Annotated in this window: 74 protein-coding genes and 2 other annotated features (1 of these 76 running past the window's edge); of the genes, 70 read left to right on the top strand and 4 right to left on the bottom strand. The window is 41.9% G+C overall.

The annotated features are described in order from the left end of the window. From radA to A374_RS17190, 65 genes are all read left to right on the top strand, one after another. Positions 1-1372, top strand: the 3' portion of a protein-coding gene (gene radA, locus A374_RS17505) for a DNA repair protein RadA (RefSeq protein ID WP_007203579.1). It extends 5 nt beyond the left edge of the window; the window shows 1372 of its 1377 coding nt (coding positions 6-1377); its start codon lies beyond the left edge, outside the window; it ends in the stop codon at positions 1370-1372. A 3-nt stretch (positions 1373-1375) separates the two neighbouring features. Next, positions 1376-2449 (top strand): DNA integrity scanning diadenylate cyclase DisA, encoded by a 1074-nt coding sequence (gene disA / locus A374_RS17500; protein ID WP_007203578.1) that lies wholly within the window; start codon positions 1376-1378, stop codon positions 2447-2449. Positions 2450-2530: 81 nt separating this feature from the next. Further along, positions 2531-3622 carry a PIN/TRAM domain-containing protein gene (locus A374_RS17495; RefSeq protein ID WP_007203577.1) on the top strand — a complete coding sequence of 364 codons (1092 nt, stop codon included), beginning with the start codon at positions 2531-2533 and terminating at the stop codon, positions 3620-3622. 34 nt (positions 3623-3656) lie between these two features. After that, on the top strand, positions 3657-4343 hold the full coding sequence (gene ispD, locus A374_RS17490; protein ID WP_007203576.1) for a 2-C-methyl-D-erythritol 4-phosphate cytidylyltransferase: 687 nt from the start codon (positions 3657-3659) through the stop codon (positions 4341-4343). Beyond that, positions 4343-4828 (top strand): 2-C-methyl-D-erythritol 2,4-cyclodiphosphate synthase, encoded by a 486-nt coding sequence (ispF, locus tag A374_RS17485; RefSeq protein ID WP_007203575.1) that lies wholly within the window; start codon positions 4343-4345, stop codon positions 4826-4828. The genes ispD and ispF overlap by 1 nt, the downstream gene beginning before the upstream one ends. A 42-nt stretch (positions 4829-4870) precedes the next feature. After that, positions 4871-6334, top strand: a complete 1464-nt coding sequence (gene gltX / locus A374_RS17480; RefSeq protein ID WP_007203574.1) for a glutamate--tRNA ligase — start codon at positions 4871-4873, stop codon at positions 6332-6334. Between the two features lie 58 nt (positions 6335-6392). After that, positions 6393-6618: a binding site (T-box leader), on the top strand. Between the two features lie 226 nt (positions 6619-6844). Next, positions 6845-7495 (top strand): serine O-acetyltransferase EpsC, encoded by a 651-nt coding sequence (epsC, locus tag A374_RS17475; RefSeq protein ID WP_040340714.1) that lies wholly within the window; start codon positions 6845-6847, stop codon positions 7493-7495. After that, positions 7492-8892 carry a cysteine--tRNA ligase gene (gene cysS, locus A374_RS17470; RefSeq protein ID WP_007203572.1) on the top strand — a complete coding sequence of 467 codons (1401 nt, stop codon included), beginning with the start codon at positions 7492-7494 and terminating at the stop codon, positions 8890-8892. The genes epsC and cysS overlap by 4 nt, the downstream gene beginning before the upstream one ends. Positions 8893-8895: 3 nt before the next feature. Next, positions 8896-9300, top strand: coding sequence for a Mini-ribonuclease 3 (locus A374_RS17465; RefSeq protein ID WP_007203571.1), 405 nt, complete (start codon positions 8896-8898; stop codon positions 9298-9300). An 18-nt stretch (positions 9301-9318) separates the two neighbouring features. Next, a complete protein-coding gene (rlmB, locus tag A374_RS17460) occupies positions 9319-10065 on the top strand; it encodes a 23S rRNA (guanosine(2251)-2'-O)-methyltransferase RlmB (RefSeq protein WP_007203570.1) in 747 nt (248 codons plus the stop codon). Continuing rightward, positions 10065-10574 (top strand): NYN domain-containing protein, encoded by a 510-nt coding sequence (locus A374_RS17455; RefSeq protein ID WP_007203569.1) that lies wholly within the window; start codon positions 10065-10067, stop codon positions 10572-10574. Before rlmB ends, A374_RS17455 begins: the two co-directional genes overlap by 1 nt. A gap of 104 nt (positions 10575-10678) precedes the next feature. After that, entirely contained in the window at positions 10679-11308 is a 630-nt protein-coding gene (sigH, locus tag A374_RS17450; protein ID WP_238535191.1) for an RNA polymerase sporulation sigma factor SigH, read from the top strand. A gap of 233 nt (positions 11309-11541) precedes the next feature. Continuing rightward, positions 11542-11691, top strand: a complete 150-nt coding sequence (gene rpmG / locus A374_RS20215) for a 50S ribosomal protein L33 (RefSeq protein ID WP_007203567.1) — start codon at positions 11542-11544, stop codon at positions 11689-11691. A gap of 129 nt (positions 11692-11820) precedes the next feature. Beyond that, complete coding sequence (gene secE / locus A374_RS17445) at positions 11821-12027, top strand: preprotein translocase subunit SecE (protein WP_007203566.1); 207 nt, start codon at positions 11821-11823, stop codon at positions 12025-12027. 84 nt (positions 12028-12111) lie between these two features. Next, entirely contained in the window at positions 12112-12645 is a 534-nt protein-coding gene (gene nusG / locus A374_RS17440) for a transcription termination/antitermination protein NusG (RefSeq protein WP_007203565.1), read from the top strand. Between the two features lie 169 nt (positions 12646-12814). Then, positions 12815-13240 (top strand): 50S ribosomal protein L11, encoded by a 426-nt coding sequence (rplK, locus tag A374_RS17435; protein WP_007203564.1) that lies wholly within the window; start codon positions 12815-12817, stop codon positions 13238-13240. 209 nt (positions 13241-13449) lie between these two features. Then, positions 13450-14151 (top strand): 50S ribosomal protein L1, encoded by a 702-nt coding sequence (gene rplA / locus A374_RS17430; RefSeq protein WP_007203563.1) that lies wholly within the window; start codon positions 13450-13452, stop codon positions 14149-14151. Positions 14152-14193: 42 nt separating this feature from the next. Then, positions 14194-14347 (top strand) — a sequence feature (ribosomal protein L10 leader region). A 39-nt stretch (positions 14348-14386) separates the two neighbouring features. Next, entirely contained in the window at positions 14387-14887 is a 501-nt protein-coding gene (gene rplJ, locus A374_RS17425) for a 50S ribosomal protein L10 (protein ID WP_007203562.1), read from the top strand. Between the two features lie 54 nt (positions 14888-14941). Continuing rightward, entirely contained in the window at positions 14942-15307 is a 366-nt protein-coding gene (gene rplL / locus A374_RS17420) for a 50S ribosomal protein L7/L12 (RefSeq protein WP_007203561.1), read from the top strand. 109 nt (positions 15308-15416) lie between these two features. Then, positions 15417-16019, top strand: a complete 603-nt coding sequence (locus tag A374_RS17415; RefSeq protein WP_007203560.1) for a class I SAM-dependent methyltransferase — start codon at positions 15417-15419, stop codon at positions 16017-16019. A gap of 266 nt (positions 16020-16285) precedes the next feature. After that, positions 16286-19828 (top strand): DNA-directed RNA polymerase subunit beta, encoded by a 3543-nt coding sequence (gene rpoB, locus A374_RS17410; protein ID WP_007203559.1) that lies wholly within the window; start codon positions 16286-16288, stop codon positions 19826-19828. Positions 19829-19858: 30 nt separating this feature from the next. Beyond that, positions 19859-23476 (top strand): DNA-directed RNA polymerase subunit beta', encoded by a 3618-nt coding sequence (rpoC, locus tag A374_RS17405; protein ID WP_007203558.1) that lies wholly within the window; start codon positions 19859-19861, stop codon positions 23474-23476. An 81-nt stretch (positions 23477-23557) separates the two neighbouring features. After that, positions 23558-23806, top strand: a complete 249-nt coding sequence (locus tag A374_RS17400) for a 50S ribosomal protein L7ae-like protein (protein ID WP_007203557.1) — start codon at positions 23558-23560, stop codon at positions 23804-23806. Positions 23807-23919: 113 nt separating this feature from the next. Beyond that, positions 23920-24342: a 30S ribosomal protein S12 gene (rpsL, locus tag A374_RS17395; protein WP_007203556.1), complete on the top strand. Its 423-nt coding sequence runs from the start codon at positions 23920-23922 to the stop codon at positions 24340-24342. Positions 24343-24388: 46 nt separating this feature from the next. Then, complete coding sequence (rpsG, locus tag A374_RS17390) at positions 24389-24859, top strand: 30S ribosomal protein S7 (RefSeq protein WP_007203555.1); 471 nt, start codon at positions 24389-24391, stop codon at positions 24857-24859. 81 nt (positions 24860-24940) lie between these two features. Continuing rightward, on the top strand, positions 24941-27019 hold the full coding sequence (fusA, locus tag A374_RS17385) for an elongation factor G (protein ID WP_007203554.1): 2079 nt from the start codon (positions 24941-24943) through the stop codon (positions 27017-27019). A 113-nt stretch (positions 27020-27132) separates the two neighbouring features. Continuing rightward, positions 27133-28323 carry an elongation factor Tu gene (tuf, locus tag A374_RS17380; protein WP_007203553.1) on the top strand — a complete coding sequence of 397 codons (1191 nt, stop codon included), beginning with the start codon at positions 27133-27135 and terminating at the stop codon, positions 28321-28323. 427 nt (positions 28324-28750) lie between these two features. Continuing rightward, complete coding sequence (rpsJ, locus tag A374_RS17375) at positions 28751-29059, top strand: 30S ribosomal protein S10 (RefSeq protein WP_007203552.1); 309 nt, start codon at positions 28751-28753, stop codon at positions 29057-29059. A gap of 54 nt (positions 29060-29113) precedes the next feature. Further along, positions 29114-29752 carry a 50S ribosomal protein L3 gene (gene rplC, locus A374_RS17370; RefSeq protein WP_007203551.1) on the top strand — a complete coding sequence of 213 codons (639 nt, stop codon included), beginning with the start codon at positions 29114-29116 and terminating at the stop codon, positions 29750-29752. A gap of 17 nt (positions 29753-29769) precedes the next feature. Then, positions 29770-30393 (top strand): 50S ribosomal protein L4, encoded by a 624-nt coding sequence (gene rplD, locus A374_RS17365; RefSeq protein WP_007203550.1) that lies wholly within the window; start codon positions 29770-29772, stop codon positions 30391-30393. Beyond that, the gene (gene rplW, locus A374_RS17360; protein ID WP_007203549.1) at positions 30393-30677 is read left to right on the top strand and encodes a 50S ribosomal protein L23; all 285 of its coding nucleotides are present in this window, start codon (positions 30393-30395) and stop codon (positions 30675-30677) included. The genes rplD and rplW overlap by 1 nt, the downstream gene beginning before the upstream one ends. Before the next feature lie 15 nt (positions 30678-30692). Then, positions 30693-31523 (top strand): 50S ribosomal protein L2, encoded by an 831-nt coding sequence (rplB, locus tag A374_RS17355; protein WP_007203548.1) that lies wholly within the window; start codon positions 30693-30695, stop codon positions 31521-31523. A 57-nt stretch (positions 31524-31580) separates the two neighbouring features. Further along, complete coding sequence (gene rpsS, locus A374_RS17350) at positions 31581-31859, top strand: 30S ribosomal protein S19 (protein WP_007203547.1); 279 nt, start codon at positions 31581-31583, stop codon at positions 31857-31859. A 19-nt stretch (positions 31860-31878) separates the two neighbouring features. Beyond that, positions 31879-32220, top strand: a complete 342-nt coding sequence (gene rplV / locus A374_RS17345) for a 50S ribosomal protein L22 (RefSeq protein ID WP_007203546.1) — start codon at positions 31879-31881, stop codon at positions 32218-32220. Positions 32221-32222: 2 nt separating this feature from the next. After that, complete coding sequence (gene rpsC / locus A374_RS17340; RefSeq protein WP_007203545.1) at positions 32223-32882, top strand: 30S ribosomal protein S3; 660 nt, start codon at positions 32223-32225, stop codon at positions 32880-32882. A gap of 1 nt (position 32883) precedes the next feature. After that, positions 32884-33318 (top strand): 50S ribosomal protein L16, encoded by a 435-nt coding sequence (gene rplP, locus A374_RS17335; protein WP_007203544.1) that lies wholly within the window; start codon positions 32884-32886, stop codon positions 33316-33318. Continuing rightward, positions 33308-33511, top strand: coding sequence for a 50S ribosomal protein L29 (gene rpmC, locus A374_RS17330; RefSeq protein WP_007203543.1), 204 nt, complete (start codon positions 33308-33310; stop codon positions 33509-33511). The genes rplP and rpmC overlap by 11 nt, the downstream gene beginning before the upstream one ends. A 20-nt stretch (positions 33512-33531) precedes the next feature. Next, positions 33532-33795: a 30S ribosomal protein S17 gene (gene rpsQ / locus A374_RS17325; RefSeq protein WP_007203542.1), complete on the top strand. Its 264-nt coding sequence runs from the start codon at positions 33532-33534 to the stop codon at positions 33793-33795. Positions 33796-33839: 44 nt separating this feature from the next. Continuing rightward, positions 33840-34208, top strand: coding sequence for a 50S ribosomal protein L14 (rplN, locus tag A374_RS17320; protein ID WP_007203541.1), 369 nt, complete (start codon positions 33840-33842; stop codon positions 34206-34208). A 62-nt stretch (positions 34209-34270) separates the two neighbouring features. Continuing rightward, positions 34271-34579 carry a 50S ribosomal protein L24 gene (gene rplX / locus A374_RS17315; protein WP_007203540.1) on the top strand — a complete coding sequence of 103 codons (309 nt, stop codon included), beginning with the start codon at positions 34271-34273 and terminating at the stop codon, positions 34577-34579. A gap of 24 nt (positions 34580-34603) precedes the next feature. Further along, entirely contained in the window at positions 34604-35143 is a 540-nt protein-coding gene (rplE, locus tag A374_RS17310) for a 50S ribosomal protein L5 (RefSeq protein ID WP_007203539.1), read from the top strand. Between the two features lie 27 nt (positions 35144-35170). Then, a complete protein-coding gene (gene rpsN, locus A374_RS17305) occupies positions 35171-35356 on the top strand; it encodes a 30S ribosomal protein S14 (protein WP_007203538.1) in 186 nt (61 codons plus the stop codon). Between the two features lie 32 nt (positions 35357-35388). Beyond that, entirely contained in the window at positions 35389-35787 is a 399-nt protein-coding gene (rpsH, locus tag A374_RS17300; RefSeq protein ID WP_007203537.1) for a 30S ribosomal protein S8, read from the top strand. Positions 35788-35815: 28 nt separating this feature from the next. Then, a complete protein-coding gene (gene rplF / locus A374_RS17295) occupies positions 35816-36352 on the top strand; it encodes a 50S ribosomal protein L6 (protein ID WP_007203536.1) in 537 nt (178 codons plus the stop codon). Positions 36353-36388: 36 nt separating this feature from the next. Continuing rightward, positions 36389-36751 (top strand): 50S ribosomal protein L18, encoded by a 363-nt coding sequence (gene rplR / locus A374_RS17290; RefSeq protein ID WP_007203535.1) that lies wholly within the window; start codon positions 36389-36391, stop codon positions 36749-36751. 17 nt (positions 36752-36768) lie between these two features. Further along, on the top strand, positions 36769-37269 hold the full coding sequence (gene rpsE / locus A374_RS17285) for a 30S ribosomal protein S5 (protein WP_156793268.1): 501 nt from the start codon (positions 36769-36771) through the stop codon (positions 37267-37269). Between the two features lie 14 nt (positions 37270-37283). Next, positions 37284-37472, top strand: a complete 189-nt coding sequence (rpmD, locus tag A374_RS17280; protein ID WP_007203533.1) for a 50S ribosomal protein L30 — start codon at positions 37284-37286, stop codon at positions 37470-37472. A 31-nt stretch (positions 37473-37503) separates the two neighbouring features. Further along, positions 37504-37944 carry a 50S ribosomal protein L15 gene (gene rplO / locus A374_RS17275; RefSeq protein ID WP_007203532.1) on the top strand — a complete coding sequence of 147 codons (441 nt, stop codon included), beginning with the start codon at positions 37504-37506 and terminating at the stop codon, positions 37942-37944. Beyond that, entirely contained in the window at positions 37944-39245 is a 1302-nt protein-coding gene (gene secY, locus A374_RS17270; RefSeq protein ID WP_007203531.1) for a preprotein translocase subunit SecY, read from the top strand. Before rplO ends, secY begins: the two co-directional genes overlap by 1 nt. Before the next feature lie 73 nt (positions 39246-39318). After that, the gene (locus tag A374_RS17265; protein WP_007203530.1) at positions 39319-39972 is read left to right on the top strand and encodes an adenylate kinase; all 654 of its coding nucleotides are present in this window, start codon (positions 39319-39321) and stop codon (positions 39970-39972) included. Further along, positions 39969-40715 (top strand): type I methionyl aminopeptidase, encoded by a 747-nt coding sequence (map, locus tag A374_RS17260; protein ID WP_007203529.1) that lies wholly within the window; start codon positions 39969-39971, stop codon positions 40713-40715. Before A374_RS17265 ends, map begins: the two co-directional genes overlap by 4 nt. Positions 40716-40729: 14 nt before the next feature. Beyond that, entirely contained in the window at positions 40730-41053 is a 324-nt protein-coding gene (locus A374_RS17255; protein WP_007203528.1) for a KOW domain-containing RNA-binding protein, read from the top strand. Beyond that, entirely contained in the window at positions 41046-41264 is a 219-nt protein-coding gene (gene infA / locus A374_RS17250; RefSeq protein WP_007203527.1) for a translation initiation factor IF-1, read from the top strand. Before A374_RS17255 ends, infA begins: the two co-directional genes overlap by 8 nt. A gap of 34 nt (positions 41265-41298) precedes the next feature. After that, entirely contained in the window at positions 41299-41412 is a 114-nt protein-coding gene (rpmJ, locus tag A374_RS17245; RefSeq protein WP_007203526.1) for a 50S ribosomal protein L36, read from the top strand. 19 nt (positions 41413-41431) lie between these two features. Then, a complete protein-coding gene (rpsM, locus tag A374_RS17240) occupies positions 41432-41797 on the top strand; it encodes a 30S ribosomal protein S13 (protein ID WP_007203525.1) in 366 nt (121 codons plus the stop codon). A 19-nt stretch (positions 41798-41816) separates the two neighbouring features. After that, complete coding sequence (gene rpsK, locus A374_RS17235) at positions 41817-42215, top strand: 30S ribosomal protein S11 (protein ID WP_007203524.1); 399 nt, start codon at positions 41817-41819, stop codon at positions 42213-42215. 168 nt (positions 42216-42383) lie between these two features. Next, positions 42384-43328 (top strand): DNA-directed RNA polymerase subunit alpha, encoded by a 945-nt coding sequence (locus tag A374_RS17230; RefSeq protein WP_007203523.1) that lies wholly within the window; start codon positions 42384-42386, stop codon positions 43326-43328. 74 nt (positions 43329-43402) lie between these two features. Next, positions 43403-43765 carry a 50S ribosomal protein L17 gene (gene rplQ, locus A374_RS17225; protein WP_007203522.1) on the top strand — a complete coding sequence of 121 codons (363 nt, stop codon included), beginning with the start codon at positions 43403-43405 and terminating at the stop codon, positions 43763-43765. Positions 43766-43861: 96 nt separating this feature from the next. Then, positions 43862-44701: an energy-coupling factor ABC transporter ATP-binding protein gene (locus tag A374_RS17220; protein ID WP_007203521.1), complete on the top strand. Its 840-nt coding sequence runs from the start codon at positions 43862-43864 to the stop codon at positions 44699-44701. Continuing rightward, on the top strand, positions 44677-45555 hold the full coding sequence (locus A374_RS17215) for an energy-coupling factor ABC transporter ATP-binding protein (protein WP_007203520.1): 879 nt from the start codon (positions 44677-44679) through the stop codon (positions 45553-45555). Before A374_RS17220 ends, A374_RS17215 begins: the two co-directional genes overlap by 25 nt. Then, the gene (locus A374_RS17210; RefSeq protein WP_007203519.1) at positions 45545-46345 is read left to right on the top strand and encodes an energy-coupling factor transporter transmembrane component T family protein; all 801 of its coding nucleotides are present in this window, start codon (positions 45545-45547) and stop codon (positions 46343-46345) included. Before A374_RS17215 ends, A374_RS17210 begins: the two co-directional genes overlap by 11 nt. A 15-nt stretch (positions 46346-46360) precedes the next feature. Continuing rightward, positions 46361-47098 carry a tRNA pseudouridine(38-40) synthase TruA gene (gene truA / locus A374_RS17205; protein WP_007203518.1) on the top strand — a complete coding sequence of 246 codons (738 nt, stop codon included), beginning with the start codon at positions 46361-46363 and terminating at the stop codon, positions 47096-47098. 228 nt (positions 47099-47326) lie between these two features. Then, on the top strand, positions 47327-47764 hold the full coding sequence (gene rplM, locus A374_RS17200; RefSeq protein WP_007203517.1) for a 50S ribosomal protein L13: 438 nt from the start codon (positions 47327-47329) through the stop codon (positions 47762-47764). 18 nt (positions 47765-47782) lie between these two features. Beyond that, on the top strand, positions 47783-48175 hold the full coding sequence (gene rpsI / locus A374_RS17195) for a 30S ribosomal protein S9 (RefSeq protein ID WP_007203516.1): 393 nt from the start codon (positions 47783-47785) through the stop codon (positions 48173-48175). 119 nt (positions 48176-48294) lie between these two features. Then, positions 48295-49005 (top strand): DUF421 domain-containing protein, encoded by a 711-nt coding sequence (locus A374_RS17190; RefSeq protein ID WP_007203515.1) that lies wholly within the window; start codon positions 48295-48297, stop codon positions 49003-49005. Positions 49006-49043: 38 nt separating this feature from the next. On the opposite strand, the gene A374_RS20945 is transcribed toward A374_RS17190, so the two are convergent. Further along, positions 49044-49214 (bottom strand): type II toxin-antitoxin system antitoxin, encoded by a 171-nt coding sequence (locus tag A374_RS20945; protein WP_007203514.1) that lies wholly within the window; start codon positions 49212-49214, stop codon positions 49044-49046. A 12-nt stretch (positions 49215-49226) separates the two neighbouring features. Next, on the bottom strand, positions 49227-50093 hold the full coding sequence (locus tag A374_RS17185; protein ID WP_007203513.1) for an SPFH domain-containing protein: 867 nt from the start codon (positions 50091-50093) through the stop codon (positions 49227-49229). A 193-nt stretch (positions 50094-50286) separates the two neighbouring features. Between A374_RS17185 and A374_RS17180 the strand changes: the two genes are divergently transcribed. From A374_RS17180 to A374_RS17170, 3 genes are all read left to right on the top strand, one after another. Continuing rightward, positions 50287-50727: a DUF2521 family protein gene (locus A374_RS17180; protein ID WP_007203512.1), complete on the top strand. Its 441-nt coding sequence runs from the start codon at positions 50287-50289 to the stop codon at positions 50725-50727. Positions 50728-50789: 62 nt separating this feature from the next. Continuing rightward, positions 50790-51518: an N-acetylmuramoyl-L-alanine amidase CwlD gene (cwlD, locus tag A374_RS17175; protein WP_007203511.1), complete on the top strand. Its 729-nt coding sequence runs from the start codon at positions 50790-50792 to the stop codon at positions 51516-51518. Between the two features lie 77 nt (positions 51519-51595). Beyond that, a complete protein-coding gene (locus A374_RS17170; protein WP_040340716.1) occupies positions 51596-52621 on the top strand; it encodes an Mrp/NBP35 family ATP-binding protein in 1026 nt (341 codons plus the stop codon). A 48-nt stretch (positions 52622-52669) separates the two neighbouring features. Here the strand turns inward: A374_RS17170 and gerD are convergent, their stop codons facing one another. Then, positions 52670-53293 (bottom strand): spore germination lipoprotein GerD, encoded by a 624-nt coding sequence (gene gerD, locus A374_RS17165; RefSeq protein WP_007203509.1) that lies wholly within the window; start codon positions 53291-53293, stop codon positions 52670-52672. Positions 53294-53443: 150 nt separating this feature from the next. Between gerD and A374_RS17160 the strand changes: the two genes are divergently transcribed. Then, complete coding sequence (locus A374_RS17160; protein WP_007203508.1) at positions 53444-54067, top strand: KinB-signaling pathway activation protein; 624 nt, start codon at positions 53444-53446, stop codon at positions 54065-54067. Positions 54068-54147: 80 nt separating this feature from the next. On the opposite strand, the gene pdaB is transcribed toward A374_RS17160, so the two are convergent. Further along, on the bottom strand, positions 54148-54906 hold the full coding sequence (pdaB, locus tag A374_RS17155; RefSeq protein WP_007203507.1) for a polysaccharide deacetylase family sporulation protein PdaB: 759 nt from the start codon (positions 54904-54906) through the stop codon (positions 54148-54150). Between the two features lie 145 nt (positions 54907-55051). On the opposite strand from pdaB, the gene A374_RS17150 reads away from it, so the two are divergent. Then, on the top strand, positions 55052-55270 hold the full coding sequence (locus A374_RS17150) for a hypothetical protein (protein ID WP_007203506.1): 219 nt from the start codon (positions 55052-55054) through the stop codon (positions 55268-55270). Positions 55271-55526: the final 256 nt, after the last annotated feature.

Genomic DNA, 55526 nt, shown 5'->3' with positions numbered 1-55526 from the left:
CAAAAACAAGTCTGTGTTTATGTGCCAGGAATGCGGCTATGAATCGCCAAAATGGATGGGGAAATGTCCTGGTTGCCATCAATGGAATACGATGGTAGAAGAAATCATAAAAAAAGAAGTACAAACACGAGGTTTATCCTCTACGTCAGCTTTAGGTACAAAACAAAAGCCACAATCAATCGTGTCTATTAAAAGCGAACAAGAGCCTCGAATTAACACTCATACAGGAGAGTTAAATCGTGTGCTTGGAGGTGGCATTGTCCCTGGTTCACTTGTACTCGTTGGGGGTGACCCCGGTATCGGAAAATCAACACTTTTACTACAAACTTCTGCTAAATTAGCACAAACTGGGCAAAAAGTGTTGTATATTTCTGGAGAGGAATCGGTTAAACAAACGAAACTTCGTTCGGATCGTCTTCATATAGCTGCTGATGAGTTATATGTATTGGCAGAAACTGATCTTGATTTAATAGAAAAGTCGGTGGAGGAAATCGCACCGACAGTTGTAATCATTGATTCAATTCAGACAGTGTACAGACCTGAGGTGACTAGTGCGCCGGGTAGTGTTTCACAAGTTCGCGAATGTACGAGTCACTTTATGAGAATTGCAAAAACAAAGGGAGTGGCGATTTTTATCGTCGGACACGTTACGAAAGAAGGCGCTATTGCTGGACCTCGTATGCTTGAGCATATGGTCGATGCAGTACTCTATTTTGAAGGAGAGCGTCATCATACGTATCGGATTTTGCGCGCTGTAAAAAACCGATTCGGATCAACAAATGAAATCGGTGTATTTGAAATGAAAGAAATTGGACTATCCGAAGTCACCAATCCGTCCGAAATATTTCTTGAAGAGCGCTCTAAAGGTGTTGCCGGATCGACTGTTGTGGCGTCTTTGGAAGGTACACGGCCTATGTTAGTAGAAATCCAGGCACTTATATCGCCAACTAGTTTTGGAAATCCTAGAAGAATGGCTACGGGCATTGATCATAATCGCGTATCGCTTTTAATGGCTGTGTTGGAGAAAAGAGTCGGTCTTCTTCTCCAAAATCAAGACGCCTATATTAACGTAGCGGGTGGTGTTCGCTTAGATGAACCTGCTGTGGATTTAGCGGTAGCGGTAAGCATTGCGTCTAGTTTCAAAGATTCATCAACGAGACCGACGGATGTCATGATTGGCGAGGTAGGGCTAACGGGTGAAGTAAGACGTGTATCTCGCATCGATCAACGCATTCATGAAGCGGCCAAGCTAGGATTTGAACGAGCGATTATTCCGGATAAGAATATTGGCGGGTGGACTATTCCAAAAGGCATCGAAGTGATTGGGGTGTCAACAGTCGAAGAGGCGTTGCACTATACTTTAGGAGGATAAGGTATGGATCATATTTTAAGAGAAGCAATTATTAGTAATATGCTGCAGCTCGTTGCACCTGGGACGCCATTACGCGAAGGTATTGATAACGTGCTGCGTGCAAACACTGGGGGATTAATCGTCGTTGGCTATAATGATAAAATTACGCAAATCGTCGATGGGGGTTTTTCGATTAACTGTAAGTATTCCCCGGCCTCCTTATACGAACTAGCTAAAATGGATGGAGCGATCATTCTTAGTGAGGATGCATCTCGTATTTTAAATGCGAATGCTCAGCTTGTACCGGATACGTCGATCCCTTCAACGGAAACGGGGATTCGACATCGAACAGCGGAGCGTGTGGCCCGTCAAACAGGTAATCTTGTTATTTCAATTTCACAACGGCGAAATGTCATTACCTTATATCAAGGTGTTATTCGTTATTCGTTAAAAGATATTGGCGTTATTTTAACGAAAGCAAACCAAGCCATTCAGACGTTAGAGAAGTATAAGGTTGTCTTCGATCAAAGTGTAACAAACCTAGGCGCTTTAGAATTTGAAGAGCTTGTTACGTTTCATGAAGTGTCTCAAGTCATTCATCGCATCGAAATGGTTCTAAGAATAAAAAGTGAAATCATAAAGTATGTTAATGAGCTAGGAATAGAAGGTAGACTTATTCGCATGCAGATGGAAGAGCTCGTGGCCAATATTGAAGACGAAGCGGTCATGCTTATTAAAGATTACGCAAAAGATAAAAAGCAAGATGCGGCCCATATTCTTCGTCAATTGAAAAAGCTATCAAGTGATGAGCTTTTTGATGAAAATGTCATTGTGAAACTACTAGGTCATTCACCATCCGTTACAAATCAAGAAGAAACTGTTCATCCGAGAGGCTATCGTATTTTATCAAAAATTCCACGTCTGCCCAATCATATTGTCGAGAATTTAATTAATACTTTCGAAAGCATGCCGACGATCTTGCGCGCAACGATTAAGGAATTAGATGAGGTAGAGGGAATTGGAGAAATTCGCGCCAAGAAAATTAAGGATGGCTTGCGTCGCATTCAAGAACAGTTGTTTGTAGACCGCCATATATAAAGTAAATAAATTTTTTCATTTTATGAAATACATGTTTCAAAACAAGTAAACTGTAAATAATGGTTAAGGGAGGTGAAGCGCATGCTAAAAAGGTTTGTACAATTGTTTTTTATTGTAGCGGGCGGCATGCTAGGTTATATATTTGTCCCTGACTTAATTGCTGTATTAAATATAGGTGTGACGCCGTCAGAGCTGACGTCTTCATACGTAGGAGCAGTATTAGGGGCACTTGTATTTTTCTTATCAACGTTTTGGGTAACTGATTATCTTGTTGGATTGATTCGTTGGGTGGAGGAAACGGTTGTTAAAGCACCAGCACCTGATGTTTTATTTGGTACGATTGGCCTTATATTTGGACTTATTGTGGCGTTTTTAATTCAATTGCCGCTTAATAACATTAACATTGTTGTTTTAAGCACGATTTTACCAATCTTCCTAACTGTATTGCTCGGGTATTTAGGTTTTCAAGTCGGGTTTAAGAAACGTGACGAGCTTATTCATTTATTTTCAATCGGACGTGGTGGCAAAGACCGAAAGCGTGAGGCAGACGAAGAAAAGGTAAAAGGTAAATACAAAATACTTGATACGAGTGTAATTATTGACGGTCGGGTAGCGGATATTTGTCAAACAGGATTCTTGGAAGGTCCACTTATTATTCCTCGTTTTGTGTTGGAAGAACTTCAACATATTGCTGACTCTTCCGACGTATTAAAGCGTAATAGAGGAAGACGAGGACTTGATATTTTAAATCGCATTCAAAAAGAACTGTCAATAAAAGTGGAAATTTATGAAGGTGACTTTGAAGATGTGAGCGAGGTAGATTCTAAGCTCGTTAAGCTGGCACAACTTTTATCAGGTGTTGTAGTAACCAATGATTTTAATTTAAACAAAGTATGTGAACTTCAAAATGTGTTAGTATTGAACATAAATGATTTAGCAAATGCTGTTAAACCAATTGTGCTTCCAGGCGAAGAGTTAATCGTTCAAGTCATTAAAGACGGTAAAGAGCATAACCAAGGTGTTGGTTACTTGGATGATGGTACGATGATTGTCGTCGAAGAAGGTCGTAATTATATTGGGAAAACAATTGATGTATTGGTAACAAGTGTTTTACAAACATCAGCAGGACGTATGATTTTTGCGAAACCGAAGCTTTTGGAAAAAGCGTTATAATAGCTTGTTAAAGAGATAAGTGTGGGTGAGAGATGTGAACTATACGGTTGTCATTCCAGCCGCTGGACAAGGAAAACGTATGAATGCCGGCAAGAATAAACAGTGGATTGAGTTAGATGGGAAACCGCTTATTGCACATACAATGACCGTTTTTGAAGAGGACCCTTGGTGTGAGAAAATGATTCTTTCAATCAATGAAAAGGAACAATCCCTTTTTCAAGAGCTTGTTAGCAAGGGCCGTTTTCAAAAACAGGTACAGCTTGTTGCTGGAGGTGCAGAGCGTCAACATAGTGTTCATGAAGGGTTAAAAGCCGCTTCTGATGCTGAGTTAGTTCTCATTCATGATGGTGCACGTCCATTTGTTGAGCAAGAACGTATACATGAACTTGTCAAAAAAGCGATGGAAACGGGGGCGGCGATTCTTGCCGTTCCGCTTAAAGATACAGTAAAAAAAGGCAGTAACGGAATCGTGGATGAAACGGTAGACCGTGCAAGCTTGTGGGCTGTCCAAACCCCACAAGCTTTTCGTCTGCCTATTGTTTTAGATGCGCATGAGACAGCCGCTAAACGCAAAGATCTCGGCACAGATGATGCAAGCCTCGTAGAGAACATGGGTCACCCTGTTTCCATTGTAGAAGGCGATTATACGAATATTAAGCTGACTACAGTTCATGACATACTATTTGCGAAGGCGATTTTAGCTGAAAGGAAGAGGAAATAATGATTCGAGTAGGACAAGGCTATGATGTTCATCAATTAGTAGAAGGTCGTCCGTTAATTATTGGGGGCGTAACGATTCCTTTTGAGAAAGGGCTATTAGGGCATTCAGATGCAGATGTGTTATTACATACGATTACTGATGCTTTTTTAGGTGCAGCGGGTGAAGGGGATATTGGTAAACATTTTCCTGATACGGATGCAGCATTTAAAGATGCCGATTCAAAAGTGTTATTAAAAGAAGCATGGGCGATTGTGAAGAAAAAAGGCTATGAGCTAGGAAACGTTGATTGCACAATTATTGCTCAAAAACCGAAAATGGCTCCCTATATTGAAGAGATGCGCGGCGTAATTGCTTCCCTATTCGATGTGGATCCAGAGGTTATTAATGTAAAGGCTACTACAACAGAAAAGCTGGGCTTTACAGGACGCGAGGAAGGAATTGCTGCGAATGCGGTTGTCCTCATTACAAAAACAGCTGCTAAATGATACAATACGAGTAAGCATAAAAAAGAACGGAGTGGACAGAGAATGTCGAAAGAAGTAAGAGTTCGATACGCGCCAAGTCCAACAGGTCATTTACATATTGGAAACGCGCGAACAGCATTATTTAATTATTTATATGCTCGTCATACAGGTGGCAAATTTATTATTCGTATAGAAGATACAGATCAAAAGCGAAACATTGCCGGTGGTGTTGAAAGTCAGTTAACTTACCTAAAATGGCTCGGAATTGATTGGGATGAAAGTATAGATGTTGGTGGAGAATACGGCCCTTATACACAAATGGAGCGTTTAGATCTTTATAAAAAACACTATGATGAGCTCTTAGCACGTGATTTGGCTTATCCTTGTTACTGTACAGAGGAAGAGTTAGAAGCTGCTCGTGAAGAGCAGATGGCTAAAGGAGAGAACCCTCTTTATTCTGGGAAGTGTCGTCATTTAACGGAAGAAGAGCGTCAGGCACTAGAAGCAGAAGGACGCAAACCTAGCATTCGCATTGCAATTCCAAAGGATCGCACGTTTGCTTTTGATGATCTCGTCAAAGGTCCGGTTTCTTTTGATTCTAATGGTATTAGCGACTATGTCATTGTGAAAAAAGATGGGATCCCAACGTATAACTTTGCGGTAGCTATTGATGATTACTTAATGAAAATTTCACACGTATTACGTGGTGACGATCATATTTCTAATACGCCTAAGCAATTAGTCGTTTACGATGCATTTGGATGGGAGCCTCCGGTCTTCGGTCATATGACGTTAATTTACAATGAAAATCGTAAAAAACTAAGCAAGCGTGATGAGTCAATTATCCAATTTATCGAGCAATATGAGCAACTTGGTTATCTTCCGGAAGCTCTCTTTAACTTTATTACGCTATTAGGTTGGTCACCAGTTGGAGAAGAAGAGATTTTTAACAAAGAGCAGTTCATTGAAATCTTTGATCCGGAACGTTTATCGAAAGCGCCAGCTGTGTTTGATCAACAGAAACTACTATGGTTAAACAACCAATATATGAAAACGTTAGATATGGATACACTCATGGAGCTCTCATTGCCTCACCTTATTAAGGCAGGTCGTGTGCAAGAAAACATGACTGCTGAAGACGCAGCATGGGTTAGAACCTTGCTTGCTCTCTATCAAGAGAAAATGAGCTATGGTTCCGAAATCGTTGAGTTAACAGAGCTGTTCTTTAAAGACCATATTGAATATGAGGAAGACGCGCTTGAAGTACTTAAGGGCGAAAGTGTCCCTCAAGTGGTAGAAGTGTTTAAAGCACAACTTACTGAGCTAGACGACTTTACTCCTGAAGCTGTGAAAGCAGCTATTAAAGCAACACAAAAAGAATCTGGTCAAAAAGGGAAGAATCTCTTTATGCCAATTCGTGTAGCAACAACGGGTCAAACCCATGGTCCAGACTTGCCACAAGCGATTGCTCTTTTTGGAAAAGAAGAGATTTTAAAACGTTTGGATGAAACAGCTTCACGTCTTTAGGAGTGAAAAAAAGTTAACATTTCGTGCGTTGTGTAATATAGTAAAAGAAATGAATAGAGCTAAAGCATCGATGAGGAGAGTAAGCGCCTAATTTTCTTTTGAAGAGAGAACCACCCTAGGCTGAAAGTGGTTTAAGAAAAAAGACGCTGAAGTGCACCTCGGAGCCTTTTGTCGAACAAATACAGTAGATAGAAGCGGGCACTCTACGTTACGGAGATTAAGAGAACAGTGTTTTTAGAAACGCTGTTAATCAGAGTGGAACCGCGCGATAAAGCGTCTCTGTGCATTATGCATAGAGACGCTTTTTTTAATGGCTGATTAATCAGTTATGGATAGTTTTTGGAACTGACGGTAGGCCTCAGGCTTTTCTATGCGGGCTAGCTTCGGCGGACAGAGACTCGGTCGTTTCGCTCTTTCACAAAATGCAAAAAGCGCATTGTGTTCAAGAGCTCCAACGCCTTTCGTCTCTAACCGTCCGCCTCAGCTTTTCTATATAAAAGGGGTGGTTTTGTGTTTCGGCGTATGAGGGAGGATATTCAAGCGGTTTTTAATAATGACCCTGCGGCTCGAAGTACGATGGAGGTTGTTTTAACATATTCGGGGTTGCATGCTGTTTGGTCGCACCGGGTGGCGCACTCGTTGTTTAAACGAAAGTTGTTTTTTATGGCGAGGGTTGTGTCTCAGGTGAGTCGTTTTTTTACAGGGATTGAAATACACCCAGGTGCAGTGATTGGTCGCCGTTTTTTTATTGATCATGGTATGGGGGTTGTGATTGGGGAAACCTGTGTAATAGGAAATGATGTTACTATATATCAGGGAGTAACACTTGGTGGTACTGGTAAAGAAAAAGGGAAGCGGCATCCAACATTAGAGGATCATGCACTTGTTGCGACTGGCGCAAAAGTTTTGGGCTCTATTACAATTGGGAAACATTCTAAAGTAGGAGCGGGCTCTGTCGTGTTACGAGATGTGCCACCTAATTCGACGGTTGTTGGGATTCCTGGCAGAGTCGTTGTGCAAGATGGGATGAAGGTTGGCAATGATCTTGATCACTGTAATTTACCTGATCCAGTTGCAGAGCGATTTCGTGAAATTCAAGAAGAGATGGAACAAATGAAAGAAGACATACAAATGTTAAGGAAGGGTAGTGATGTTCTATGAGTATCATGATTTATAATACATTAAGTCGACAAAAAGAAGCATTTGTCCCGTTAGAGGAAGGCAAAGTTCGTATGTATGTTTGTGGACCGACTGTTTATAATTACATTCATATCGGAAATGCGCGACCAGCTATTGTGTTTGATACTGTAAGACGCTATTTGGAATATCGCGGCTATGAAGTAAAGTTCATTTCTAACTTTACGGATGTAGATGATAAATTGATTCGAGCAGCTAAAGAACTCGGTACAGATGTGCCAACAGTTGCTCAACGCTTTATTGATGCATACCATGAGGACGTGTGCGCACTTGGTGTGAAAGAGGCTCATCATCATCCTCGTGTAACAGAAACGATGCCAGAAATTATTGATTTTATTGCACAGTTAATTGATAAAGGCTACGCTTATGAATCACAAGGCGATGTGTATTTTAAAACACGTGCTTTTAATGGCTATGGTAAGTTGTCTCATCAATCAATCGATGATCTTCGTTCGGGAGCACGTATTGAGGTTGGTGACATTAAACAAGATCCGCTTGATTTTGCACTATGGAAAGCGGCAAAAGACGGGGAAATCTTCTGGGAAAGCCCATGGGGCAAAGGTCGTCCGGGCTGGCATATCGAGTGCTCGGCTATGGCTAAAAAATATTTAGGCGATTCCATAGATATTCACGGCGGTGGTCAGGATCTCGCTTTCCCTCATCATGAGAATGAGATTGCACAATCTGAGGCATTAAATGAAGTACCGATGGCTAAGTATTGGATGCATAATGGGTATATTAATATCAATAACGAAAAAATGTCTAAATCCCTCGGGAATTTCGTCCTTGTTCATGACATGATCAAAGAGCTAGATCCTCAGGTGATTCGTTTCTTTATGATGGCGGTTCACTATCGAAACCCGATTAACTTTAATAACGAGTTATTAGAAAGTGCAGAGGTAAGTTTTACAAGGATTAAGACGGCATATGAAAATGTAAAACATCGCTTAGAGATCAGTGCTAACTTGGCAGATGATGCACAGGAATGGGAAACAAAATTACAACAGTTTAAATTGCGCTTTATAAAAGAGATGGATGATGATTTTAATACCGCTAATGCCATTTCTGTTCTATTCGATATAGCACGTGAAGCAAATGTTTACTTGCAATCCGAGCATACATCCTCTACTATTCTCTCAAGCTTTATTACGTTATTTGAAGAGATTACAGAAGTTCTTGGGCTGTCCCTGTCCGCTGAAAAAGAGTTATTGGATGAAGATATTGATGCTCTCATTCAAGAGCGAAATGATGCGCGTAAAAACCGTAACTTCGCACGAGCAGATGAAATTCGCGATCAATTAAAAGCGCTGAATATTATTTTAGAAGATACGCCACAAGGTGTGCGCTGGAAGAGGCAGTAAACGATGAGCAAACAGCTTTCACAGGGTGATATGAAGCAGCTAAGTGGCATGACGTTAGCTTATATGGGAGATGCGGTGCTGGAGACTTTTGTCCGGCACCACCTCATTTCCTCCGGCCAAGTAAAGCCGAACCGCCTTCATACGCTTGCGACGCAATATGTATCAGCGAAGGCTCAAGCTGCTGTTGTTCGCCGGCTATTGGACGAGCAGTTTTTTGATGAAGAAGAAGTAGCGGTTATTATGAGGGGACGCAACGCTAAGCAAGGTTCGATACCAAAGAATACAGATTTGCAAACGTACCGCTACGCCACTGCATTTGAAGCCATCATTGGCTATCATCATTTACTTGAAAATGAAGAACGTCTTCAGATTATTTTTGAAAAAATCGTATTGTATATTGAACAATAAAAGAAGGGAGCGATCACAATGAGCGAAGAGTTTATTATCGGTAGAAACCCCGTGCTTGAAGTGCTGCGTTCGGGAAGAGATATTAATAAAATTTTTGTAGGTGAAGGTTCGCAAAAAGGGCCGATCAGCCAGGTTATTCATTTAGCAAAGGAAAACAATGTACTTGTTACATTTGTGCCAAAGCGTAAGTTAGATACGTTAAGTGATGGAGGGAATCACCAAGGGGTGGTTGCGGCAGTTGCAGCGTACGAATATGCAGAAATTGATGATCTGTTTGCATTAGCTAAGAAAAAAGAAGAAGAGCCATTTTTCATTATTCTCGATGAATTAGAAGACCCTCATAACCTTGGTTCGATTATGAGAACAGCGGATGCCGTCGGAGCGCACGGTATTATTATTCCTAAACGTCGAGCGGTGGGCTTAACAGCTGCAGCCGCTAAAGCGTCTACAGGTGCAATTGAATACATACCGGTAGTACGTGTAACAAATCTTGTTCAAACGATGAAAGAGTTAAAAGATCGTGGATTATGGTTTGTTGGAGCAGATATGAAAGGAACAGAAGATTATCGAGAGGCGCGTCTCGATATGGCCATTGGACTCGTCATCGGTAGTGAAGGAAAAGGAATGGGGCGTCTTGTAAGAGATACGTGTGATTTCCTCGTATCGCTTCCAATGAAAGGAAAGGTTACTTCGTTAAATGCATCTGTGGCAGCAGGGCTGTTAATGTATGAAGTATACCGTCATCGCCATCCTGTAACACCATAATGAAAACCCTGTTGCTTGTGGACGGCTACAACGTAATTGGCGCTTGGCCAGAGCTAAGGGAGCTGAAAGATCAGGATTTTGCAAAGGCAAGAGATTTCCTAATCGAAAAGATGGCAGAGTATCAAGCTTATACAGGATTTCAAGTTGTTGTCGTCTTTGATGCTCACATGGTAGCCGGCACGGAAAAAAAGACGAAGAATTATAAAGTAGAAGTTATTTTCACACGTGAAAATGAAACGGCTGATGAACGGATTGAACGATTAGCGATAGAGTATAAGAGCATTAATACACGAATTTATGTTGCGACATCAGATTCAACAGAACAATGGGTCGTATTCGCTAAAGGTGCACTTCGCAAGTCAGCAAGAGAATTAAAAATTGAAATGGATGACATTGAACGAAAAATTGAGCGAGAAGTCCGCCAGTCCTTTGATCGCAACGGAAGCGGGCTATCGCTGTCGGAGGAAGTTGCGGAAATTTTCGAAAAATGGAGAAGAGGTCAAAAATAAACAATCTTGACGCATTTTTCTCTTATGCTGTATAATATTGTTATATTTTGCCTTGTACTTGGGCTCTGACGGAGGGGTTGTCGTTGAGCATTTACCTCAAAGAAATGACGGTTCTGGATTATGAACAGATTGAAGATGAAAGTCTGGTAGAACATGTCCATGAAGGAGACGGCGCTGCGCTTGAGTTTTTGATTAACAAGTACAAAAATTTCGTTCGCGCCAAAGCAAGGTCTTATTTTCTCATCGGAGCAGACCGAGAGGATATTGTTCAGGAAGGCATGATCGGACTCTATAAAGCGATCCGTGATTACAAGGAAGACAAGCTATCATCCTTTAAGGCGTTTGCCGAACTGTGCATTACAAGGCAAATGATAACGGCGATCAAAACCGCCACAAGACAAAAGCACATTCCATTAAATTCCTACGTCTCGTTGGACAAGCCAATTTACGACGAGGAATCGGATCGCACGTTGATGGATGTTATTTGCGGACCGAAAGTAACCGATCCGGAAGAACTTATTATCAATCAGGAAGAATTTGACGACATTGAACTAAAGATGGGCGAGATTTTAAGTGATTTAGAGCGTAAAGTACTTATGTTGTATTTAGATGGTCGCTCTTATCAAGAAATTTCCGTCGATCTAAATCGTCATGTGAAATCCATTGATAATGCTCTGCAACGTGTGAAACGAAAGCTTGAAAGGTATTTAGAGCTTAGAGAAATTACGCTGTAATTTTTGTAAGATGATTTTCGTGAGAAACTTTTAGGAGCAGGGAAACCCCCTGCTTTCTTTTTTTACAGTTTAAATTCTCGAATCCTTTAAAAACAAAGGTGAAGCGGAAGGGTCGCAGCCCTTAATCGTCGCTCCGACCTTTATTGACAAGCGTTTTGGGCTGTGATAATGTGGTAAAAGTAATATAAGATATATCGTGGATGAGTGGGTCTATAAGCTCGGAAGGTGTTAGTATGCGAAAAAAAGTCATTTTAGCCTGCGGGCAATGTAGCAGCAGGAATTATACCACCATGAAAAATCAGGCAGAACATCCTGAACGGATTGAGGTTAAAAAGTTTTGCAGCCATTGCAACGCACATACTTCCCACAAAGAAACGAAATAAGAGAACTTACTCTAAGCAAGTAAGAATCTTACGCCAAGTTTAATATAAGTTGCTTTTAGTGCTGAGAATGATTCGGCTACGAGCGCTCTTTCTTGCACATATATCATTACGTTAATGGGGGTAGTCAAAATGGCTGACGTTGCTGAAAAAACAAGAAAATCGCCTGTTAAGTTTTTATCTAATGTGAAGAAGGAAATGAAGAAAGTCACATGGCCAACACGTCAAGAGTTGTTCCGTTATACGCTTGTGACAATTCTTACCGTATTATTGATGGCTGTTTTCTTATGGGCAGTAGATCTTGGTATTTCCAAGTTGCTTGAGCTTTTTATGAAATAAGCTGATTATATAGAATTAGAACTGGATACACTGCTAGCAGTAGATCCGTTTAGGAGGGAAAGGACACGGGTTGTCCCGATGAATATGGAAAAAAACTGGTACGTCGTTCATACTTATTCAGGGTATGAAAACAAAGTGAAAACGAACCTGGAAAAGCGCGTAGAATCAATGGGGATGACGGACAAGATCTTTCGTGTGCTCGTCCCTGTAGAAGAAGAAACTGAAGTGAAAAACGGCAAAACAAAAACAGCGATGAAGAAAGTTTTCCCTGGTTATGTTTTGACGGAAATGATCATGACGGATGATTCTTGGTATGTTGTGCGTAATACGCCAGGTGTGACGGGATTTGTTGGTTCAGCAGGAGCTGGTTCAAAACCAACGCCATTATTGCCTGAAGAGGTTGAGCACATCTTAAAAGGAATGGGCTTAGAAGAGCCGCGTATTGAAGTTGATTACGAAATCAAAGAATCTGTACGCGTTAAAGAAGGTCCGTTTGCTGACTTTGTCGGAACAATTGAAGAAATTGATCCAACGAAGCGTAAACTTAAAGTTCACGTTAATATGTTTGGCCGCGAAACGCCGGTTGAATTGGACTTTACACAAGTTGTCAAGCTTTGAAAATGAAGGAATTTTAAAAAAGCTTGAAATACATTAGAAATAGTGTTAGACTTTTCTATGTTTGATATTTCTAAACAAACGGCTTTCTCTGAGTGAAGAGGAAGCGTATTTTTGAGTGGGAGGGTATTATACCCATATACCACATCACGGACTTAAGGAGGTGTGTCGCGTGGCTAAAAAGGTTATCAAAATGGTAAAGCTTCAAATCCCTGCTGGTAAAGCAAATCCGGCACCACCGGTTGGACCTGCACTAGGACAAGCTGGTGTTAACATCATGGGATTCTGTAAAGAGTTTAACGCTCGTACTGCTGATCAAGCTGGTTTAATTATTCCGGTTGAAATCACGGTTTTCGAAGACCGTTCATTTACATTCATTACAAAAACTCCGCCAGCTGCTGTTCTTTTAAAAGTAGCTGCAGGAATCGAGTCTGGTTCTGGTGAGCCAAACAAGAAAAAAGTTGCGACTGTAAAACGTGATAAAGTTCGCGAAATTGCAGAAACAAAAATGCCGGATCTAAACGCTGCAAACGTAGAGTCTGCAATGCGTATGGTTGAAGGTACAGCACGCAGCATGGGAATTGTCATCGAAGACTAATTCTATTGCTACACGAGGGTTGCGAGTAAAGGAGACATCCTGCCGATTTATCGGTTCGCAACCTTTATTAATGGAAAGAAAGCAAAAGCGGCAAGGCGAGTGCCATCTTGTTTTTGCCGCAATTGCGTGGCGGTTTCGAATTACGACAACGAATACCGCTTAAGTGGGAGGAATATCCGCTAAACCACATAAAGGAGGAAATTTTCACAATGGCTAAAAAAGGAAAGAAATACCAAGAAGCGGCTAAGTTAGTAGACCGCCAAAAAGCATATGAAGCTGTTGAAGCAATCGAGCTTGTAAAGAAAACAGCAACAGCAAAATTTGATGAGTCAGTAGAAGTAGCAGTTCGTCTTGGGGTTGACCCTAAGAAAGCGGACCAACAAGTTCGTGGCGCTGTCGTTCTTCCACACGGAACAGGTAAAACTCAACGTGTACTCGTATTCGCTAAAGGCGAAAAAGCGAAAGAAGCAGAAGCTGCTGGAGCAGATTTCGTAGGAGATACTGATTACATCAACAAAATCCAACAAGGTTGGTTTGACTTCGACGTAATCGTTGCTACACCTGACATGATGGCTGAAGTTGGTCGTCTTGGACGCGTGCTTGGACCTAAAGGTTTAATGCCGAACCCAAAAACTGGTACAGTAACGTTTGAAGTTGAAAAAGCAGTTAACGATATCAAAGCTGGTAAAGTAGAATACCGCGTTGATAAAGCTGGTAACGTTCATGTTCCAATCGGTAAAGTATCTTTCGAAAACGAAAAACTTGCTGAGAACCTTTCAACAATCATTGAAACGCTTCTTAAAGTGAAGCCTTCTGCTGCAAAAGGGACTTACGTTCGTAACGTAGCGATCGCTTCTACTATGGGACCTGGAATCAAAGTTAACCCATCTAACTTTGCTCTTAAAAAATAGTTGACACACATTTACAAACATGATATAGTTTGTAATGTTGTAAATAAATATTATATCATACCGTAGACAGTAGGTGCTTTTAGGAGCTTAATGGTCCTGCCGAGGTGTGTAGCACAGAAAACGATCGACTATTGATTTGTTATATCTGATACTACGCCTTCATGTCTAACCACGTGAAGGCTTTTCTTATGCTACGGTGTGAAAAGAACATAACTATTCTACAGGAGGTGTAAGGATGAGCAGTATTCTTGAAACTAAGAAGCAATTGGTTTCTGACATCGCTGGACAACTTCGTGAAAGCAAATCAACAATTCTTGTTGACTATCGCGGACTTAGCGTTGCGGCAGTAACTGAACTTCGTAAACAGCTACGTGAAGCAGGGATTGAGTTCAAAGTATACAAAAATACAATGACTCGCCGTGCTGCGGATGAAACTGGCTTATCTGAGCTTAACGAGCATCTAACTGGTCCTACGGCAATTGCATTCAGCAATGACGACGTAGTAGCTCCAGCTAAAATCCTTAACAATTTTGCTAAGGAAAACGAAGCTCTTGAGATCAAAGCTGGCGTAATCGAAGGCCGTGTTGCAACAGTTGAGGAAGTTAAAGCACTTGCAGATCTTCCATCACGCGACGGACTTCTTTCTATGGTACTCAGCGTGCTTCAAGCGCCAATTCGCAACTTTGCGTTGGTTACTAAAGCCGTTGCAGAACAAAAAGAAGAACAAGGCGCATAAGCCTTTCGTATTCAATAAAAAACTAAGATTTAACTAACTAAGGAGGAAATTATAATGTCTAACGAGCAAATCATTGAAAGCTTAAAAACGATGACTGTACTTGAACTTAACGACCTAGTTAAGGCAATTGAAGAAGAATTTGGTGTAACTGCTGCTGCTCCTGTAGCTGTAGCTGGTGGAGCTGCTGGTGGAGACGCTGCAGCTGAGAAAACTGAGTTCGACGTAATCCTAACAAGCGGTGGAGCTTCTAAAATTAAAGTTATCAAAGTAGTTCGTGAGCTTACAGGCCTTGGTCTTAAAGAAGCTAAAGAACTAGTTGATGGCGCTCCTAACACTGTTAAAGAAGGCGTTGCTAAAGACGAAGCTGAAGAAATCAAAGCTAAACTTGAAGAAGTTGGAGCTTCTGTAGAAGTTAAGTAATTTTACACTTTTAATTAAAAGGTTCGCCTTCCAAGGCGAGCCTTTTTATATGAATGCTACTTTTGGTAATACTGATAGAAACAATTCCTTCAAGAAAGGAAGCGAGACAATGAGTGGGCATTATTATTCTGAACGTCCAGAAGTGAAGAGCGATCGCAAACGTTGGGCATTTCCGCTAAGAGGTCATACGTATACCTTTATATCGGATGCTGGTGTTTTTTCCAAAAAAGAAGTGGATTTTGGGAGTCGCCTTCTAATTGAATCGTTTGTTATGCCTGAAGTGGATGGTACTATTCTTGATGTAGGTTGTGGCTATGGGCCGATTGGCATTTCGCTTGCAAAAGAATTTAGCGATCGTAATGTACTGATGGTTGATATTAACGAACGAGCTGTTGACCTTTCTCGAGAAAATGCTGCTCTTAATGGAGTAAGTTCGATTGAGGCGCGTAAAAGTAGTTTGTTTGAAAATGTGCAAGAAAGTGACTTTGCGGTAATTTTATCTAACCCGCCAATTCGTGCCGGTAAAAAGGTCGTACATCAACTTTTTGAAGATGCAGAGCGTAAACTTCGTGCAGGTGGAGAGCTTTGGATCGTTATTCAAAAAAAACAAGGAGCGCCATCGGCGATTGAAAAACTTGAAAGTCTATTTGATGAAGTAGAAACAGTGCAAAAAAGCAAGGGTTATTTTATTATTAAAGCGATAAAACGTTGACTCTATATGTAGTCTATGCTAATATTATAAAATGCCAATGAATCCATATTTTCTGCCTTTGTGTCAAAATGCAGTGAAACACTCGATATTACTATGTTTTGAGCGTATATCAAGAGGATAATTTGGGCAAAATTATATAATCTGTTGCTTTAATGAAATTGCGGTTTTTTTAAAACCCTTTTTCTTTTTGTCTTTCTGGCATTCTCTACTAGAGTGTTAGAGTATACAGGAACAAGAAAAAACGCTGGATTTGAGGGGTGAATCAGTTGACAGGTCAACTAGTTCAGTTTGGACGCCACCGCCAACGAAGAAGTTACGCGAGAATTAGTGAAGTACTTGAATTACCAAATTTAATTGAAATTCAAACTGCTTCCTATCAATGGTTTCTTGATGAGGGACTGCGTGAAATGTTCCAGGACATTTCGCCGATTGAGGACTTTACAGGCAATCTTGTGCTAGAGTTTATTGACTATAGCCTTGGAGATCCGAAATATCCTGTAGAGGAATCGAAAGAGCGTGATGTAACTTATGCTGCGCCGCTTCGCGTAAAGGTGCGTCTCATTAATAAAGAGACAGGCGAAGTCAAAGAGCAAGAAGTATTTATGGGAGATTTCCCGTTAATGACAGATACAGGCACGTTTGTGATCAACGGAGCTGAACGTGTAATTGTTTCTCAGCTTGTTCGTTCACCGAGTGTCTACTACAGTGAAAAAATCGATAAAAACGGTAAAAAGGGATTCACTGCCACTGTTATACCAAACCGCGGTGCCTGGCTTGAATTTGAAACAGACGCTAAGGATATAGTATATGTGCGCATTGATCGCACGAGAAAAATTCCTATTACCGTATTGCTTCGTGCATTAGGGTTTGGATCTGATCAAGAAATCATCGACTTGCTCGGTGAAGATGAGTATTTAAGAAATACGCTTGATAAAGATAATACAGAAGGTACAGAAAAAGCGTTGCTAGAAATCTATGAGCGTCTTCGCCCTGGTGAACCACCTACGGTTGATAACGCAAAGAGTTTATTAGACTCCCGCTTTTTCGATCCTAAACGCTATGATCTTGCTAGCGTAGGACGCTATAAAATCAACAAAAAACTTCATATTAAAAACCGTTTGTTCAACCAAAAGCTTGCTGAAACACTGGCTGATCCTGAAACAGGAGAAATCATTGCAGAAGCAGGAACATTGCTTGACCGTCGTACGCTGGACAAGGTTCTTCCTTATTTGGAAAATGGAATCGGGTTCCGTCACGTAACGCCAGCAGGTGGTGTAGCGGAAGATCAAGATGTTCCGATCCAATCTATTAACATTTATGCACCAGATGATGTCGAAGGTGAACGTATCATCAAAGTCATCGGTAACACAAATGTTGATAAATCAGTGAAGAATATTACGGTTTCAGATATCATCGCATCTATTAACTACTTCTTTAACTTGCTTCATAGTGTAGGTAACACGGATGATATTGATCACCTTGGGAATCGTCGTCTTCGTTCTGTAGGCGAACTTCTTCAAAATCAGTTCCGTATCGGTCTTTCTCGTATGGAACGTGTGGTTCGTGAGAGAATGTCTATTCAAGACACAAACTCTATTACACCACAAGCATTGATCAATATTCGCCCGGTTATTGCTGCGATTAAAGAGTTCTTCGGAAGCTCTCAGCTTTCTCAATTTATGGATCAAACGAACCCGCTTGCGGAACTTACGCATAAGCGCCGTCTATCAGCTCTAGGGCCAGGTGGACTTACACGTGAGCGCGCAGGAATGGAAGTTCGTGACGTTCACTATTCCCACTACGGGCGTATGTGTCCAATTGAAACGCCAGAGGGACCAAATATCGGTCTTATTAACTCCTTATCAAGTTATGCAAAAGTAAACGAATATGGTTTCATTGAAACACCATATCGTCGCGTTGATCCGGAAACAGGGAAAGTTACTGGCCGCATCGATTACTTAACGGCTGATGAGGAAGATAATTACGTAGTAGCGCAAGCAAACTCACGTCTAGGTGATGATGGCGAATTCTTAAACGAAGACGTTATCGCTCGTTTCCGTGGTGAAAACACGATCGTAAAACGCGACCGTATTGACTACATGGACGTATCTCCTAAACAAGTTGTATCCGCTGCGACTGCTTGTATTCCGTTCTTAGAAAACGATGACTCCAACCGTGCCCTAATGGGAGCGAACATGCAACGTCAAGCTGTTCCACTAATGGTGCCAGAAGCGCCAACAGTCGGAACGGGTATGGAGCACGTTTCGGCAAAAGACTCCGGTGCTGCAGTTATTTGTAAGTACGAAGGAATTGTCGAAAAAGTAACAGCGAAACAAGTTCAAGTCCGCCGTATTGAAATGGTGGATGGTCAAGAAGTTAAAGGCCAGCTTGATCGCTACAACTGCTTGAAATTTATTCGTTCCAACCAAGGAACGTGCTATAATCAGCGTCCAATCGTTAGCAAAGGCGACCGTGTCGTTAAAGGCGAAATCCTTGCTGACGGACCTTCTATGGAAAAAGGAGAACTTGCGCTTGGTCGTAACGTACTCGTTGGCTTTATGACATGGGAAGGTTATAACTATGAGGATGCTGTCATCATGAGCGAACGTCTTGTTAAAGACGATGTTTATACATCGATTCATATTGAAGAATACGAATCAGAAGCTCGTGATACAAAGCTAGGACCTGAAGAAATTACACGTGATATTCCGAACGTCGGTGAAGAAGCACTTCGCAACTTAGATGACCGTGGAATCATTCGTGTAGGTGCAGAAGTAAAAGACGGTGACATTCTCGTTGGTAAAGTAACGCCTAAAGGTGTTACAGAGCTAACAGCAGAAGAACGTTTATTACATGCAATCTTCGGTGAAAAAGCACGTGAAGTTCGTGATACATCGCTTCGTGTGCCTCATGGTGGAGACGGAATCATCCTTGATGTGAAAGTCTTTAATCGTGAAGATGGTGACGAGCTACCTCCGGGCGTGAATCAGCTTGTTCGTGCGTATATCGTACAGAAGCGTAAAATTCACGAAGGAGATAAAATGGCCGGACGCCATGGTAACAAAGGGGTTATCTCCCGCATCATGCCAGAAGAAGATATGCCATATCTTCCAGACGGCACACCAATCGATATCATGTTGAACCCACTGGGTGTACCATCTCGTATGAACATCGGGCAAGTGCTCGAGCTTCACTTGGGTATGGCTGCAAGACAGCTTGGTGTTCACATGGCGACGCCTGTATTTGACGGAGCGCGTGAGGAAGATGTGTGGGAAACAATTGAAGAAGCCGGTATGGCGCGTGATGGTAAAACAGTTCTTTATGATGGAAGAACAGGTGTACCGTTTGATAACCGTGTCTCTGTCGGTGTTATGTATATGATTAAACTCGCTCACATGGTTGACGATAAGCTTCATGCTCGTTCCACTGGACCATACTCACTTGTTACGCAACAGCCGCTTGGTGGTAAAGCACAATTTGGTGGTCAGCGTTTCGGGGAGATGGAAGTATGGGCACTCGAAGCATATGGTGCTGCTTACACGCTTCAAGAAATTCTTACAGTCAAGTCCGATGATGTTGTCGGTCGTGTAAAAACGTACGAAGCAATTGTAAAAGGCGAAAACGTTCCAGAGCCTGGTGTTCCAGAATCATTCAAAGTATTGATCAAAGAGCTTCAGTCACTCGGTATGGACGTTAAAATTATGAACGGCGAAGACAAAGAAATTGAAATGCGCGAGCTTGATGATGAAGAAGATCAAGCAAACGAAAAGCTTAATCTAAATCTTGAATCTTACACTGTAAGTGAATAAAAACAGGATATCATAAGGGAGGTTTGCTCCTTGATAGACGTAAACAATTTTGAGTATATGAAAATAGGCCTCGCTTCTCCAGACAAGATTCGTTCTTGGTCTCGTGGAGAAGTGAAAAAACCTGAAACGATCAATTACCGTACATTAAAACCCGAAAAGGATGGCTTGTTCTGTGAACGTATTTTCGGCCCTCAAAAGGACTGGGAATGCCACTGCGGAAAATACAAGCGTGTTCGTTATAAGGGTGTAGTATGTGATCGTTGTGGCGTTGAAGTAACTCGCGCGAAAGTTCGACGTGACCGTATGGGTCACATCGAGCTTGCTGCGCCGGTTTCTCATATTTGGTATTTCAAAGGAATACCAAGCCGTATGGGTCTTGTACTCGATATGTCTCCAAGAGCACTGGAAGAAGTCATTTACTTTGCATCTTACGTGGTGACAGATACGGGTGAAACGCCGCTGGAGAAAAAACAGCTGCTTTCTGAAAAAGAATACCGTTCTTATCGTGAAAAATACGGTCAAGGATTTACGGCGCAAATGGGTGCAGAAGCCATTCGTCGACTCCTTGAAGACATCGACCTTGTAAAAGAAGTCGATCTTCTAAAAGAAGAGCTGAAAACAGCACAAGGACAACGTCGTACGCGTGCGATTAAGCGCCTTGAAGTGCTAGAAGCGTTCCGCCATTCAGGCAATGAACCTTCTTGGATGATTCTTGATGTGCTTCCTGTTATTCCGCCTGAGCTACGCCCGATGGTACAGCTTGACGGAGGACGTTTTGCAACATCTGACCTGAACGACTTATACCGTCGTGTAATCAACCGTAACAATCGCTTGAAACGTCTCTTAGATTTAGGCGCACCGAACATTATCGTTCAAAATGAAAAGCGTATGTTACAAGAAGCAGTTGATGCATTGATTGATAACGGTCGTCGTGGTCGTCCGGTAACTGGTCCGGGTAACCGTCCATTAAAATCTCTTTCTCATATGTTGAAAGGGAAACAAGGACGTTTCCGTCAAAACCTTCTTGGTAAGCGTGTTGACTACTCTGGACGTTCGGTAATCGTAGTAGGACCTCACTTGAAAATGTATCAATGTGGTCTTCCGAAAGAGATGGCTCTTGAGCTCTTTAAGCCTTTCGTAATGAAGGAGCTTGTAGCAAAAGGTCTAGCTCATAATATTAAGAGTGCAAAGCGTAAGGTTGAACGTGTTCAGCCTGAAGTATGGGACGTTCTTGAAGATGTTATTCGTGAACATCCGGTTCTTCTAAACCGTGCACCAACACTTCACAGACTCGGAATTCAAGCGTTTGAGCCAACATTAGTAGAAGGACGCGCGATTCGTCTTCACCCACTCGTATGTACAGCCTACAATGCTGACTTTGATGGTGACCAAATGGCGGTCCACGTACCTTTATCTGCAGAAGCGCAAGCTGAAGCACGTATTCTAATGCTAGCTGCTCAAAACATCTTGAACCCGAAAGATGGTAAACCAGTAGTTACACCGTCACAGGATATGGTTCTTGGTAACTATTACTTGACGATGGAACGCGCCGGCGCCATTGGTGAAGGATCTGTGTTTAAAGACGCTAATGAAGCAATCGTTGCTTACGAAAATGGATACGTTCATCTTCATAGCCGTATTGCTGTTCCAGTAACGTCGTTAGATAAATTATCATTTAAGGAACATCAGAAGAGCATGATGTTAATGACGACAGTTGGTAAGCTTCTCTTTAATGAGATTCTTCCAAAGTCTTTCCCTTATATTAACGAACCGACGACTGCGAACTTGCAAATTGAAACACCTGAGAAGTACTTCCTTCCTCAAGGGGCGGATATTAAAGCAGAAATCGCTAAACAAGATGAGATTTCAGCATTTAAGAAAGGTATTCTTGGGAAAATCATTGCAGAAGTCTTCAAACGCTTTAAAATTACAGAAACGTCTAAGATGCTTGATCGCATGAAAGATCTTGGATTTAAATATTCTACAAAAGCTGGTATTACTGTTGGTGTATCTGACATCGTTGTATTACCAGAAAAGCAAGGGATCCTTGATATCGCTGAAGATAAAGTTACGACTGTAACGAAACAGTTCCGTCGTGGTTTAATCACAGAAGATGAGCGCTATGAGCGTGTTATCGCGATTTGGAGCCAAGCAAAAGATGAAATTCAACAAAAACTGATGCTGACGCTTGATAAGAGAAACCCAATCTTCATGATGAGTGACTCTGGAGCGCGTGGTAACGCATCTAACTTTACGCAGCTTGCGGGTATGCGTGGTCTCATGGCCAACCCGGCTGGTAAAATTATCGAGTTACCGATCAAATCAAGTTTCCGTGAAGGTCTAACTGTACTCGAGTACTTTATCTCGACGCATGGTGCGCGTAAAGGTCTTGCCGATACGGCCCTGAAGACAGCTGACTCAGGTTACTTAACACGTCGTCTTGTAGACGTAGCACAAGATGTAATCGTTCGTGAGGATGATTGCGGAACAGACCGTGGTCTGAAAGTTGCTGCTATTAAAGAAGGCAATGAAGTCATTGAAAACTTGTATGAGCGCTTAGTCGGTCGTACATCGTATAAAACAATTACACATCCAGAAACAAATGATGTGATTGTTAGCAAGAATGAGCAGATTACGGAAGATATGGCAGCTGCAATCGTAGATGCTGGTATCGAAGAAGTAACACTTCGTTCTGTATTTACTTGTGATACACGCCATGGCGTATGTAAAAGATGTTACGGACGCAACTTGGCGACTGGATCCGACGTTGAAGTTGGTGAAGCAGTTGGTATTATCGCTGCACAGTCGATCGGGGAACCAGGAACACAGCTTACAATGCGTACGTTCCATACAGGTGGGGTAGCCGGAGACGATATCACGCAAGGTTTACCACGTATCCAAGAATTGTTTGAAGCGCGTAACCCGAAAGGGCAAGCGATCATTTCTGAACTTGAAGGAACCGTTATTTCGGTCAATGAATCGAAAGAAAAACGTGAAATTCTTGTTCAAGGTGAGATTGAAACAAGAACATATACAGTGCCATACGGCTCTCGTATTAAAGTCGCGGAAGGCGAGCAAGTAACGGCTGGACACGTACTGACAGAAGGTTCAATCGATCCGAAAGAATTGATTAAAGTTAAAGGTGCAGAAGGCGTTCAAGAATACCTTCTTCGTGAAGTTCAGAAAGTATACCGTATGCAAGGGGTAGAAATCGGAGATAAGCACGTTGAGGTTATGGTTCGTCAAATGCTTCGTAAAGTACGTATTATCGACGCTGGTCACACAGACGTATTGCCTGGTGCACTGCTTGATATTCATGTATTTACAGATGTTAACCGTAAAGTACTTCTACAAGGTGGAATTCCTGCAACAGGACGTCCGGTCTTGCTTGGTATTACGAAAGCATCCCTTGAAACTGAATCATTCTTATCAGCTGCATCCTTCCAAGAAACAACTCGTGTTCTTACAGATGCTGCTATTAAAGGAAAACGAGATGAACTTCTCGGCCTTAAAGAGAACGTTATTATCGGTAAGTTGATTCCAGCAGGTACAGGTATGTCTCGTTACAGAAATGTAGCAGTAGACTCTCCAATTACGGAAGAATCTGAAGCTAGCATGGAAGAGACAGCGTTAGTCTCGCAAGAATAGCAAGAGAAGTGTTGACATCGGGAGCACTAAAGTGATATTATATCCTAGTGCTCCTAAGATTTGTTACTTTGGAGGATACCGATGTCTTATGATAAAGTGACACAGGCTTCTGAATGTATCGTAGGAACGAAGCAAACCATTAAGAGTTTGCAAAACGGAGAAGTAAAAGAGCTCGTCGTTGCAGATGACGCCGATCCTCGTGTAACGAGTAAAGTATTACAGATTGCGCAGGAGAAACTTGTCCCGATTACGAAAGTCGATTCCATGAAAAAGCTTGGAAAAGCTTGTGGAATTGATGTAGGAGCCGCAACTGTTGCTATAAAAGGATAAATTAAATGTTTTTGCGACGCCCTGCGTGGCCTCTCGCAAAAACTTTCTTTTGTCCAAAGATGAACCACCTGGTTCAGTGGTCTTGAAAAATGGAAGGAAGGAGGAAACCATCAATGCCTACTATTAACCAATTAGTTCGTAAAGGCCGTGAGTCTAAGATTAAAAAATCTGATTCTCCAGCTCTTAACAAAGGTTACAACAGCTTCAAAAAAGCTCAAACAAACGTTTCTTCTCCACAAAAACGTGGAGTTTGTACTCGTGTAGGTACAATGACACCGAAGAAACCGAACTCGGCTCTTCGTAAATATGCTCGTGTACGTCTAACTAACGGAATCGAGGTTACTGCTTACATCCCTGGGATTGGGCACAACCTACAAGAGCATAGTGTTGTACTTATTCGTGGCGGACGCGTAAAGGATTTACCGGGGGTACGTTACCACATCGTTCGTGGTGCGCTTGATACTGCTGGTGTTACTAACCGTATGCAAGGTCGTTCTAAATACGGTACTAAACGTCCAAAAGAAGCTAAGAAGTAAGTTGATTTACTAAAATAAAAACTATATCGAGAAAGGAGGGGACACAATGCCTCGTAAAGGAGCTGTTTCTCGTCGTGATGTATTGCCTGACCCTATTTACAAGTCTAAACTTGTAACTCGTCTCATCAACAAAATTATGATTGACGGTAAAAGAGGGGTAGCGCAAACGATTCTTTATAACGCGTTTGATCTTATTAAGGAACGTACAAACACTGAGCCTATGGAAGTGTTTGAACAAGCCCTTAAGAACATCATGCCTGTTCTTGAAGTTCGTGCTCGTCGTGTTGGTGGTGCTAACTACCAAGTACCAGTTGAAGTTCGTCCAGAGCGTCGTACGACTCTAGGCCTTCGTTGGTTAACTAATTACGCTCGTCTTCGCGGAGAAAAGACAATGGAAGAACGTCTTGCGAACGAAATCATGGATGCTGCTAACAATGCTGGAGCATCAGTGAAAAAGCGTGAAGATATGCATAAAATGGCGGAAGCAAACCGTGCGTTTGCTCACTACCGCTGGTAAGAATGATAAGAGACAGTTCTTTAGCTGTCTCTATCACACTATAAAAAAATATTTCCTACGTATAGGAAAGGAGAGAATTTCATGGCAAGAGAATTCTCCTTAAACAATACGCGTAATATCGGGATCATGGCTCACATTGATGCTGGTAAAACAACGACTACTGAACGTGTACTTTACTACACAGGTCGTATCCATAAAATTGGTGAAACTCATGAAGGAGCTTCACAAATGGACTGGATGCCACAGGAGCAAGAGCGCGGAATCACAATTACGTCCGCTGCTACAACTGCTCAGTGGAAAGGTCACCGTATCAACATCATTGATACTCCTGGACACGTAGACTTCACGGTAGAAGTAGAACGTTCACTTCGCGTATTAGACGGAGCGGTAGCTGTACTAGATGCACAATCTGGTGTAGAACCTCAAACGGAAACTGTATGGCGTCAAGCAACAACATACGGTGTTCCTCGTGTAGTATTTGTAAACAAAATGGATAAAATCGGAGCTGACTTCTTGTACTCCGTAAAAACAATCCATGATCGTCTTGGAGCAAATGCGCATCCAATTCAACTTCCAATCGGAGCTGAAGATCAGTTCTCAGCTATCATCGATCTTATCGAAATGAACGCTGTGTTCTACGGTAATGATCTTGGTACAGAGATTGAAGTAGGCGAAATTCCTGCTGAACATCTTGAACTTGCTGAAGAATGGCGTGCTAAGCTTGTTGAAGCAGTAGCTGAACTTGACGAAGAATTAATGGAAAAATACTTAGAAGGCGAAGAAATTACAAAAGAAGAGCTTAAAGCAGGAATCCGTAAAGGTACTTGTAACGTTGAGTTCTATCCTGTAATTTGTGGATCTGCATTCAAAAACAAAGGTGTTCAGCTTATGCTTGACTCCGTTATTGACTTCCTACCTTCTCCAGTAGATGTTCCTGCAATCAAAGGTACACTTCCTGATTCTGAAGAAGAAGTAGAACGTGTTTCTGACGATAATGCACCATTCTCTGCACTTGCGTTTAAAGTTATGACTGATCCTTTCGTTGGTAAATTAACTTTCTTCCGCGTGTACTCTGGTACATTAAACTCTGGTTCATACGTACAAAACTCTACAAAAGGTAAGCGTGAGCGCGTAGGACGTATCCTACAAATGCACGCAAATCACCGTGAAGAGATTTCTACTGTATACGCTGGAGATATCGCTGCAGCTGTAGGTTTGAAAGATACAACAACTGGTGATACTCTCTGTGATGAGAAAAACCAAGTTATCCTAGAATCTATGGTATTCCCTGAGCCAGTTATCCACTTATCTATTGAGCCTAAATCTAAGGCTGACCAAGATAAAATGGGTATGGCACTTGCGAAACTTGCAGAGGAAGATCCTACATTCCGCACTGAAACTGACGAAGAAACTGGTCAAACGATTATCGGTGGTATGGGTGAGCTTCACCTTGACGTACTAGTTGATCGTATGAAACGTGAATTCAAAGTTGAAGCTAACGTAGGTGCTCCACAAGTAGCTTACCGTGAAACAATCCGCCAAGCGGCTAAAGTTGAAGGTAAATTCGTACGTCAATCCGGTGGTCGTGGTCAATATGGTCACGTTTGGATCGAATTCGAGCCAGGTGAAGAAGGATCTGGATTCGTATTTGAAAACAAAATCGTCGGTGGTGTTGTTCCTCGTGAATACATCCCAGCGGTACAAAGCGGTATTGAAGAGTCAATGAAAAACGGTATGCTTGCTGGCTTCCCGCTACTTGACCTTAAAGCTCGTATCGTAGACGGATCTTACCATGACGTTGACTCCAACGAAATGGCATTTAAGATCGCTGGTTCTATGGCCCTTAAAAACGCAAAAGCAAAATGTGATCCTGCTATTCTAGAACCAATCATGAAAGTAGAAGTGGTTATTCCAGAAGAGTATATGGGAGACATTATGGGTGACGTAACTTCACGTCGCGGTCGCGTTGAAGGTATGGAAGCTCGCGGTAACGCACAAGTTGTTAAAGCGATGGTTCCACTTTCAGAAATGTTTGGTTATGCAACTTCACTTCGTTCTCGTACTCAAGGACGTGGAACTTATTCCATGCACTTTGATCACTACGAAGAAGTACCTAAATCAATTTCTGAAGAAATTATCAAAAAATCAACTGGAGAGTAAGCTCCCAGTTGTAAGACAGTCGAAATTCATGTAATCTAAAATAGGCGGGAAAACCTGTCTGTTTTAAATAAAAAATAAATGTATTACACATATTTTAAGGAGGAATCTTTCTCATGGCTAAAGAGAAATTTGATCGTTCCAAAACGCATGCGAATATTGGTACTATTGGTCACGTTGACCATGGTAAAACTACACTAACTGCTGCAATTACATCTGTACTTGCTAAAAAATCTGGTAAAGGCCAAGCTATGGCTTACGACCAAATCGATGGTGCTCCTGAAGAGCGTGAGCGTGGGATTACAATCTCAACTGCACACGTTGAGTACGAAACTGACAACCGTCACTATGCACACGTTGACTGCCCAGGACATGCTGACTATGTTAAAAACATGATCACTGGTGCTGCACAAATGGATGGTGGGATCCTAGTAGTATCTGCTGCTGATGGCCCAATGCCACAAACTCGTGAGCACATCCTTCTTTCTCGTCAAGTAGGTGTTCCTTACCTAGTTGTATTCCTAAACAAATGTGACATGGTTGACGACGAAGAACTTCTTGAGCTAGTTGAAATGGAAGTACGTGACCTTCTTTCTGAGTACGACTTCCCAGGAGACGATGTTCCTGTAATTAAAGGTTCTGCACTTAAAGCTCTTGAAGGAGATGCTGAGTGGGAAGCTAAAATCATCGAACTTATGGACGCAGTTGACGAGTACATCCCAACTCCTCCACGTGACACTGAAAAACCATTCATGATGCCAGTTGAGGATGTATTCTCAATCACTGGTCGTGGTACAGTTGCTACTGGACGTGTTGAGCGTGGACAAGTTAAAGTTGGTGACGTAATCGAGATCCTTGGTCTTACTGAAGAGCCAAAATCAACTACTGTAACAGGTGTTGAAATGTTCCGTAAGCTTCTTGATTATGCTGAAGCTGGAGACAACATCGGTGCACTTCTTCGTGGTGTATCCCGTGAAGACGTTGAGCGTGGACAAGTTCTTGCTAAGCCAGGTACTGTAAAAGCTCACACTAAATTCAAATCAGAAGTTTATGTTCTTTCAAAAGAAGAGGGTGGACGTCACACTCCATTCTTCTCTAACTACCGTCCTCAGTTCTACTTCCGTACAACTGACGTAACAGGAATCATTCAACTTCCAGAAGGAACTGAAATGGTTATGCCTGGAGACAACATCGAAATGACTGTTGAACTTATCGCTCCAATCGCGATCGAAGAAGGAACTAAGTTCTCTATTCGTGAAGGTGGACGTACTGTAGGTGCTGGAGTAGTAGCTACAATCCAAGAATAGTCTTTATTGATAAGAAAAAGCATCCCAATCTGGGGTGCTTTTTTTGCTTTTATTTTCAAGGTTGGTTTTAAGGGATGCTGAACAGTGAATGAACCAATCATTGTTAATCATCAAGAAGATCATAACGCGCTTCTTTATATAGAAGAAACGCGACTTCCATTCTGTGGAATCCATCATATATCCTTGCATTTCTTAATTGAGGCTACTATAATAAAACAGGTATGTGACCAATAAAAAAATATTTATAAGAATTACTTGCACTCTGGGCAACTTTTCTCTATAATAAGTAATGTTGGTCATTCATTTGCGATGATCCGGAAGGTTGCTGACACACCCGGCCCCATTGCCATGGCGGATGACAGTCAGGTTAAATTTCCGTGGGAGTAATGTCTGTTTATCAAAATGGGCGAATAAAGGAGGGAAAATAATGGCAAAGCAAAAGATTCGTATCCGATTAAAAGCGTATGATCATAGAATTCTTGATCAATCTGCTGAGAAAATTGTTGAAACAGCAAAACGTTCTGGTGCAAAAGTATCTGGACCGATTCCACTTCCAACTGAGAAGGCTGTATACACAATCCTTCGTGCTGTGCACAAATATAAGGATTCTCGTGAGCAATTTGAAATGCGTACACACAAGCGTTTGATCGATATTATTGAGCCAACACCACAAACTGTTGATTCATTAATGCGTTTGGATCTACCGTCTGGTGTAGACATTGAAATCAAACTATAAGCAATCGTGAGATATTATATAAAAAACATTAAACAATCACAGGAGGTGTGACTAATGGCCAAAGGAATCTTAGGAAAAAAACTTGGAATGACTCAAGTGTTCGCAGAAAACGGAGATCTTATCCCTGTTACTGTCGTTGAAGTTACTCCAAACGTTGTTCTTCAGAAGAAATCTTCAGAAAATGACGGTTATGAAGCGATCCAATTAGGATTTGATGACAAGAAAGAAAGCACTGTGAACAAGCCTGCTAAAGGACACGCTGCTAAAGCTAACACAAACCCTAAGCGCTTCGTTAAAGAATTCCGTAATGTTGACGCTACGGAATATGAGGTTGGTCAAGAAGTCAAGGTAGACATTTTTGCAGAAGGTGACGTTGTAGACGTAACTGGAACATCTAAAGGTAAAGGATTCCAAGGTGTTATTAAACGCCACGGACAATCCCGCGGACCGATGAGCCATGGTTCTCGCTATCACCGTCGTCCTGGTTCTATGGGTGCAGTTGACCCTAACCGTGTATTCAAAGGTAAAAACTTACCTGGACGTACAGGCGGAGAGCAAATCACTGTTCAAAACTTAGAAGTAGTAAAAGTTGACGCTGAGCGTAACTTACTTCTAATTAAAGGTAACGTACCTGGAGCGAAAAAGAGCTACGTTACAATCAACTATGCTGTAAAAGCAAAAGAAGCTAAATAAGAAGGGAGGATACATCGATGCCTAAAGTAGCTATTTTCAAGCAAGATGGTACTCAAGCCGGCGACCTAGAGCTTAACGCTTCCGTTTTCGGTATTGAGCCAAACAAAAATGTATTATTTGATGCTGTAGTAATGCAGCAAGCTTCACTTCGCCAAGGTAACCATGACGTGAAAAACCGTTCTGAAGTTGCTGGTGGTGGACGTAAGCCGTGGAAACAAAAAGGGACTGGACGTGCTCGTCAAGGTTCTATCCGTTCTCCACAATGGGTTGGCGGTGGAGTTGTTTTCGGACCGACACCTCGTAGCTATTCTTACAAACTACCTAAGAAAGTTCGTCGTTTAGCGATTAAATCCGCACTTTCTTCTAAGGTTATCGATAACGATCTAGTAGTACTTGATGCTCTTTCTTTTGAAGCACCAAAAACAAAAGATATGAAGAAAGTACTTGAAAATCTATCCGCAGATCGTAAAGCTCTTGTTGTAACAGGCGATTTCAACGAATTCGTTGCTTTATCTGCCCGCAACATCCCTGGCGTAACAGTCGTTACGGCATCTGGTGTTAACGTGCTTGATGTACTGAAACACGACAAGCTTGTTATGACAAAAGACGCTGTGGAAAAAGTAGAGGAGGTGCTTGCATAATGGATGCACGCGATATTATTAAGCGCCCCGTAATTACAGAGCGTTCTACTGACATTATGGCTGACGGTAAGTACACTTTCGAAGTGGACACTCGTGCGACAAAGACTCAAATCAAGTTTGCACTAGAAGAAATTTTCGGAATTAAAGTTGCATCAGTAAACACTGCGAACTACAAAGGGAAATTCAAACGTGTAGGTCGTCACAGTGGTTACACTGCTAAGCGTAAAAAGGCGGTTATCACTTTAGCTCCGAACAGCAAAGAACTCGAAATTTTCGAGCAGTAAGGGAGGGAAACTTAAATGGGTATCAAAAAGTTTAAACCGATCACTAATGGTCGTCGTGGTATGACTCAGTTAGACTTTGCTGAGATTACTACTAATAAACCAGAAAAATCATTGCTTGCTCCACTTAGCAAAAAAGCTGGACGCAACAACCAAGGTAAACTTACAGTTCGTCACCAAGGTGGAGGACACAAACGTAAATACCGTATCATCGACTTTAAACGTAACAAAGATGGAATACCAGGACGCGTTGCTACGATCGAATACGATCCAAACCGTACGGCTAACATCGCACTAATCAACTACGTTGATGGTGAAAAACGTTACATTCTTGCTCCTAAAGGCTTAGTAGTAGGTCAAGAAATCATGTCTGGTACTGAAGCAGACATTAAAGTAGGGAACGCGCTACCACTAGCAAACATCCCTGTAGGTTCTACAATCCACAACATCGAGCTTCAACCTGGTAAAGGTGGACAGCTTGCTCGTTCTGCTGGAGCTAGTGCTCAACTTCTTGGTAAAGAAGAAAAATACGCGCTTGTTCGTTTAGGTTCTGGAGAGGTTCGTATGATCCTTTTAACTTGCCGTGCAACAATCGGTCAAGTTGGTAACCTTGAGCATGAACTAGTAAACGTAGGTAAAGCTGGTCGCTCTCGCTGGATGGGTATCCGTCCAACAGTTCGTGGTTCTGTAATGAACCCTAACGATCACCCACACGGTGGTGGTGAAGGACGCGCTCCAATCGGACGTAAATCACCAATGTCTCCATGGGGTAAACCAACTCTTGGATTCAAAACTCGTAAGAAAAACAAATCTACTGACAAGTACATCGTACGTCGTCGTAAAAAATAACGTGTTTGTCCTACGGTTCGCTCGAACCGTAGCGCATTCGCGAAGGGAGGTTCACGTATGGGTCGCAGTTTGAAAAAAGGACCTTTTGTTGATGACCACTTAATGAAAAAAGTTGAAAGCATGAACGAAGCCAACGACAAGAAAGTCATCAAAACTTGGTCTCGTCGCTCAACGATTTTTCCGGAATTCATCGGACACACTTTAGCAGTATATGATGGACGTAAGCACGTACCGGTTTATGTTACAGAAGACATGGTCGGACACAAGTTAGGTGAATTTGCACCAACTCGTACTTACAAAGGTCATGCCGCTGATGATAAGAAAACAAGACGTTAATTGAGGGGAGGTACACCAAATGCAAGCAAAAGCTGTTGCTAAACAAGTGCGTATTGCTCCTCGTAAAGCGAGAATTGTTATCGATTTGATTCGAGGTAAGCAAGTAGGCGAAGCACTTGCGATTCTACGCCTTACTCCGAAAGCTGCATCTCCAGTGATCGAAAAGGTATTAAAGTCTGCAATCGCAAACGCGGAACACAACTATGAAATGGAACCAAACAACCTTGTGGTATCATCTGCATTCGTAGATGAAGGCATTACGTTAAAACGTTTCCGTCCTCGTGCAATGGGACGCGCAAGCCGTATTAACAAGCGTACTAGCCACATCACTATCGTTGTTTCTGAAAAGAAGGAGGGATAATTGTGGGTCAAAAAGTAAATCCAATAGGACTTCGTATTGGCGTTATCCGTGACTGGGAATCTAAATGGTACGCAGACAAAGACTACGCTGATCTATTACACGAAGATCTTAAAATTCGTCAATACATCGAAAAACGCCTTAAAGACGCATCTGTTTCCGGTGTGGAAATCGAACGTGCGGCTAATCGCGTTAACGTAACAATTAAAACTGCTAAACCTGGTATGGTTATCGGTAAGGGCGGTACTGAAGTTGAAGCACTTCGTAAAGCACTTAACGAACTTACTGGCAAGCGTGTACACGTAAATATCTTTGAAATCAAGCAAGCAGACGTTGATGCTAAACTTGTTGCTGAAAACATTGCTCGTCAATTGGAAAACCGTGTTTCTTTCCGTCGTGCGATGAAACAAGCGATGCAACGTTCTATGCGCGCTGGTGCAAAAGGTATTAAAACAGAAGTATCTGGCCGTCTTGGCGGAGCAGATATCGCTCGTTCAGAATCTTACAGTGAAGGTACTGTTCCTCTTCATACACTTCGTGCAGACATCGATTATGGTACTGCTGAAGCAGACACTACGTTCGGTAAACTTGGTGTAAAAATCTGGATCTACCGTGGGGAAGTCCTTCCAACTAAAGGAACGAAAAAAGAGGAAGGAGGCAAATAATATGTTATTGCCAAAACGTGTTAAATACCGTCGTGAACATCGCGGGAAAATGCGCGGACGTGCAAAAGGCGGAACTGAAGTAGCATTCGGTGAATTCGGTCTTCAAGCAACTGAAGCTTCGTGGATCACAAACCGTCAGATTGAAGCAGCTCGTATCGCGATGACTCGTTACATGAAACGTGGCGGTAAAGTATGGATCAAAATTTTCCCATCTAAACCTTACACAGCTAAGCCTCTAGAAGTTCGAATGGGTTCCGGTAAAGGGGCACCAGAAGGATGGGTTGCTGTAGTAAAACCAGGAAAAATTATGTTTGAAATCGCTGGTGTATCTGAAGAAGTAGCTCGTGAAGCTCTTCGTCTTGCTGCACACAAGCTTCCTGTAAAATGTAAGTTTGTAAAACGCGAAGAAGTGGGTGGTGACACTAATGAAGGCTAATGAAATCCGTAACTTGACCACTGCTGAAATTGAACAAAATGCTAAGTCTTTGAAAGAAGAGCTTTTCAATCTTCGTTTCCAACTAGCTACAGGTCAATTAGAAAACCCTGCCCGAATTCGTGAAGTTCGTAAAGCAATTGCCCGTGCAAAAACTGTTTTACGTGAAAGAGAGCTAGGGATTACTAACGCTTAATAGGAGAGGAGGTTCGCCCGATGAGTGAACGTAACCAGCGTAAAGTGTATGTTGGCCGTGTTGTCTCTGACAAGATGGACAAAACAATCACTGTGCTTGTAGAGACATACAAAAAACACCCTTTATACAACAAGCGTGTTAAGTACTCTAAGAAATTTAAGGCTCATGATGAAAACAACACTGCTAAGGTAAATGATTTAGTTAAAATCATGGAAACTCGTCCGCTTTCTAAAGACAAACGTTTCCGTCTAGTAGAAGTGGTTGAAGAAGCAGTAGTTATTTAATATATGTTCGGATCTAAACTGTATCCGAAAGGAGGTCAATTCGCATGATTCAACAAGAGACTCGTTTAAAAGTAGCTGATAACTCTGGTGCTCGTGAGTTACTTACTATTAAAGTTCTTGGTGGTTCTGGGCGTAAATACGCTAACATCGGTGATATCATCGTTTGTACTGTAAAATCCGCTACACCAGGTGGCGTTGTCAAAAAAGGTGATGTCGTTAAAGCTGTAGTAGTTCGTACTAAACGTGGTGTTCACCGTAACGACGGTTCTACAATCCGCTTCGATGAGAACGCGGCTGTAATCGTTCGTGATGACAAAGGTCCTCGTGGTACTCGTATCTTCGGACCAGTTGCTCGTGAACTTCGTGACAAACAATTCATGAAGATTGTTTCACTTGCTCCGGAAGTACTTTAATTTTTCAAAAGAATGCAAGACTCTAATGAAGGCTTGTAAGGAGGTGCAACACGCTCATGCCAATGCATGTTAAAAAAGGCGATAAAGTACAAGTGATTTCTGGTAAGGATAAAGGCAAACAAGGAGTAATTCTTGAAGCTTTTCCAAAACAAAATCGTGTCCTTGTAGAAGGCGTTAATATCGTTAAGAAGCATTCAAAACCATCTCAGGTTAACCCGCAAGGCGGAATCGTTAGCCAAGAGGCTCCGGTTCACGTTTCTAACGTAATGCCTCTAGATCCGAAGACAAATGTTCCTACTCGTGTAGGTTACAAAGAAGTCGACGGTAAAAAAGTTCGTGTAGCTAAATCAGGTGAAGTATTAGATAAATAATCGCAGTGAAAGGAGGGCATCTTGATGAATCGTCTACAAGATCGTTATAAAAGTGAAATCGTTTCTTCTCTAGTTGAGAAGTTCAACTACACTTCTGTAATGGAAGTCCCAAAGATCGAAAAAATCGTAATCAACATGGGTGTTGGTGATGCAGTTTCCAACTCTAAAGTATTGGATACAGCAGTTGAAGAACTAACAGCAATTGCTGGTCAAAAGCCAGTAATCACTCGTGCTAAGAAATCTATCGCAGGCTTCAAGCTTCGTGAAGGGATGCCGATCGGTGCAAAAGTAACGCTTCGCGGAGAACGCATGTATGATTTCTTAGACAAGTTAATTTCCGTTACACTTCCACGTGTTCGTGACTTCCGTGGTATTTCAAAGAAAGCTTTTGATGGCCGTGGTAACTACACTCTTGGTGTAAAAGAGCAATTGATCTTCCCAGAGATCGATTACGATAAAGTAAACAAAGTTCGTGGTATGGACATCGTTATCGTAACGACTGCTAACACGGATGAAGAGGCTCGTGAACTACTTACTCAAGTAGGTATGCCTTTCCAAAAATAATCTTTTTAGCCAAAGGAGGGTAAACCCGTGGCAAAGAAATCGATGATTGCTAAGCAACAACGTCAGCAAAAGTTCAAAGTGCAGGAGTATACTCGCTGCGAACGATGCGGGCGTCCTCATTCAGTAATCCGCAAGTTTAAATTGTGCCGTATTTGCTTTAGAGAACTTGCTTATAAAGGTCAAATTCCTGGCGTTAAAAAAGCCAGCTGGTAATACCCTGAACAAAGGGAAGGAGGTAAATATCAATGGTCATGACAGATCCAATTGCAGATATGCTTACTCGTATTCGCAACGCAAACACTGTTCGTCACGATAAATTAGAGGTTCCAGGCTCTACAATCAAGAAAGAGATCGCTGAAATCCTTAAGCGTGAAGGCTTTGTTCGTGATGTTGAATACATCGAGGATAGCAAACAAGGAATGATTCGTATCTTCCTTAAGTACGGTTCAAACAATGAGCGTGTAATTACTGGTCTTAAACGTATCAGTAAACCTGGATTGCGTGTATACGCGAAATCTACTGAGCTTCCACGAGTACTTGGAGGACTTGGGATTGCGTTAGTATCAACATCTAAAGGTATCCTTACTGACAAAGAAGCTCGTCAACAAAAAGTCGGCGGCGAAGTATTAGCATACGTTTGGTAAAAATTAAGTAGCGAATGGAGGTGTCACTATGTCTCGCGTAGGTAATAAACCTGTGGAAATTCCAAGCGGAGTAACGATCGAGAACAAAGATAACTTTGTAACTGTAAAAGGTCCAAAGGGAGAATTGTCTCGTCAATTCCACAAAGATATTAAAATTAATGTAGCAGAAAGCACGATCACTTTTGAGCGCCCGAGCGATCACAAAGAGCACCGTGCTTTACACGGAACAACTCGTAGCGTTCTTAACAACATGGTTATCGGTGTAACAGCTGGTTACGAGAGAGCACTTGAAATTATCGGTGTCGGTTACCGTGCTTCTAAATCCGGAAACAAACTAATCCTTAACGTTGGATACTCTCACCCAGTTGAGATTACACCTGAACAAGGACTAGAAGTCGAAGTTCCTTCTAACACGAAAGTGATCGTAAAAGGAATCGACAAACAACGCGTTGGAGAACTTGCTGCAAACATCCGTTCAGTACGTGCTCCTGAGCCTTACAAAGGTAAAGGAATTCGTTATGAAGGTGAATTTGTACGACGCAAAGAAGGTAAAACTGGTAAATAAAGGCCGTTAACAAGTTAGCGGAAAGGAGTGCATAGGATGATCACTAAAGCGGATAAAAATGTCGCTCGTAAAAAAAGACATGCTCGTGTTCGCCGCTCAGTTATCGGTACTGCAGAACGTCCTCGTTTGAACGTATTCCGTTCAAGCAAGCACATTTATGCTCAATTAATCGATGACACAAACGGTGTAACAATCGCTTCAGCTTCTACCCTTGATAAAGGTATGGATGTGAAGAATGGTGGTAACGTCGACGCTGCTAAAGCAGTTGGCTCAGCAATCGCTAAAGCTGGTTCTGAAAAGAACGTGAAAAACGTTGTTTTCGACCGCGGCGGATACTTATACCATGGACGTGTTAAAGCATTAGCTGATGCAGCTCGCGAAGCTGGATTAGAATTTTAATAGAAGGAGGGAACCTACTGATGCGTATCGACCCTAATAAACTTGAACTTGAAGAACGAGTCGTAACGGTCAACCGTGTAGCGAAGGTTGTTAAAGGTGGACGTCGCTTCCGCTTTGCTGCAGTCGTTGTCGTTGGAGACAAAAATGGTCATGTAGGATTTGGAACTGGTAAAGCACAAGAAGTACCAGATGCAATCCGTAAAGCTATTGAAGACGCAAAGAAAAACTTAATTACAGTACCTGTTGTTCGTACAACAATCCCTCACCAAATTACAGGACGATTTGGCGCAGGAAACGTATTACTAAAACCTGCATCTGAGGGTACTGGAGTTATTGCCGGCGGACCAGTCCGTGCGGTATTGGAGCTTGCTGGTATCGGCGATATCCTTTCTAAATCACTTGGATCTAACAACCCAATCAACATGGTGCGTGCTACGATCGAAGGATTAAAAAATCTTAAACGCGCTGAGGACGTTGCGAAACTTCGTGGCAAATCAGTACAAGAGCTTTTAGGTTAAGGAGGGAACTATAGATGGCTAAGAAATTAGAAATCACCCTCACTCGCAGTGTTATTGGTCGTCCTGAAAACCAACGTATCACTGTTAAGACACTAGGTCTTAGAAAAATGCATCAAACTGTAGTACATGAAGACAATGCTGCTATTCGCGGAATGGTAAACAAAGTCTCTCATCTACTAACTGTTAAAGAAATCCAAGCATAAAACGTTAAATAAATCATGAGGAGGTGCTCAGATGAAACTTCATGAGTTAAAGCCAGCTGAAGGATCCCGTTCTACACGTAACCGTGTTGGTCGTGGTATCGGTTCAGGTAACGGTAAAACAAGTGGACGTGGTCACAAAGGTCAAAAAGCTCGTTCCGGCGGAGGTGTTCGTCCGGGATTCGAGGGTGGTCAGAACCCGCTTGCACGTCGTTTGCCTAAGCGTGGATTCACAAACCCAACTCGTAAAGAGTATGCAATTGTAAACCTTGATAAACTTGCTCGTTTCGAAGAAGGTACAGAGGTAACTCCAGAACTTCTTCTTGAAACTGGTGTAGTAAGCAAGGAAAACAGCGGAATTAAAGTTCTAGGAAATGGCAAGTTAGGAGTTAAGCTTACAGTTAAGGCGCACAAGTTCTCTGCTTCTGCTAAAGAAGCAATTGAAGCAGCCGGCGGAAAAACTGAGGTGATCTAATGTTCCGGACAATCTCCAACATTATGCGTGTGAGTGATCTAAGAAATAAGATTCTATTCACGCTCCTGATGCTTATCGTTTTCAGGATTGGAACTTTTATTCCGGTTCCTGGTGTGAATCGAGATGTTCTAGAGTTTTCCAGTGGAAACAATGCTAGTATTTTTGGGTTCTTAAACACGTTCGGTGGTGGAGCATTAAAAAACTTCTCCATCTTTGCAATGGGTATTATGCCATACATTACAGCATCAATCATTGTTCAGCTGCTTCAAATGGATGTAGTTCCAAAGTTTACTGAGTGGAGTAAGCAAGGTGAAGTGGGCCGAAAAAAATTGGCTCAGTTCACACGGTACGGTACAATCGTTCTAGGCTTTATACAAGCTGTTGGTATGTCAATTGGCTTCAACAAATTGTTTCCTGGTTTGATTTCAGATCCTAGTTGGTCAACGTACTTGTTTATTGCAACAGTTCTAACAGCAGGAACGGCTTTCTTGATGTGGCTAGGTGAGCAGATTACCCTTAAGGGAATCGGAAATGGTATTTCCGTTATCATTTTCGCGGGGATTGTCGCAGCTATTCCTACAGCAGTTACACAGATATATCAAGCGCAATTTAGTGGCGCAAACGATCAGTTATTCTTACCGATCGTAACGGTACTAGTGTTATTGGTCGCTATTATATTAATTGTTGTCGGCGTTATCTATATTCAACAAGGTTTGCGCAAGATCCCGATTCAGTATGCAAAACGAGTCGTTGGAAATAAGCCTGTTGGCGGTCAATCAACACATTTGCCGATTAAAGTAAATGCTGCGGGTGTTATTCCGGTTATCTTTGCGATTTCCCTACTCGTAACACCGCGCACAGTAGCAAACTTTTTTGAGCAAAACAGTGTGACAAAATGGATTGTCAATACGTTTGACTACACCCAGCCAGTCGGAATGATTATATATGCGCTTTTAATTATTGGATTTTCATACTTCTACACGTTTATTCAAGTTAACCCTGAACAAATGGCGGATAACTTAAGAAAACAAGGTGGCTACATCCCAACGGTTCGTCCAGGGAAAGACACTGAGAAGCATATTACGAAAATTCTATATCGGTTAACTTTTGTAGGATCTCTATTCCTTGCGTTGATCGCTATTCTCCCGGTTTTATTTACATCAATTCCAGGGCTTACGCTTCCACCATCCATTCAAATTGGAGGAACGAGCTTGCTGATTGTTGTAGGTGTGGCTTTAGACACTATGAAGCAAATTGAGAGTCAGTTAATTAGACGACACTACAAAGGCTTTATTAAGTAGAGGAAAGGGAAGACGTTTCTTCCCCGCCCTTCACTCGTGTCTAGCTAAGATTAGTGGCATATGGAGGGATTAGATGTATCTTGTATTAATGGGATTGCCTGGTGCCGGCAAAGGGACACAGGCAGAAAAAATTGTCGAGCAGTATGGAATTCCACATATTTCTACAGGAGATATGTTTCGAGCAGCCATTAAAGAGGGAACACCTCTTGGTCTAGAAGCAAAGTCCTATATGGATTCTGGTAACCTCGTTCCAGATGAAGTAACGATCGGAATTGTCCGTGAACGACTTGCTAAAGACGACTGCGAGAAAGGATTCTTGCTGGACGGTTTTCCTCGTACGGTCGCTCAAGCAGAAGCGCTTGAAGCAATTCTTGACGAATTGAATCGCCCAATCGATTATGTATTAAATGTTTCTGTTGCTACAGAAAAGTTAATGGATCGATTGACAGGACGTCGTATTTGTCCAGAGTGTGGTACTACGTATCACGTCATTTTCAACCCACCTAAAGTGGAAGGGAAATGTGACAAAGATTGCGCCGAGTTGATTCAACGTAAAGATGACAACGAAGAAACGGTTCGAACGCGTTTGGAAGTTAACATTGAACAATCCAAACCGTTGCTTGATTTCTATGAAGAAAAAGGTTATTTGAAATCAATTGATGGCAATCAAGAAATCAACAATGTATTCTCGGATATAAATTCACTCATTGGGGGATTGGCGAAATGATCATCTGCAAAACGCCGCGCGAGATTGAAATCATGCGGGAAGCAGGGAGAATTGTTGCCCTAACTCACCAAGAGTTACAGAAACACATTAAACCTGGTATAACAACGAAAAAACTAGACCGCATTGCGGAAAAGTTCATCCGTTCACAAGGTGCAACACCTTCATTTAAAAACTATAACGGTTTTTCCGGAAGTATTTGTACTTCTGTTAATGAAGAGCTTGTACATGGAATACCTGGCAGTCGAGTATTGAACCATGGCGACATTATCTCAATAGATATTGGGGCGAAATACAAAGGCTATCACGGTGACTCTGCCTGGACGTATGGAGTTGGTGAGATTTCTGATGAAGCTCAGCGACTTCTTGATGTAACGGAACAATCTCTTTTTAAAGGGTTGGAAAAAGCAAAAGCTGGTGTTAGACTTTCCGACATTTCTCATGAGATTCAAGTGTATGCAGAGGCCGAAGGGTTTTCTGTCGTACGTGAATACGTGGGTCATGGTGTTGGCCAGGAGCTTCATGAAGCTCCGCAAATTCCTCATTATGGACCACCTGGTAAAGGGCCGGTTTTAAAAAAAGGAATGGTCTTGGCAATTGAGCCAATGATCAACGCGGGCTCTCGTTACGTTCGAACATTATCCGATAACTGGACGGTTGTCACAACGGATGGCAAATGGTGTGCTCATTTTGAACATACTGTGGCTATTACGGAGAATGGCTATGAAATTTTAACAAAAATCTAGTCGAAGGTGATATAATGGGTAGCGATTCCCATTCTGTTCCTCACATAGGACAGATGGTCACTGTCACAAAAGGAAAAGAACAAGGCTGCTATGCGGTAATTGTTTCAATCCCGAATGACCGGTATGTGTTGATTGCCGATGGTAGTAAGTACACGTATGATCGCGCCAAACGTAAAAACCTATTGCATCTAGAGTTGTTAGATCATATCTCTCCGGAAGTGGCAAGAAGTATTCTTGAAACAGGCCGTGTAACTAATGGCAAACTACGGTACGCAGTAGCGAAGTTTTCCGACGAGAAAGTCATTGCTCTGAAGAAGGGAGACCATATCGATGGCTAAAGACGATGTAATTGAAGTGGAAGGTACGGTAATCGAACCACTTCCAAACGCCATGTTCCGAGTGGAGCTTGAAAATGGACATAAAATTCTGGCGCACGTTTCCGGTAAAATCCGTATGCACTACATTCGTATCTTACCAGGAGACAAGGTAACCGTTGAATTGTCTCCATATGACTTATCACGTGGTCGTATAACATATCGCTTTAAATAAAAATCGTACTCCGTGACATAAGGAGGTTTAAAAGATGAAGGTTAGACCATCAGTCAAACCCATTTGTGAAAAATGTAAAGTAATCCGTCGTAGAGGTACTGTAATGGTGATCTGCGAAAACCCTAAGCATAAGCAAAAACAAGGTTAATCCAAGGAGGTGCTAAACTATGGCACGTATTGCAGGAGTAGACATTCCACGCGATAAGCGTATTGTCATTTCATTAACGTATATTTTTGGAATCGGTAAAACTAGAGCTCAACAAGTTCTTGCAGAAGCTGGTGTATCCGAAGAAACTCGTGTGCGTGATCTTACAGAAGACGAGTTGAACAAAATCCGTGAAGCTGTCGACAAGATTAAAGTAGAAGGTGACCTTCGTCGTGAAGTGTCTCTTAACATCAAACGTTTAATCGAAATCGGAAGTTTCCGTGGGATCCGTCACCGTCGTGGCTTACCAGTTCGTGGTCAAAATACGAAGAACAACTCTCGTACTCGTAAAGGACCTCGTCGTACTGTAGCGAATAAGAAAAAATAAGCAAAGGAGGTAATCTCTAATGGCGAAGCAACAACGTAAAACAAATACACGCAAACGTCGTGTAAAAAAGAATGTTGAAACTGGTATTGCACATATCCGTTCTACATTTAACAACACAATCATTACAATCACTGACACTCACGGGAACGCGATCTCTTGGGCCACTTCTGGTCACATGGGCTTCAAAGGCTCTCGTAAATCTACTCCATTCGCAGCGCAAATGGCAGCTGAAACTGCTGGTAAAACTGCAATGGAACACGGCATGAAAACTCTTGAGGTTTCTGTTAAAGGCCCTGGTGCTGGACGTGAAGCTGCAATTCGTGCCCTTCAATCTGTAGGTCTAGAAGTAACAGCGATTCGCGATGTTACACCTGTTCCTCATAACGGATGCCGTCCTCCAAAACGTCGCCGCGTGTAACTTGTTTTTTACTCGCGGTATAAGTTGTTCATAACCTGTCTATAATGGTTATGAATAATATATGTTTTGGCGAAGAACACTAACAAGTTGTTTTAGTCGGTAATCCATTGGGGAATTTCGACTGGATGATCCAGTCGAGGTTCGACGTTTGAAGGAGGGTTTAGTTGAATGATCGAAATCGAAAAGCCAAGAATTGAAACGGTTGAAATCAGCGACGATGCCACATATGGAAAGTTTGTTGTTGAACCACTTGAGCGTGGATATGGTACTACATTGGGCAACTCCTTACGTCGTATCCTATTATCATCATTGCCTGGTGCCGCTGTTACTTCGATTCAGATTAATGGCGTATTGCATGAATTTTCTACAGTTGAAGGTGTTGTTGAGGACGTTACAACGATCATCTTGAACTTGAAAAAACTTGCAATGAAAATTTATTCTGACGAGGAAAAAACCCTCGAAATCGATGTACAGGGTGAAGGAGTCGTTACTGCCGGAGACATTACACATGATAGTGATGTTGAAATTCTGAATCCTGATCTTCATATTGCTACGCTAGCAGAAGGTGCTCATTTCCAAATGAAGTTAACTGCTAAGCGCGGACGCGGCTACGTCCAAGCAGAAGGAAACAAATCAGAAGATCAACCGATCGGAGTTATTCCGGTTGATTCTATTTACACGCCTATTTCTCGTGTAAACTATCAAGTTGAAAATACTCGTGTCGGTCAAGTAACGAACTATGACAAACTTACATTCGACATCTGGACTGACGGAAGCATTCGTCCGGAAGAGGCGGTTTCTCTTGGAGCGAAGATCATCACCGAACATTTAAATATATTTGTCGGCCTTACAGATCAAGCGCAAAAAGCAGAGATTATGGTTGAAAAAGAAGAAGATCAAAAGGAAAAAGTTCTTGAGATGACGATCGAAGAACTTGATCTTTCTGTGCGTTCTTACAACTGCCTTAAGCGTGCTGGAATTAACACAGTTCAAGAGCTGGCTAATAAATCGGAAGAAGACATGATGAAAGTTCGTAACCTCGGAAAGAAATCTCTTGAAGAAGTTCAAGAGAAGCTAGATGAGCTCGGGCTTTCCTTACGTGCCGAAGATTAATTAACAGTCTAGAAACTTATTAATGGGCGTTTTTTCGCCTGTTTTACAAGAGGCATTGAAGGAGGGAAATAGACATGGCATACCAAAAGTTAGGTCGTGTTTCTGCTGTTCGCCGCGCAATGTTGCGTGACTTAGCGACAGACTTAATCATCAACGATCGTATCGAAACAACTGAAGCGCGTGCGAAAGAAGTACGTAAATTCGTTGAAAAGATGATCACGCTTGGTAAGCGTGGAGATCTTCACGCTCGTCGTCAAGCAGCTAGCTTCGTTCGTAATGAAGTTGCTAACGAAGAAACTGGACAAAAGGCACTTCAAAAGCTATTTAGTGACCTTGGACCACGTTACGCTGAGCGTAATGGCGGATACACTCGTATCGCTAAGATCGGTCCTCGCCGTGGTGACGGTGCACCAATGGTCATCATCGAGCTAGTTTAATACAGAATAAAGGGCGGGACAGGGTCGTAATGATCGTTTCTTGCCCTTTTTTTATACCTATAGAATGAAATGAGCCGAGCCTAGGAGGAGTAAAGAGTGAAGGAATTGATCACCGTTAGAGACGTATCCTTCCAGTACCCGAATGAAGATAAAGAAGCGCTTCGTAACTTGTCACTTTCGGTGTACAAAGGAGAATGGTTAGCCATTGTCGGTCATAATGGATCGGGAAAATCCACGTTAACGAAACTGTTAAATGGTTTATTATTGCCAACAGCAGGTGAGATTAGCGTAGAAGGTTATTCCACAGCGAAAGAAGACGAATTATGGGACGTACGCCGTCGTGTTGGGATTGTATTTCAAAATCCTGATAATCAATTTGTTGGAACGAGTGTACGAGATGATGTTGCTTTTGGTTTAGAAAACTTTGGCGTCCCTCGTGATGAAATGATTCAGCGAATTGAAGATAGCGTGCGCCGTGTAAATATGTCGGCCTTTATCGATGCGGAGCCCCACCATCTTTCCGGAGGACAAAAGCAACGGGTGGCGATTGCTGGCATTATCGCTCAAAAACCTTCCATCATTATTTTAGATGAGGCAACGTCTATGCTTGATCCTATGGGTAGAAAAGAAGTAATAGAGACGGTAAAAGAGCTGAATGAAAAAGAAGGCATTACCGTCATTTCAATTACACATGACCTAGAGGAAGCAGCTAAGGCAGATCGTGTCATTGTGATGATGCAAGGTGAGGCGAAGTCACAAGGCACACCACGTGAGGTTTTTCAAAATGAGCAGCTTTTATTAGAAGCTGGTCTCGACTTACCTTTTTCGCTAAAGCTCGGACTCGCTCTTAAAGAACAGGGTGTGCCGCTTAAGGAGCAATATATTACACAAGAAGAATTGGTGGACGCGTTATGGACATTACACTCACAGGGTTAACTCATCGATATAAACCGAAAACACCATTTGAACGCCTCGCCTTGGATGATATTCACCTTTCAATTACTTCTGGCTCCTTTCTTGCTATTATCGGTCATACCGGTTCTGGAAAATCAACCTTAATCCAGCATTTGAACGGGCTCTTAAAACCTTCAGAAGGAACGATGCAAGTCGGGAACTTGACGCTTAGTGCTCAGGGGAAAAAACAACCGTTAAAGGAACTCCGCCGTCGCGTGGGGATTGTTTTTCAATACCCTGAACATCAATTGTTTGATGAGACGGTTGAGAAGGATGTCATGTTTGGTCCGATGAACTTCGGAGTGAGTGAAGAGCAGGCACGCCAAAGAGCGCATGCAATGATTGAACTTGTTGGGTTGCCAGCAGAAGTGCTAACGAAGTCTCCCTTTGACCTAAGCGGTGGACAAATGCGCCGGGTAGCAATAGCTGGTGTGTTAGCCATGGAACCAGAGGTACTCGTCTTAGACGAACCGACGGCAGGATTAGATCCGAAAGGCCGCAGAGAAATAATGGACTTGTTTTATCGTTTGCATAAGGAAAAGGGATTAACGACCATACTCGTTACCCATTCGATGGAGGATGCGGCACATTATGCTGATCGTATCGTCGTTATGGAGCAAGGACGCGTTTATTTAGAAGGAACCCCATCAGAAGTATTCCGGGAACGAGAAATGCTTCAGAGGGCCAGTCTAGACGTTCCAGAGACGCTTCAGTTTTTATTAGAATGGCAACAACGTAGTAAACAAGCATTAACACTCTCTTCCTTTACCATCGAGGATACGGCACGTGTCATTGCTCAGTCCTTTGGAGAAAAGGGGGATGAACATGCTAGATAATATTATTATCGGGCAATACCTCCCTGGGCAATCAGTGCTGCATCGGATGGATCCACGAGCAAAATTAAGCGCCATTTTTCTGTACATTATCGTTGTGTTTTTAGCGAACAATTGGCTGACGTATGCAATCGTTGGTGTTTTTGCCCTTTTTACGATTGCGCTCTCACGCGTATCGCTTCGTTATATTTACAAAGGAATGAAGCCCGTCATTTTAATCGTACTGTTTACGTTTATTCTTCAAGTGTTATTAACGCGTGAAGGCGCGGTTCTTTATGATCTTCGGTGGTTTAAACTATATGATGGTGGTTTACGACAAGGGATTTTTATTTCATTACGGTTACTTTATTTAGTGATGGTAACGTCCCTCTTAACGTTAACGACAAAGCCGCTTGATATTACAGATGGTCTAGAAAGTCTTCTAGGGCCATTGAAAAAAATCAAACTGCCTGTTCATGAGTTTGCGCTCATGATGTCCATCGCGTTACGTTTTATCCCAACGTTATTACAAGAAACAGAGAAGATTATGAAGGCACAAATGGCACGTGGTGCAGAGTTTACAACAGGCCCTATCCTGCAGCGATTAAAAGCATTTGTCCCATTGCTTATTCCGTTGTTTATCTCTTCGTTTAAACGAGCGGAAGACTTGGCACTTGCTATGGAAGCGCGCGGCTATCGTGGCGGGGAAGGACGTACGCGGCTTCGCGTATTGAAATGGACAGGAAAAGACACGATCGCTCTTTTCGTATTGGTTGTGCTCGCGGTAGGATTATACGTGCTTCGAACCCATTAAGAGAAGGAGTCTTTTATGTCACGCTGGAAAGCAATCGTAAGCTATGATGGAACGAACTTTCTCGGCTATCAAGTACAAGCAAGTGGCCGGACTGTTCAGCAAGAAATTGAAACGGTGCTAAAAAAGATGCATAAAGGCTTAGCTGTTCGCATTGCAGCATCGGGGCGAACGGATGCTGGCGTTCATGCAATCGGTCAAGTCATTCATTGGGATAGCGCGCTAACACTCGCAAGTGAGGCGTGGAAAAAGGCACTGAATGCCATGCTCCCACATGATATTCATATTGAGAAGGTTGAGCGGGTGAACGATGATTTTCATGCACGATATGGTGCAGTTAAGAAAACGTATCATTATCATCTTCATATAGGCAGTGAGCCCAACGTATTCAATCGTCATTTTGCCTATCACTTTCCATACCCACTCGCACTGGCTCCAATGAGAGAAGCGATGGAACGCCTTTGTGGTACCCATGACTTCACTTCCTTTTCCTCTGCGCGTTCTACCGTAGAAGATAAAGTGCGTACAATTTATTCTTATGAGGTACAGGAGCGGGGGCAAGAACTGATTTTCAAAGTAACAGGTAGCGGTTTTTTATACAATATGGTTCGTATTATGACGGGTACCTTGTTAGATGTAGGCCAAGGGCGAATATCGCCTGCTGCGATTGACGAAATGTTGTTAGCAAAAAATCGAGAGGCAGCAGGAAAAACAGCGCCGGCACATGGGCTATACTTATACGAAGTCCAGTATTAAAATTCCAAAAAATACCCACGGAAATTTCGTGACACACTTGACATCGTTGTTTATCTGTTATAAGATATTCTTTGGTATTTCTAAGATTATCTCCCTGCCCCGGAAGATGGTCGGACGAAATGTTAAGTGATTCAAAAATGTTTAAATGATCAGTCTTGATCAGCATTTAAGCAGCATTTATAAAAAAATTAAGCGATTGAGCGAACGAAGATACAGGAGGGAAAATTCATGCGTACGACATTCATGGCGAAAGCTTCTGAAGTAGAACGTAAATGGTTGTTGATCGACGCTGAAGGTAAGACTTTAGGTCGCCTTGCAAGTGAAGTTGCAGCAATCCTTCGCGGAAAACACAAACCAACTTTTACACCACACGTTGACACTGGGGATCATGTAATCCTAATCAACGCTGAGAAAATTCACCTTACAGGTAAAAAACTAAGTGACAAGATTTACTACCGTCACACTGGTCACCCAGGTGGACTTCGCACAAGAACTGCATTAGAAATGCGTACAACTCGTTCTGAGCAAATGCTTGAACTAGCGATCAAAGGTATGCTTCCAAAGAACAGCCTTGGCCGTCAAATGATTAAAAAGCTTCACGTATACGCTGGAGCTGAGCACCAACATCAAGCACAAAAGCCAGAAAAATACGAATTACGCGGATAATAAAAGGGAGGTATTCACGTGGCACAAGTACAATATTACGGTACTGGGCGTCGTAAGCACTCCGTTGCTCGCGTACGTTTAGTTCCTGGTGATGGCCGTATCGTTATCAACGGTCGCAGCATTGACGAATATTTCGGTTTAGATACTCTTAAACTTATCGTAAGACAACCACTTAACGAAACTGGAACAGAAGGTAACTACGATGTTCTTGTAAACGTACAAGGTGGAGGCTACACAGGACAAGCAGGAGCGATCCGTCACGGAATTTCTCGCGCTCTTCTACAAGCTGATCCAGAATTCCGCGGCAACCTTAAAGCTGCTGGTTTCTTAACTCGTGACGCTCGTATGAAAGAACGTAAGAAATACGGTCTTAAAGGCGCTCGTCGTGCACCACAGTTCTCAAAACGTTAATCAATACGTTTCAAAAGACTCTCAAGCATTTGCTTGGGGGTCTTTTTTTAGTGTCTAGCATTGTTACGCGTATAATGTCTCATCCTCCGACTGACACTACCAAAAGGAGTGTGATGTATATGGAGGAGCATTTATCAATTATCTGGCGTTCATTGCTTGCTTTTCTATTGTTTATGATAATTGCTCGCATGCTTGGCAAGCAAATGCTATCATTTCTCACGTTAAACCATTTTATAGCCGCAGCAACGCTTGGTTCCATTACAGGAAACCTTGCGTTTAACTTAGATGTTGGTGCGATGCATACTGTGACAGCGATGGGTGTGTTCTTCTTTACTGCTATTTTCACATTGTGGTTAACGTTAAAAAGTCGAAGAGCACGAAGGTGGATTTCAGGAGAACCGACCGTCGTCATTGAGGATGGAAAAATTTTAGAAACGAATATGAAAAAAGCGAAATTTGATATTGATAATTTAAATCAAATGTTGCGTCAAAAGGGAATCTTCAATGTGGATCATGTTCAGTATGCGATTTTAGAATCAAATGGACAGCTATCTGTTCGGAAAAAGTATGAATTTCGAATGGCTCGCCGCAAAGATTTGCCAACGTTTAAGCCAGCTACAACGGTTTTTCCTGTTGAACTCATTATTGAAAAACAAATACTGAAACAAAATTTAGCACATAACGATTTAACAGAAGAATGGTTACACAAGGAACTACGTAACCGAAAGCTTTCGCTCGAGGATATATATTATGCCGTGAAAGGAACGAAAGGGCAGCTCTATTTTGATTGTTACAATGATGGCATTCAGTCACCCATCGATAAAGAGTAAAAGAAAAACTGCCGTTAATGATAACAGGCAGTTTTTATTTACGTTTCTTTTTTCACTTTTGGCGGGTAGCGTTTTGCTTTTTTGGCAGCTTCCTTTAGAAGCATTTCAATTTGAGCATTTACACTTCTTAATTCATCATCCGCCCATTTTTCAATAGCCGCGTACAACTGAGGATCAAGTCGTAGCGGATAGGCTTTTCGTTTGGCCATACAATCACACCTTTAATGGATGCTGCCGGCATTAATAATCGGTTGGTTTCCTTTTTCCGAGACGAGTGACACTAAGAGGTTGTTCACCATGGACGCTTTCTTTTCCTCATCTAACTCGACGACATTCGTTTCATCCAATTGTTCAATGGCTGCTTTAACAAGTCCAACGGCGCCGTCTACAATTACTTTTCTAGCAGAAAGAACGGCTTGAGCCTGTTGACGCTGCAACATCGCAGCTGCAATTTCTGAAGAGTACGCTAAGTGCATAATGCGTGCTTCTGTGACGACAACGCCAGCGACTGTTAATCGATCTTGTAGATCATTTGCAAGAATTCCGGCAATTTCTTCAGAGTTTTTCCGAAGTGACAAATGAGATTCATCATCATGATTGTCATAGGAGTATTTGCTTGCAATGTGACGCAAGCCGGTTTCGCTTTGCAGCGCAACGAAGCGTTCGTAATTTTGAACATCGAAAATAGCCTTTGAAGCATCTGTGACGCGATAGACAACGACAGCTGCAATTTCAATCGGATTTCCATCATAGTCATTTACTTTTAAGCGATCAGAGTTAAAGTTAATCACTCGAAGCGATACGTTATTGCGTACAGAAAACGGAATGGTAAACCAGAAGCCTTGTTCCTTTAGCGTGCCAACATACGTACCTAAAAATGTTAGCACTTTGGCTTGATTTGGTTCGACAACCGCAATGCCGGTTAAGGTTACTATAGCGATGATACCAAATAAGCCGGTGCCAATAAAGTATAGTGGCTGCTGTCCTTGATATCCTGGCCAAAAGAATGCAAATGCAATACCTAAGCTAATGAGAACTAATAGCAAGCCAACAAAGCCATTCGTTTTCCATGCTTGTCTTTCTGTCATGTTACGATCATCCTTCCCTTTTTACATATCAAAGTGATATCACTATTATATCAACTTATCCTAAATTTGCCACTATTTTTTTCCCATCATTTATGAAGGATGAGGATGTGGAATATTGCAGAACATGTAAGTATGGTGAATTCACGATAGAGAGAAGTGATTAGCGCAAAAAAGCGCGGGAAGAGGATTAATCATGGCGATTGTGATCACAAATTTTAGGGAGAAGCAACGTTCGAAGAAAATGGATTATGAACGAAAGGTGTTGCGTGACCTTTCATTAGGGCAATTACGCAAAGAATTTCAGCAAATTTTCCGACCGTTTTTTGAGTATTCATTACTGTATCAGCAAGAAATTGAAGATGCTTGTATTGATATCGCGATTGATGCGTATTTGTTAGGAGCTGCGTACAGTCGATTTGCTTATCATGGGGAAACGCTTAACGACATCAGAAACCGTAGCTCTGTGCAAGAAAATGAACTCGTTGAAAGTTTATTTGATTATTGGCAGTTCTGGTGCTGGGGAACAGAACCGATGATGGAGTCATTACAGCAATGCTGCCAATTTTATGTTGAGCGTTGGTGGCAAGAAGGGTATCGTAATGGTGAAAAAAGGTATAAAATGCGCTTGCATTAAGGTATAATCTTGTCCCTCTCCTTATATATATGACGTATAGGTCTGTTATGTGGAGGGGCTTGATGAGAAGACGGGGAAAGCAACTTGCCTTTGTTAGTGGATTTGTTTTATTGCTATTTTTATTCAGTTATCAATTTACAGAGCAACATGTAATAAAAACATGGAACCTACCGCTGTCGGGGAAAGTCATTATTTTAGATCCTGGTCATGGAGGGATGGATGGCGGTGCCGTTGGTAAGGGTGGCGTGTTAGAAAAAGATATTACCCTTGATATATCTTTAAAGCTTAGGGATTATCTCCAAGAAGCGGGTGCGCTTGTTATTATGACCCGAGAGCGGGACAAGGATCTTGGAGATCCTAGTGTGGAAAAAGTGCGGAAGCGGAAGATGCAGGATTTACGTAAGCGTAAAGAGATTATAAATGGTTCTCACGGGGACTTATATGTGAGTGTTCATTTAAATGCTCTGCCTGCTTCACAATGGCGAGGAGCGCAAGTATTCTTTCATCCGAGCGACAAGCAAGGAGCCACGGCGTCTAAATTTATCCAAGCTGAGCTTAAACGAAATTTAGAAAACACGAATCGAGTGGCTAAATCAATTGATGGAATTTATTTATTACGAACGAGTAAGCTGCCAGGCACACTCGTTGAAGTAGGATTTTTATCAAACCCTTCAGAACGTGAATTGTTAAAGACGAAGACGTATCAAATGAAAATATCCGCCTCCATTTATCAGGGCATTTTACGTTACTATACAAATGAAAAAGTACCAAAAGATGGCGCGGGACAATGAACCGCGTCTTTTACCTGTAGATGGGAAGAACTATGCTATACTATGTATGAAATCGAATACATATGAAGGGACGTGCCATCATGACAGAAGAAAAAGTAATGGAGCTTTTAGCAAAAATACAAGATCCTTTTTTACATAAAAGCCTTGCCGAATCAGGTGCGATTCAGGAAATTAAATTAAAAGAAGGCTATGTAAGCCTAAAGATCGCGTTGCCACAAACAGGTACACCAGAACAAATGATGCTTCAACAAGAGGTTGTTGCCGCATTAAAAAGTGAAGGAGTAGAATCGGTCGGATTACGTTTTGAAGAACGTAAAGAGGCTACTTCGGCTCCAAGTGCAGCACCAGGCTTACTGTCACCAGAAAGTAAAACACAATTTATTGCTATTGCTAGTGGTAAAGGTGGCGTGGGGAAATCAACGGTTTCTGTTAACTTAGCTGTAGCGCTTGCGCGACTTGGTAAAAAAGTTGGTCTTGTTGATGCAGATATATATGGATTTAGTATCCCTGATATGATGGGAATTACGGAACGACCACAAGTGGTAGGCGAAAGCATTCACCCTGTCGATCGTTTCGGTGTAAAAGTCATATCAATGGCCTTTTTTGTAGAAGATAATGCACCAGTTATTTGGCGTGGGCCGATGCTTGGAAAAATGCTAAATAACTTCTTTAGTGAAGTAGCATGGGGAGATTTAGACTATGTGCTTCTCGATTTGCCACCAGGCACAGGAGACGTAGCGCTTGATGTTCATAAAATGCTTCCTAAGTGTAAAGAAATTATTGTGACTACGCCACATGCGACAGCAGCATTTGTAGCAGCACGTGCAGGGACAATGGCATTGAAGACAGATCATGAAATTCTTGGCGTGATTGAAAATATGGCGTATTTTGAAAGCAAAGTAACAGGTGAGAAGGAATATGTTTTTGGTAAAGGTGGCGGCGAGCGGTTGTGTGATGAGTTAAGCGTGCCGATGCTCGGTCAGCTTCCACTCGGACAACCTGACTTTGATGAAGAAGACTTTGCGCCAAGTGTCTATGCGCGCGATCATAAGCTTGGCCGTATCTATGAAGATATTGCCCAAAAGGTCATTAAACAGCTATAAACGAAAAAGAAGCCAAACAGCGTATATGTTTGGCTTCTTTTTACTTCGTTAAGATTTCTTTTCGCCTTTATCTTGTGTGCCACCTTTAGCGCCACCTTTTTTCATCGACTGATCAATTTCCTCATGAGCTGCTTTCTTTAACATTTCAGCAACTTGGGCTTTAACAAGAGGACTTTGGAAGGTTTCCATCATAATTTTCTTTACTTCTTTTCGATATTCAGGACTATTTGCTACTTCAAGAAGCTTCTTTCCGATCTCAGGGCTCTTTAAAATTTTCATGACTTCCGCTTGATAAGCTGGATCTTTCATTAAATCCTTCATGAGCTTTTCGTGTTCTTTTTTCATGCTTTTTGCATACGTTGCAGCAAATTTCGGATCTTTAAAGGATTCTTCCCAAAACTTCTCCCCTTTTTTAGAAAGAAGCTCTTTTTCAATCGTTTGTTTAATCATTTCTTGATCGAACAATAAGTGCTTTTTCATCGACTGATCGGTTAAAACGTCCGACATTGCTTTTTTACCATCATCAGTTTTTAAAATATCGATGAGCATTTTCTTTGTTGCATCATAATCCATGTTTGGTGAGGAATTCCCTTGTGCTTCCTTCTCTGCACACCCGCCTAGTGTGAAAAGAAGAAAACAGAATAAACAGGCGGCTGTAAGTATTTTTTTCACGTCTGCTCCTTCTCCTTTCTTTGTGTTTCTTACCTATAGTGTGATACGGAACAGAAGATTTAACCGTTGAAAAAATAGGAAACAGAGTGGATTTTTTTGGTATAGATTGGTACAATCGATAACGGTTACATAAGGATAGGAGGCAGACATGTGAAGTCACGAAATTGGGTCTTTTTATTTGTTAGCACATTGCTTTTAGGAATTGGCTGTGCCTTTGTGGCAGGCTTACTAACGCAATTTCCAACAAACGGAAGTGTGAAAGAGTTCTTTCTTTATTTGCTTGGGTTAGCGGGCTTCGGTGCGCTCTTTAGTGTCTTTAGTCAAATGGGCTTTTTTGCGTACTTAACAGTCCATCGTTTCGGTTTAGGGGTTTTTAAATCACATAGCCTTTGGAATGGTGTCCAAATTGTCCTTATTAGTGTTACGTTGTTTGATTTATTTTATTTGCGCTATACTGCTTTTTATAAAGAAGGACAAAGTATGCTTTCATATATTCTTGTTCCGGTAGGTATGTTCGTTCTCGGGTTAGTGGTCGCCTACGTGAAACGTGTACAAACGAATAAAGGCGCCTTTGTGCCTACCTTGTTTTTTGTGATTGTCGTTACGTCCGTAGAATGGGTTCCTGTATTAAAAACAAATGCAGGCAGTGCCCTATGGATGGGAATAGCTACCCTTGGTACGTGTAATGTATACCAAATTTTAATGTTGCACCGGTTGATACGAAAAAATCAACGCACAACTGAAAAAACAGTACCAAAACAAAAACAAGCGTAAAAGATGGAGAAAAAGTGTAGATAGAAGAGATGTGAAAAGAAATAAGAGAGCCTCCATATATAGTGGAGGCTCTCTTATGTTTAACGAACTTCTTCGCTATGCGCTTTTGTATTCGCAATCATTTCTTCAACGCTAACAAAGGAATAGCCATTGGATTTTAGTTTTCCGATGATTTCAGGTAATGCTTGTTCCGTTTGTTTAGCGGAATCAGACGCATGTAATAATAAAATATCGCCCGATTTCACCTTTTTTGTTGCATTTTTAACGATTTGATTAACACCAGGGTTGCGCCAATCCTTTGTATCAACACTCCAATGAACGATGGAATGCTTTAGTTTCTCAGACACATTTAAGACTCGTTGGTCAAAACTTCCGTTCGGTGGGCGGAGAAGGGACGTTGTTTTTCCGGACACCTTTTTAATTTTTTCTTGAGCGGTTAAGATATCTCGCCGAATTTGCTGATCCTCAAAACCAGTATAATCTTTAAATTGATAACCAAGACTTTCAAGTTCATGCCCATCTTTTACGATTCGCTCAACAATTTCAGGATGACGTTCTGCCCAAGCGGCTGATACGAAAAACGTACAGTTCTTAATGCCTTCTTTCTTTAACGTATCTAATATAGGTAGTGCGCGATGATCTCCCCAACTAATGTCAAAGGTTAAAGCAATGCGTTGTCCTGTTTCTTCTCCACGATAAATAGCGCGTGGCCCATCCTTTGTTGAGAATACGGCTAATTGCTCTTGTCCAAAAAAAGCGAGCGCGGCTGCAAAAAAGGCTGCAAAGACAATAATGATATATTGCTTAGCTTTCTTTCCATTTACAATGACAAACCTCATGCCCATCCCTCCTCATTTACTTTTTTATCATTCTCTCTAAAAAAGTGTATGTCCAAAAGGGACAAGATAGACCGACCATACATATAATCTGAAAAAAATGGAAAGACTGAACACGCGTTAAGGAATGACAGGAGGGTTAAGGTCAATGTTAGCAGTGATGCTATCTTTACACGAAGCGAAAGAAGTGGAGTATGTATTAAAACAAGAGTTAGAAAGTTTATTGTATGATCTACAAGATGAAAGTGTTAATGCGGACGTAAAAGCCATTCTTAGTGAACAATATCAATGCTTATTTAATGTTTATACGCGGTTTGCTGCTCCGAGTGATTGTATGAAGTTTTGTCGTAGAAAACGAAGTAACTAGCGGGTTAACGTGGTATAATGGGAACATTCGTCAGCTGTTAACAAAGGCGCAATATGAAAAACTTTAAAAAAGTTTCGAAATAGTGTTGACGTTAATTAGAAAGCCGTGATATAGTATTACTTGTCGCCGACGAGGTGACGCACACAACTGAAAAAACAACGAAAAAAGTTGTTGACTTTCAAGTTGTAACATGGTAAATTAATAAAGTCGCCAAAACGAGCGACACAAACAAAAATGTTCTTTGAAAACCAAACAA

This window comes from Fictibacillus macauensis ZFHKF-1 (genome assembly GCF_000269865.1).
In the GTDB taxonomy this organism is placed as follows: Bacteria; Bacillota; Bacilli; order Bacillales; family Fictibacillaceae; genus Fictibacillus_C; species Fictibacillus_C macauensis.
This window is presented reverse-complemented; position numbering and strand designations above follow the sequence as displayed.

Bases quoted from the DNA above. Each gene is read 5' to 3' on its own strand.
- rplJ (WP_007203562.1), top strand. From the start codon at position 14,387: ATGAGCAGTATTCTTGAAACTAAGAAGCAATTGGTTTCTGACATCGCT.
- fusA (WP_007203554.1), top strand. From the start codon at position 24,941: ATGGCAAGAGAATTCTCCTTAAACAATACGCGTAATATCGGGATCATG.
- rplA (WP_007203563.1), top strand. From the start codon at position 13,450: ATGGCTAAAAAAGGAAAGAAATACCAAGAAGCGGCTAAGTTAGTAGAC.
- A374_RS17465 (WP_007203571.1), top strand. From the start codon at position 8,896: ATGAGCAAACAGCTTTCACAGGGTGATATGAAGCAGCTAAGTGGCATG.
- rplO (WP_007203532.1), top strand. From the start codon at position 37,504: ATGAAACTTCATGAGTTAAAGCCAGCTGAAGGATCCCGTTCTACACGT.
- A374_RS17400 (WP_007203557.1), top strand. From the start codon at position 23,558: ATGTCTTATGATAAAGTGACACAGGCTTCTGAATGTATCGTAGGAACG.
- A374_RS17495 (WP_007203577.1), top strand. From the start codon at position 2,531: ATGCTAAAAAGGTTTGTACAATTGTTTTTTATTGTAGCGGGCGGCATG.
- rpsG (WP_007203555.1), top strand. From the start codon at position 24,389: ATGCCTCGTAAAGGAGCTGTTTCTCGTCGTGATGTATTGCCTGACCCT.
- cysS (WP_007203572.1), top strand. From the start codon at position 7,492: ATGAGTATCATGATTTATAATACATTAAGTCGACAAAAAGAAGCATTT.
- A374_RS17180 (WP_007203512.1), top strand. From the start codon at position 50,287: ATGGCGATTGTGATCACAAATTTTAGGGAGAAGCAACGTTCGAAGAAA.
- rplV (WP_007203546.1), top strand. From the start codon at position 31,879: ATGCAAGCAAAAGCTGTTGCTAAACAAGTGCGTATTGCTCCTCGTAAA.
- rplB (WP_007203548.1), top strand. From the start codon at position 30,693: ATGGGTATCAAAAAGTTTAAACCGATCACTAATGGTCGTCGTGGTATG.
- A374_RS17190 (WP_007203515.1), top strand. From the start codon at position 48,295: ATGGAGGAGCATTTATCAATTATCTGGCGTTCATTGCTTGCTTTTCTA.
- tuf (WP_007203553.1), top strand. From the start codon at position 27,133: ATGGCTAAAGAGAAATTTGATCGTTCCAAAACGCATGCGAATATTGGT.
- rplN (WP_007203541.1), top strand. From the start codon at position 33,840: ATGATTCAACAAGAGACTCGTTTAAAAGTAGCTGATAACTCTGGTGCT.
- rpmJ (WP_007203526.1), top strand. From the start codon at position 41,299: ATGAAGGTTAGACCATCAGTCAAACCCATTTGTGAAAAATGTAAAGTA.
- A374_RS17215 (WP_007203520.1), top strand. From the start codon at position 44,677: ATGGACATTACACTCACAGGGTTAACTCATCGATATAAACCGAAAACA.
- disA (WP_007203578.1), top strand. From the start codon at position 1,376: ATGGATCATATTTTAAGAGAAGCAATTATTAGTAATATGCTGCAGCTC.
- pdaB (WP_007203507.1), bottom strand. From the start codon at position 54,906: ATGAGGTTTGTCATTGTAAATGGAAAGAAAGCTAAGCAATATATCATT.
- rpsQ (WP_007203542.1), top strand. From the start codon at position 33,532: ATGAGTGAACGTAACCAGCGTAAAGTGTATGTTGGCCGTGTTGTCTCT.
- rpsS (WP_007203547.1), top strand. From the start codon at position 31,581: ATGGGTCGCAGTTTGAAAAAAGGACCTTTTGTTGATGACCACTTAATG.
- A374_RS17265 (WP_007203530.1), top strand. From the start codon at position 39,319: ATGTATCTTGTATTAATGGGATTGCCTGGTGCCGGCAAAGGGACACAG.
- rpsJ (WP_007203552.1), top strand. From the start codon at position 28,751: ATGGCAAAGCAAAAGATTCGTATCCGATTAAAAGCGTATGATCATAGA.
- cwlD (WP_007203511.1), top strand. From the start codon at position 50,790: ATGAGAAGACGGGGAAAGCAACTTGCCTTTGTTAGTGGATTTGTTTTA.
- rplX (WP_007203540.1), top strand. From the start codon at position 34,271: ATGCATGTTAAAAAAGGCGATAAAGTACAAGTGATTTCTGGTAAGGAT.
- A374_RS17185 (WP_007203513.1), bottom strand. From the start codon at position 50,093: ATGACAGAAAGACAAGCATGGAAAACGAATGGCTTTGTTGGCTTGCTA.
- A374_RS17255 (WP_007203528.1), top strand. From the start codon at position 40,730: ATGGGTAGCGATTCCCATTCTGTTCCTCACATAGGACAGATGGTCACT.
- rplC (WP_007203551.1), top strand. From the start codon at position 29,114: ATGGCCAAAGGAATCTTAGGAAAAAAACTTGGAATGACTCAAGTGTTC.
- rlmB (WP_007203570.1), top strand. From the start codon at position 9,319: ATGAGCGAAGAGTTTATTATCGGTAGAAACCCCGTGCTTGAAGTGCTG.
- A374_RS17210 (WP_007203519.1), top strand. From the start codon at position 45,545: ATGCTAGATAATATTATTATCGGGCAATACCTCCCTGGGCAATCAGTG.
- rplD (WP_007203550.1), top strand. From the start codon at position 29,770: ATGCCTAAAGTAGCTATTTTCAAGCAAGATGGTACTCAAGCCGGCGAC.
- A374_RS20945 (WP_007203514.1), bottom strand. From the start codon at position 49,214: ATGGCCAAACGAAAAGCCTATCCGCTACGACTTGATCCTCAGTTGTAC.
- rplE (WP_007203539.1), top strand. From the start codon at position 34,604: ATGAATCGTCTACAAGATCGTTATAAAAGTGAAATCGTTTCTTCTCTA.
- rplR (WP_007203535.1), top strand. From the start codon at position 36,389: ATGATCACTAAAGCGGATAAAAATGTCGCTCGTAAAAAAAGACATGCT.
- A374_RS17455 (WP_007203569.1), top strand. From the start codon at position 10,065: ATGAAAACCCTGTTGCTTGTGGACGGCTACAACGTAATTGGCGCTTGG.
- secE (WP_007203566.1), top strand. From the start codon at position 11,821: ATGGCTGACGTTGCTGAAAAAACAAGAAAATCGCCTGTTAAGTTTTTA.
- gltX (WP_007203574.1), top strand. From the start codon at position 4,871: ATGTCGAAAGAAGTAAGAGTTCGATACGCGCCAAGTCCAACAGGTCAT.
- rpmC (WP_007203543.1), top strand. From the start codon at position 33,308: ATGAAGGCTAATGAAATCCGTAACTTGACCACTGCTGAAATTGAACAA.
- rpmD (WP_007203533.1), top strand. From the start codon at position 37,284: ATGGCTAAGAAATTAGAAATCACCCTCACTCGCAGTGTTATTGGTCGT.
- rpsM (WP_007203525.1), top strand. From the start codon at position 41,432: ATGGCACGTATTGCAGGAGTAGACATTCCACGCGATAAGCGTATTGTC.
- infA (WP_007203527.1), top strand. From the start codon at position 41,046: ATGGCTAAAGACGATGTAATTGAAGTGGAAGGTACGGTAATCGAACCA.
- sigH (WP_238535191.1), top strand. From the start codon at position 10,679: ATGACGGTTCTGGATTATGAACAGATTGAAGATGAAAGTCTGGTAGAA.
- A374_RS17150 (WP_007203506.1), top strand. From the start codon at position 55,052: ATGTTAGCAGTGATGCTATCTTTACACGAAGCGAAAGAAGTGGAGTAT.
- nusG (WP_007203565.1), top strand. From the start codon at position 12,112: ATGGAAAAAAACTGGTACGTCGTTCATACTTATTCAGGGTATGAAAAC.
- truA (WP_007203518.1), top strand. From the start codon at position 46,361: ATGTCACGCTGGAAAGCAATCGTAAGCTATGATGGAACGAACTTTCTC.
- rpsK (WP_007203524.1), top strand. From the start codon at position 41,817: ATGGCGAAGCAACAACGTAAAACAAATACACGCAAACGTCGTGTAAAA.
- rplQ (WP_007203522.1), top strand. From the start codon at position 43,403: ATGGCATACCAAAAGTTAGGTCGTGTTTCTGCTGTTCGCCGCGCAATG.
- rpmG (WP_007203567.1), top strand. From the start codon at position 11,542: ATGCGAAAAAAAGTCATTTTAGCCTGCGGGCAATGTAGCAGCAGGAAT.
- rplL (WP_007203561.1), top strand. From the start codon at position 14,942: ATGTCTAACGAGCAAATCATTGAAAGCTTAAAAACGATGACTGTACTT.
- rplF (WP_007203536.1), top strand. From the start codon at position 35,816: ATGTCTCGCGTAGGTAATAAACCTGTGGAAATTCCAAGCGGAGTAACG.
- rplM (WP_007203517.1), top strand. From the start codon at position 47,327: ATGCGTACGACATTCATGGCGAAAGCTTCTGAAGTAGAACGTAAATGG.
- rpsH (WP_007203537.1), top strand. From the start codon at position 35,389: ATGGTCATGACAGATCCAATTGCAGATATGCTTACTCGTATTCGCAAC.
- ispF (WP_007203575.1), top strand. From the start codon at position 4,343: ATGATTCGAGTAGGACAAGGCTATGATGTTCATCAATTAGTAGAAGGT.
- A374_RS17230 (WP_007203523.1), top strand. From the start codon at position 42,384: ATGATCGAAATCGAAAAGCCAAGAATTGAAACGGTTGAAATCAGCGAC.
- rplW (WP_007203549.1), top strand. From the start codon at position 30,393: ATGGATGCACGCGATATTATTAAGCGCCCCGTAATTACAGAGCGTTCT.
- rplP (WP_007203544.1), top strand. From the start codon at position 32,884: ATGTTATTGCCAAAACGTGTTAAATACCGTCGTGAACATCGCGGGAAA.
- A374_RS17415 (WP_007203560.1), top strand. From the start codon at position 15,417: ATGAGTGGGCATTATTATTCTGAACGTCCAGAAGTGAAGAGCGATCGC.
- secY (WP_007203531.1), top strand. From the start codon at position 37,944: ATGTTCCGGACAATCTCCAACATTATGCGTGTGAGTGATCTAAGAAAT.
- map (WP_007203529.1), top strand. From the start codon at position 39,969: ATGATCATCTGCAAAACGCCGCGCGAGATTGAAATCATGCGGGAAGCA.
- rpsL (WP_007203556.1), top strand. From the start codon at position 23,920: ATGCCTACTATTAACCAATTAGTTCGTAAAGGCCGTGAGTCTAAGATT.